At 67.0% G+C, this 55,261-nt stretch carries 57 protein-coding genes, 2 tRNA genes and 1 pseudogene (1 of these 60 cut by a window edge); 40 read left to right on the plus strand and 20 right to left on the minus strand.

Features of this window, described 5'->3' with window-relative positions; translation table 11 throughout:
* Positions 1-30: 30 nt before the first annotated feature.
* Positions 31-1,333, minus strand: a pseudogene (locus KO490_RS04000) (IS3 family transposase).
* Between the two features lie 400 nt (positions 1,334-1,733).
* Between KO490_RS04000 and KO490_RS04005 the strand changes: the two are divergent.
* Both KO490_RS04005 and KO490_RS04010 read left to right on the plus strand, forming a co-directional pair.
* Complete coding sequence (locus KO490_RS04005) at positions 1,734-2,234, plus strand: hypothetical protein (RefSeq protein WP_216018118.1); 501 nt, start codon at positions 1,734-1,736, stop codon at positions 2,232-2,234.
* Between the two features lie 3 nt (positions 2,235-2,237).
* Positions 2,238-2,639, plus strand: coding sequence for an endonuclease/exonuclease/phosphatase family protein (locus KO490_RS04010; protein WP_216018119.1), 402 nt, complete (start codon positions 2,238-2,240; stop codon positions 2,637-2,639).
* A gap of 6 nt (positions 2,640-2,645) precedes the next feature.
* Here KO490_RS04010 and KO490_RS04015 read toward each other — a convergent pair whose 3' ends face one another.
* Both KO490_RS04015 and KO490_RS04020 read right to left on the minus strand, forming a co-directional pair.
* The gene (locus KO490_RS04015) at positions 2,646-3,254 is read right to left on the minus strand and encodes a hypothetical protein (RefSeq protein ID WP_216018120.1); all 609 of its coding nucleotides are present in this window, start codon (positions 3,252-3,254) and stop codon (positions 2,646-2,648) included.
* A 153-nt stretch (positions 3,255-3,407) separates the two neighbouring features.
* A tRNA-Lys gene (locus KO490_RS04020) sits at positions 3,408-3,483 on the minus strand.
* Between the two features lie 97 nt (positions 3,484-3,580).
* Between KO490_RS04020 and dapF the strand changes: the two genes are divergently transcribed.
* The 5 genes from dapF to dxs all read left to right on the plus strand — a co-directional run bounded on the left by dapF (position 3,581) and on the right by dxs (position 8,776).
* Entirely contained in the window at positions 3,581-4,411 is an 831-nt protein-coding gene (gene dapF, locus KO490_RS04025; RefSeq protein ID WP_216018121.1) for a diaminopimelate epimerase, read from the plus strand.
* Positions 4,408-5,661 carry a tRNA (N(6)-L-threonylcarbamoyladenosine(37)-C(2))-methylthiotransferase MtaB gene (gene mtaB, locus KO490_RS04030; RefSeq protein WP_216018122.1) on the plus strand — a complete coding sequence of 418 codons (1,254 nt, stop codon included), beginning with the start codon at positions 4,408-4,410 and terminating at the stop codon, positions 5,659-5,661. Before dapF ends, mtaB begins: the two co-directional genes overlap by 4 nt.
* A 68-nt stretch (positions 5,662-5,729) precedes the next feature.
* Complete coding sequence (locus KO490_RS04035) at positions 5,730-5,966, plus strand: exodeoxyribonuclease VII small subunit (RefSeq protein ID WP_216018123.1); 237 nt, start codon at positions 5,730-5,732, stop codon at positions 5,964-5,966.
* Positions 5,966-6,829 (plus strand): farnesyl diphosphate synthase, encoded by an 864-nt coding sequence (locus KO490_RS04040; protein WP_216018124.1) that lies wholly within the window; start codon positions 5,966-5,968, stop codon positions 6,827-6,829. Before KO490_RS04035 ends, KO490_RS04040 begins: the two co-directional genes overlap by 1 nt.
* 30 nt (positions 6,830-6,859) lie before the next feature.
* Positions 6,860-8,776, plus strand: coding sequence for a 1-deoxy-D-xylulose-5-phosphate synthase (gene dxs, locus KO490_RS04045; protein ID WP_216018125.1), 1,917 nt, complete (start codon positions 6,860-6,862; stop codon positions 8,774-8,776).
* 11 nt (positions 8,777-8,787) lie between these two features.
* Here dxs and fliP read toward each other — a convergent pair whose 3' ends face one another.
* Genes fliP through fliF form a run of 4 tightly spaced genes read right to left on the minus strand, consistent with a single transcriptional unit; the run spans position 8,788 to position 11,853 of the window.
* A complete protein-coding gene (gene fliP / locus KO490_RS04050) occupies positions 8,788-9,447 on the minus strand; it encodes a flagellar type III secretion system pore protein FliP (RefSeq protein WP_216018432.1) in 660 nt (219 codons plus the stop codon).
* Positions 9,448-9,491: 44 nt separating this feature from the next.
* A complete protein-coding gene (locus KO490_RS04055) occupies positions 9,492-9,746 on the minus strand; it encodes a FliM/FliN family flagellar motor switch protein (RefSeq protein WP_216018126.1) in 255 nt (84 codons plus the stop codon).
* Positions 9,734-10,300, minus strand: coding sequence for a hypothetical protein (locus tag KO490_RS04060; RefSeq protein WP_216018127.1), 567 nt, complete (start codon positions 10,298-10,300; stop codon positions 9,734-9,736). The genes KO490_RS04055 and KO490_RS04060 overlap by 13 nt, the downstream gene beginning before the upstream one ends.
* Positions 10,297-11,853: a flagellar basal-body MS-ring/collar protein FliF gene (gene fliF / locus KO490_RS04065; protein ID WP_216018128.1), complete on the minus strand. Its 1,557-nt coding sequence runs from the start codon at positions 11,851-11,853 to the stop codon at positions 10,297-10,299. Before fliF ends, KO490_RS04060 begins: the two co-directional genes overlap by 4 nt.
* Positions 11,854-11,965: 112 nt before the next feature.
* On the opposite strand from fliF, the gene KO490_RS04070 reads away from it, so the two are divergent.
* The 13 genes from KO490_RS04070 (at position 11,966) to KO490_RS04130 (ending at position 22,850) form a co-directional block, all read left to right on the plus strand.
* Entirely contained in the window at positions 11,966-12,445 is a 480-nt protein-coding gene (locus tag KO490_RS04070; protein WP_216018129.1) for a flagellar basal body-associated FliL family protein, read from the plus strand.
* Positions 12,442-12,783 carry a hypothetical protein gene (locus KO490_RS04075; RefSeq protein ID WP_216018130.1) on the plus strand — a complete coding sequence of 114 codons (342 nt, stop codon included), beginning with the start codon at positions 12,442-12,444 and terminating at the stop codon, positions 12,781-12,783. Before KO490_RS04070 ends, KO490_RS04075 begins: the two co-directional genes overlap by 4 nt.
* Entirely contained in the window at positions 12,780-13,319 is a 540-nt protein-coding gene (locus tag KO490_RS04080; protein ID WP_216018131.1) for a MotE family protein, read from the plus strand. Before KO490_RS04075 ends, KO490_RS04080 begins: the two co-directional genes overlap by 4 nt.
* Before the next feature lie 10 nt (positions 13,320-13,329).
* Positions 13,330-14,196 (plus strand): flagellar motor stator protein MotA, encoded by an 867-nt coding sequence (motA, locus tag KO490_RS04085; protein ID WP_216018132.1) that lies wholly within the window; start codon positions 13,330-13,332, stop codon positions 14,194-14,196.
* Entirely contained in the window at positions 14,196-14,462 is a 267-nt protein-coding gene (locus KO490_RS04090) for a hypothetical protein (protein WP_216018133.1), read from the plus strand. The genes motA and KO490_RS04090 overlap by 1 nt, the downstream gene beginning before the upstream one ends.
* On the plus strand, positions 14,459-16,549 hold the full coding sequence (locus tag KO490_RS04095) for a flagellar biosynthesis protein FlhA (RefSeq protein ID WP_216018134.1): 2,091 nt from the start codon (positions 14,459-14,461) through the stop codon (positions 16,547-16,549). Before KO490_RS04090 ends, KO490_RS04095 begins: the two co-directional genes overlap by 4 nt.
* Positions 16,549-17,283 carry a flagellar biosynthetic protein FliR gene (locus KO490_RS04100; protein WP_216018135.1) on the plus strand — a complete coding sequence of 245 codons (735 nt, stop codon included), beginning with the start codon at positions 16,549-16,551 and terminating at the stop codon, positions 17,281-17,283. Before KO490_RS04095 ends, KO490_RS04100 begins: the two co-directional genes overlap by 1 nt.
* Positions 17,280-18,332: a flagellar type III secretion system protein FlhB gene (gene flhB / locus KO490_RS04105; RefSeq protein WP_216018136.1), complete on the plus strand. Its 1,053-nt coding sequence runs from the start codon at positions 17,280-17,282 to the stop codon at positions 18,330-18,332. Before KO490_RS04100 ends, flhB begins: the two co-directional genes overlap by 4 nt.
* On the plus strand, positions 18,326-18,697 hold the full coding sequence (locus KO490_RS04110; RefSeq protein WP_216018137.1) for a hypothetical protein: 372 nt from the start codon (positions 18,326-18,328) through the stop codon (positions 18,695-18,697). The genes flhB and KO490_RS04110 overlap by 7 nt, the downstream gene beginning before the upstream one ends.
* 79 nt (positions 18,698-18,776) lie before the next feature.
* Positions 18,777-19,829: a biotin synthase BioB gene (bioB, locus tag KO490_RS04115; protein WP_216018138.1), complete on the plus strand. Its 1,053-nt coding sequence runs from the start codon at positions 18,777-18,779 to the stop codon at positions 19,827-19,829.
* A 5-nt stretch (positions 19,830-19,834) separates the two neighbouring features.
* The gene (locus tag KO490_RS04120) at positions 19,835-20,968 is read left to right on the plus strand and encodes an 8-amino-7-oxononanoate synthase (protein ID WP_216018139.1); all 1,134 of its coding nucleotides are present in this window, start codon (positions 19,835-19,837) and stop codon (positions 20,966-20,968) included.
* A complete protein-coding gene (bioD, locus tag KO490_RS04125) occupies positions 20,953-21,609 on the plus strand; it encodes a dethiobiotin synthase (RefSeq protein ID WP_216018140.1) in 657 nt (218 codons plus the stop codon). The genes KO490_RS04120 and bioD overlap by 16 nt, the downstream gene beginning before the upstream one ends.
* Positions 21,606-22,850 carry an adenosylmethionine--8-amino-7-oxononanoate transaminase gene (locus KO490_RS04130; RefSeq protein WP_216018141.1) on the plus strand — a complete coding sequence of 415 codons (1,245 nt, stop codon included), beginning with the start codon at positions 21,606-21,608 and terminating at the stop codon, positions 22,848-22,850. The genes bioD and KO490_RS04130 overlap by 4 nt, the downstream gene beginning before the upstream one ends.
* Here the strand turns inward: KO490_RS04130 and KO490_RS04135 are convergent.
* Together KO490_RS04135 and leuD are read right to left on the minus strand one after the other, a co-directional pair.
* The gene (locus KO490_RS04135; RefSeq protein ID WP_252727010.1) at positions 22,836-23,849 is read right to left on the minus strand and encodes an endonuclease/exonuclease/phosphatase family protein; all 1,014 of its coding nucleotides are present in this window, start codon (positions 23,847-23,849) and stop codon (positions 22,836-22,838) included. The genes KO490_RS04130 and KO490_RS04135 overlap by 15 nt on opposite strands.
* Positions 23,840-24,445, minus strand: a complete 606-nt coding sequence (leuD, locus tag KO490_RS04140; protein WP_216018142.1) for a 3-isopropylmalate dehydratase small subunit — start codon at positions 24,443-24,445, stop codon at positions 23,840-23,842. Before leuD ends, KO490_RS04135 begins: the two co-directional genes overlap by 10 nt.
* 84 nt (positions 24,446-24,529) lie before the next feature.
* On the opposite strand from leuD, the gene KO490_RS04145 reads away from it, so the two are divergent.
* Complete coding sequence (locus KO490_RS04145; RefSeq protein WP_216018143.1) at positions 24,530-25,114, plus strand: hypothetical protein; 585 nt, start codon at positions 24,530-24,532, stop codon at positions 25,112-25,114.
* Positions 25,115-25,158: 44 nt separating this feature from the next.
* On the opposite strand, the gene leuC is transcribed toward KO490_RS04145, so the two are convergent.
* Positions 25,159-26,592 (minus strand): 3-isopropylmalate dehydratase large subunit, encoded by a 1,434-nt coding sequence (leuC, locus tag KO490_RS04150; RefSeq protein WP_216018144.1) that lies wholly within the window; start codon positions 26,590-26,592, stop codon positions 25,159-25,161.
* 296 nt (positions 26,593-26,888) lie between these two features.
* Between leuC and KO490_RS04155 the strand changes: the two genes are divergently transcribed.
* The 7 genes from KO490_RS04155 to KO490_RS04185 all read left to right on the plus strand — a co-directional run bounded on the left by KO490_RS04155 (position 26,889) and on the right by KO490_RS04185 (position 33,861).
* Complete coding sequence (locus KO490_RS04155; protein ID WP_252727011.1) at positions 26,889-28,241, plus strand: mechanosensitive ion channel family protein; 1,353 nt, start codon at positions 26,889-26,891, stop codon at positions 28,239-28,241.
* 71 nt (positions 28,242-28,312) lie between these two features.
* Complete coding sequence (gene rsfS / locus KO490_RS04160) at positions 28,313-28,741, plus strand: ribosome silencing factor (RefSeq protein WP_216018145.1); 429 nt, start codon at positions 28,313-28,315, stop codon at positions 28,739-28,741.
* A gap of 4 nt (positions 28,742-28,745) precedes the next feature.
* Positions 28,746-29,213 carry a 23S rRNA (pseudouridine(1915)-N(3))-methyltransferase RlmH gene (rlmH, locus tag KO490_RS04165; RefSeq protein ID WP_216018146.1) on the plus strand — a complete coding sequence of 156 codons (468 nt, stop codon included), beginning with the start codon at positions 28,746-28,748 and terminating at the stop codon, positions 29,211-29,213.
* A gap of 63 nt (positions 29,214-29,276) precedes the next feature.
* Positions 29,277-30,791 carry a 2,3-bisphosphoglycerate-independent phosphoglycerate mutase gene (gene gpmI / locus KO490_RS04170; RefSeq protein ID WP_216018147.1) on the plus strand — a complete coding sequence of 505 codons (1,515 nt, stop codon included), beginning with the start codon at positions 29,277-29,279 and terminating at the stop codon, positions 30,789-30,791.
* A complete protein-coding gene (locus tag KO490_RS04175; RefSeq protein ID WP_216018148.1) occupies positions 30,788-31,957 on the plus strand; it encodes a murein hydrolase activator EnvC in 1,170 nt (389 codons plus the stop codon). The genes gpmI and KO490_RS04175 overlap by 4 nt, the downstream gene beginning before the upstream one ends.
* Positions 31,958-31,973: 16 nt before the next feature.
* Positions 31,974-33,371 carry a S41 family peptidase gene (locus KO490_RS04180; protein WP_216018149.1) on the plus strand — a complete coding sequence of 466 codons (1,398 nt, stop codon included), beginning with the start codon at positions 31,974-31,976 and terminating at the stop codon, positions 33,369-33,371.
* Between the two features lies 1 nt (position 33,372).
* Positions 33,373-33,861 (plus strand): RNA pyrophosphohydrolase, encoded by a 489-nt coding sequence (locus KO490_RS04185; protein ID WP_216018435.1) that lies wholly within the window; start codon positions 33,373-33,375, stop codon positions 33,859-33,861.
* A 410-nt stretch (positions 33,862-34,271) separates the two neighbouring features.
* Here KO490_RS04185 and bluB read toward each other — a convergent pair whose 3' ends face one another.
* The 3 genes from bluB to KO490_RS04200 all read right to left on the minus strand — a co-directional run bounded on the left by bluB (position 34,272) and on the right by KO490_RS04200 (position 36,649).
* Positions 34,272-34,943 carry a 5,6-dimethylbenzimidazole synthase gene (gene bluB / locus KO490_RS04190; protein ID WP_216018150.1) on the minus strand — a complete coding sequence of 224 codons (672 nt, stop codon included), beginning with the start codon at positions 34,941-34,943 and terminating at the stop codon, positions 34,272-34,274.
* Entirely contained in the window at positions 34,940-36,199 is a 1,260-nt protein-coding gene (locus KO490_RS04195; RefSeq protein WP_216018151.1) for a lytic murein transglycosylase, read from the minus strand. Before KO490_RS04195 ends, bluB begins: the two co-directional genes overlap by 4 nt.
* A 120-nt stretch (positions 36,200-36,319) precedes the next feature.
* Positions 36,320-36,649 carry a hypothetical protein gene (locus tag KO490_RS04200; protein WP_368500204.1) on the minus strand — a complete coding sequence of 110 codons (330 nt, stop codon included), beginning with the start codon at positions 36,647-36,649 and terminating at the stop codon, positions 36,320-36,322.
* 138 nt (positions 36,650-36,787) lie between these two features.
* Here KO490_RS04200 and KO490_RS04205 point away from each other — a divergent pair, with 138 nt between their 5' ends.
* Positions 36,788-37,624 carry an aldo/keto reductase gene (locus KO490_RS04205; RefSeq protein ID WP_216018153.1) on the plus strand — a complete coding sequence of 279 codons (837 nt, stop codon included), beginning with the start codon at positions 36,788-36,790 and terminating at the stop codon, positions 37,622-37,624.
* Here KO490_RS04205 and KO490_RS04210 read toward each other — a convergent pair.
* Positions 37,606-38,391 carry an alpha/beta hydrolase gene (locus tag KO490_RS04210; protein WP_216018154.1) on the minus strand — a complete coding sequence of 262 codons (786 nt, stop codon included), beginning with the start codon at positions 38,389-38,391 and terminating at the stop codon, positions 37,606-37,608. The genes KO490_RS04205 and KO490_RS04210 overlap by 19 nt on opposite strands.
* 62 nt (positions 38,392-38,453) lie before the next feature.
* On the opposite strand from KO490_RS04210, the gene kynU reads away from it, so the two are divergent.
* From kynU to KO490_RS04230, 4 genes are all read left to right on the plus strand, one after another.
* The gene (gene kynU / locus KO490_RS04215) at positions 38,454-39,641 is read left to right on the plus strand and encodes a kynureninase (protein ID WP_216018155.1); all 1,188 of its coding nucleotides are present in this window, start codon (positions 38,454-38,456) and stop codon (positions 39,639-39,641) included.
* Between the two features lie 85 nt (positions 39,642-39,726).
* Positions 39,727-40,785, plus strand: coding sequence for an efflux RND transporter periplasmic adaptor subunit (locus tag KO490_RS04220; protein WP_216018156.1), 1,059 nt, complete (start codon positions 39,727-39,729; stop codon positions 40,783-40,785).
* Positions 40,782-41,879 (plus strand): efflux RND transporter periplasmic adaptor subunit, encoded by a 1,098-nt coding sequence (locus KO490_RS04225; RefSeq protein ID WP_216018157.1) that lies wholly within the window; start codon positions 40,782-40,784, stop codon positions 41,877-41,879. Before KO490_RS04220 ends, KO490_RS04225 begins: the two co-directional genes overlap by 4 nt.
* Positions 41,876-44,917 (plus strand): efflux RND transporter permease subunit, encoded by a 3,042-nt coding sequence (locus KO490_RS04230; RefSeq protein ID WP_216018158.1) that lies wholly within the window; start codon positions 41,876-41,878, stop codon positions 44,915-44,917. The genes KO490_RS04225 and KO490_RS04230 overlap by 4 nt, the downstream gene beginning before the upstream one ends.
* A 109-nt stretch (positions 44,918-45,026) precedes the next feature.
* Here the strand turns inward: KO490_RS04230 and msrA are convergent, their stop codons facing one another.
* The 3 genes from msrA to KO490_RS04245 form a co-directional block, all read right to left on the minus strand.
* On the minus strand, positions 45,027-45,533 hold the full coding sequence (gene msrA / locus KO490_RS04235; protein ID WP_216018159.1) for a peptide-methionine (S)-S-oxide reductase MsrA: 507 nt from the start codon (positions 45,531-45,533) through the stop codon (positions 45,027-45,029).
* Positions 45,526-45,975 carry a peptide-methionine (R)-S-oxide reductase MsrB gene (gene msrB, locus KO490_RS04240; protein WP_216018160.1) on the minus strand — a complete coding sequence of 150 codons (450 nt, stop codon included), beginning with the start codon at positions 45,973-45,975 and terminating at the stop codon, positions 45,526-45,528. Before msrB ends, msrA begins: the two co-directional genes overlap by 8 nt.
* Before the next feature lie 69 nt (positions 45,976-46,044).
* Positions 46,045-47,010: a nitronate monooxygenase family protein gene (locus tag KO490_RS04245; RefSeq protein WP_216018161.1), complete on the minus strand. Its 966-nt coding sequence runs from the start codon at positions 47,008-47,010 to the stop codon at positions 46,045-46,047.
* Between the two features lie 304 nt (positions 47,011-47,314).
* Between KO490_RS04245 and KO490_RS04250 the strand changes: the two genes are divergently transcribed.
* The gene (locus tag KO490_RS04250; RefSeq protein WP_216018162.1) at positions 47,315-47,968 is read left to right on the plus strand and encodes a hypothetical protein; all 654 of its coding nucleotides are present in this window, start codon (positions 47,315-47,317) and stop codon (positions 47,966-47,968) included.
* 76 nt (positions 47,969-48,044) lie between these two features.
* Here KO490_RS04250 and clpB read toward each other — a convergent pair whose 3' ends face one another.
* Positions 48,045-50,684 (minus strand): ATP-dependent chaperone ClpB, encoded by a 2,640-nt coding sequence (clpB, locus tag KO490_RS04255; protein ID WP_216018163.1) that lies wholly within the window; start codon positions 50,682-50,684, stop codon positions 48,045-48,047.
* 159 nt (positions 50,685-50,843) lie between these two features.
* On the opposite strand from clpB, the gene pyrF reads away from it, so the two are divergent.
* Both pyrF and KO490_RS04265 read left to right on the plus strand, forming a co-directional pair.
* On the plus strand, positions 50,844-51,530 hold the full coding sequence (pyrF, locus tag KO490_RS04260) for an orotidine-5'-phosphate decarboxylase (RefSeq protein ID WP_216018164.1): 687 nt from the start codon (positions 50,844-50,846) through the stop codon (positions 51,528-51,530).
* 51 nt (positions 51,531-51,581) lie between these two features.
* The gene (locus KO490_RS04265) at positions 51,582-52,280 is read left to right on the plus strand and encodes a hypothetical protein (protein ID WP_216018165.1); all 699 of its coding nucleotides are present in this window, start codon (positions 51,582-51,584) and stop codon (positions 52,278-52,280) included.
* Here KO490_RS04265 and KO490_RS04270 read toward each other — a convergent pair.
* Positions 52,277-52,696 (minus strand): NUDIX hydrolase, encoded by a 420-nt coding sequence (locus KO490_RS04270; RefSeq protein WP_252727012.1) that lies wholly within the window; start codon positions 52,694-52,696, stop codon positions 52,277-52,279. The genes KO490_RS04265 and KO490_RS04270 overlap by 4 nt on opposite strands.
* Positions 52,674-53,537 (minus strand): N-formylglutamate amidohydrolase, encoded by an 864-nt coding sequence (locus tag KO490_RS04275; protein WP_303462771.1) that lies wholly within the window; start codon positions 53,535-53,537, stop codon positions 52,674-52,676. The genes KO490_RS04270 and KO490_RS04275 overlap by 23 nt, the downstream gene beginning before the upstream one ends.
* Before the next feature lie 132 nt (positions 53,538-53,669).
* On the opposite strand from KO490_RS04275, the gene KO490_RS04280 reads away from it, so the two are divergent.
* The 4 genes from KO490_RS04280 to rpsO form a co-directional block, all read left to right on the plus strand.
* Positions 53,670-53,744: transfer RNA gene (locus KO490_RS04280), tRNA-Val, on the plus strand.
* A gap of 82 nt (positions 53,745-53,826) precedes the next feature.
* Positions 53,827-53,952, plus strand: coding sequence for a type B 50S ribosomal protein L36 (gene ykgO, locus KO490_RS04285; RefSeq protein WP_028725484.1), 126 nt, complete (start codon positions 53,827-53,829; stop codon positions 53,950-53,952).
* Positions 53,953-54,153: 201 nt separating this feature from the next.
* Positions 54,154-55,122 carry a calcium-binding protein gene (locus tag KO490_RS04290; protein WP_216018166.1) on the plus strand — a complete coding sequence of 323 codons (969 nt, stop codon included), beginning with the start codon at positions 54,154-54,156 and terminating at the stop codon, positions 55,120-55,122.
* Between the two features lie 133 nt (positions 55,123-55,255).
* Positions 55,256-55,261 carry the 5' portion of a 30S ribosomal protein S15 gene (gene rpsO, locus KO490_RS04295; RefSeq protein ID WP_216018167.1) on the plus strand. It continues 264 nt past the right edge of the window, so only the first 6 of its 270 coding nucleotides appear in the window; it begins with the start codon at positions 55,256-55,258; its stop codon lies off the right edge, out of view.

A 55,261-nucleotide genomic window follows, 5' to 3' on the forward strand; every position in this document is an offset into this window, starting at 1 on the left:
TCCTGCCCCCGCAACCAAAATGTCGCGATATTACAGTGCGTTGTAAGCCTCCCTCGCGGGAGGCTTTTGCGTGTCCGTATACTGGGCAACGTTCAGGGAACGCGGGCGCGGAAAATCGGCGGGCGATAGCATACCGTTCCTCGTATGCTTGCGCTTCGGAATTTCGAATACCTCGACATAAACGAACGCGTCCTGCCTTGCTTCTTCGCGGGTCCGGCAGATTCTGCGGCTGATCCGTTCGCGCTTGAGTGGAGTGAAAAAGCTTTCGGCAACTGCATTGTCACGACAGTTACCACGGCGGCTCATCGAATGCTCGAAATCATAGGCGCGCAAAAACGCAGGCCAGTCCATGCCGGTGAACTAGCTGCCCTGATACGAATGGATTAACGCCTTTTCTTTGGCTTGCGCCGCCAGACGGCCGTGAGCAGAGCCTGCAAGACGACATCTGTCGTCTGAGGGCTTTGCATCAATCAGCCGACCACACGCCGGAAATACAGGTCAATGACTATTGCGAGGTGGGCAAACCCCTCCTTTGCCCGGATGTAGGTGATGTCTGGTACCCGGACTTTGTCTGGGGCTTCGATATCGAACTGCCTGTCGAGCCCTTGCCGGTTCTCTTGAGCCGGTGGCGTTCACCGGCTCGATGTCGACCACGACCGACGGTTGGCTACCATAGCTATCGGGGCGGCGTTTTATTGCTGATCCGTGCCCCGATTCCTGCAAGCCGCGCCAGTCTGGACGCGCGGTTCGGGCAGATGCTTTCGCCCTGATCGATCAGGGCATCGTAAAAATCATGAAGCTTGCAATGGCCATGAACTTCACCGCTCGGGTCCAAGTCTTGGGCAACAGTTTAGTATGTCGCTGATTTTGATGCACCTGTGCACTCAGCGGTGCCGTCAGCCACGCATGAAACCCGCTCGGCTGGACGCGCAGGCAGCGGCACATCGCGCGAACAGAAAACTGTCCCCGATGCTCGGCCACGAACGCCGTCGCCAGCGGGCTCGAACCAGTGGCGCCTCGCTGGCTCCACTCACTTTGCATCCCGAGCGAAATACGCGCTCGCCACTGTCCACGGACTAATGGTGGACAGGACTCGCCTTTTCGGGATGCCACGCTCCTCCGACACCCTGACCAGCTCGCGCTTCAGCCGCCGGATCTCAGCGTCTTTCTCCATCTCGCCCAAGGCTGCCTTCACGAAGTTGCGGTTCCCCGCATAGAGCGAGTGCTTGCCTACCCCGAGCGGTTCCGAGACCTCGCTGACCGCGTAACCTCGCCCGATGATCCGAGCGACCGTGACGCGCTTGAACTTGTCAGTGAGATTGCCTGTGCACATCAGAGCCTCCTTGCCTTAGAATTTGCAAAGGAGGCATCCCCGAAACATCGGGCTGTTCACGCCTCTTGCGGGCCTTCAAGTATGAATGCGTCTACCTGTACGGTCGGAAAACCGGATCGCGGGCCAAGATCGCCATCGAATAATGGATTGCCTTCTATAACCATCGGAGACCTCGCTCCGCCCATGGCGGGCAGCCGCATGCCGTCATTTGCTTCAGCACCATCGAACCGATCAGCAGGCGCATGCACTCGCTTAGATCAGCAAGAAAACTGTCCGAGGATCGGGGAGTCGCTCAAATTGCCGTATGAGCCCTAGGAAAATACCCCATTGGCTTCTAGGGACAACAACGGTTGAACTCGGCTTGGGGGCAGGGCCCCACCGGAGAAACGATCGGAGCCGCATGCGGAGCGTCATACGTCATATCGCGACCTTGATCGCCGTCATCCTTCTGATCGCCCTTGCCTCTTGCGGGTGGCATTCGCGCGGGGGGGATGTGACGGCGCCGCCCGATGATGGGATCCGCATCGCCAGTCTAAACACCCACTACATCATGCTGGATCGGCAGGACGGCCCCTGGACGGTCGAGGGGTGGGACCGGCGCAAGGGCGCGATGGCCGAGGTTCTGCGGAATGTCGATGCCGATATCCTGGCCTTCCAAGAGATGGAGAGCTTTCGCCGCGGGGACGGCTCGACCAACCTGACATACGATTTCCTGCGCGGGCAGTTTCCAGGGTATTCGGCGGGGGCGACGGGCGATTGGCAGGACTTTCCCACGACCCAGCCGGTCTTCTTCCGCAGCGACAGGTTCGAAGAGGTCGACCAGGGGTGGTTCTTCTTTTCCGAAACCCCCGATACGATCTATTCGTGCAGCTTTGACGGGTCGTTCCCGGCCTTTGCGTGATGGGTGCAACTGCGCGATCTGCGCGATGATACCCTGCTGCGCGTGCTGAACGTCCATTTCGACTATTCCAGCGGCGAGAATCGACTGCGTTCGGCCGATCTTGTGGCGGAACGTATCGCGCCCTGGATCGCATCAGGCGAACGCCTGGCGGTCGTCGGCGACCTCAATGCGATCCGGGGCAGCAGAACCGCGCGCAAGCTGCAGGAGGCCGGCCTGCGGCTTCTGCCGGCCAAGGGGGCCAGCTATCACCTCAATCACGGGCTCAACCTCTTTCCGGCGATCGATCATGTGCTGATCGCGGGCGGGCTCGATTACGCGGATCGTCCCGTGCTGGTGCGACAGGCCCCGGACGGGATCTGGCCATCGGATCATTACCCGCTGGTGGCGGATCTGACCTATCGCTGAGGCGGCTCAGATCATGTCGTTCAGCTGCTTCTCGATCCGGCGACGACCGCGGCGGTCCCTGATCTGTTCGGCATAGATCCCATCGGGCCGAATGCGGATATTGCCGTCCTCGCAGCTGACATGAAAGATGCGCCGCGCTGCGACGATGCTGCTGGTGGCGGCGGTGACCGCGGCGACTGTCACCTCGATCCGGTGCAGCTTGTCGGGGTGGCTGTTCAGGTCGGCCCACCAGGATGCCCGGCGCAGCATCTCGTCCAGTCGTCCGGCCTCGACATGTTCGCCCGTCTTCAGCGGCGATTGCAGCGTGGTCAGCTTTTCCGACGATTCGTCGCGGTCGGGATCGATGCGGTCCACGACCGACACGACGGCTTCGTCCTCCTCGGACAGGCTGCGCACGAGGATGTCCAGGACATAGATCGGTTCGAATCCCAGATTGCTGATCATCATGCTGGCCGACAGGTCCATTCGGCCCGCAAGCGTGATCAGGATCTCGCTGCGCCGCTGGCGGCGAAGGCCCGACACGATGACCTGCAGATAGAAGATCCAGACGAGCGCGCTGAGAAGCGCGGCCCCGGCCTGGATGAGGTCGATATTCTCGGTGATCCATTCCGGCATGGCGCGCCCCCTGATTGCGGATGTCCATGGCGAACGCCTGCCTGGGGGTGGGGTTTCCCGGATTGATGAAGGTTGCCCGGCAGCTGCCGGAATGCGGCACGCGGCACCCCCGAAGGGGTGCCGTGTCGCGTTGAATTTCCAGAGGAAGTTCAGTGGTGAGCCCAACAGGATTCGAACCTGTGACCCACTGATTAAAAGTCAGTTGCTCTACCAACTGAGCTATGGGCCCATCGCACGGGGGGCTATCTACGGTCGGTGGCCGGTGGGGTCAACAGGAAAAATGACAGATCTGGCAAATTCTTTCATTCGGGCCTATATGCCGCCTCATGACAGCAGATAAGAGCGCCCCTCTGCCCTTCATGAAGATGCACGGGCTGGGCAATGATTTCGTGGTGATCGACCTGAGGGGCAAGGCCGTGGCCTTGGAACCCCGCCATGTCGCGCGCATTGCCGACCGCCATATGGGGGTCGGCTTCGATCAGCTTGCCACGATCCAGGACGATGACCGCTCGGACGCGCGGCTGGTCTTCTGGAACGCGGATGGTTCGCGCAGCGGGGCCTGCGGGAACGCCACGCGCTGCATCGCGCGCCATCTGCTGGATGAGGGCGGGCGCGACAGCCTGCGCCTGCGCACCGATCATGCGGTCCTGTTGGCCGAGGATGCGGGGGGCGGTCTCACGCGCGTCAACATGGGGCACCCGGTGCTGGACTGGCGTGCGATCCCGCTGGCGCACGACGCGGATATCGATCACCTGCCGATCAAGGGCGATCCCGTGGCGACCGGCATGGGCAATCCGCATGTCACCTTCTTCGTGGATGACGCGGCCTCGGTCGATCTGGCCGAATTCGGCCCGCGGATGGAACACCACCCGCTCTATCCCGAGCGCACCAATGTCGAGGTGGTGCAGGTCCTGTCCCGCGACGAGATCACCCTGCGCATCTGGGAGCGCGGGACGGGGCCGACGCTGGCCTCGGGGTCCTGTTCCTGCGCGGCGGCGGTGGCGGCCGCACGGCGCGGCCTGACGGCTCGGCGCGTCAAGGTGAACGTGCCGGGCGGCGTCCTGCATATCGACTGGCGCGAGGACGGGGTCTGGATGGAAGGCCCCACCGCGCATGTCTTCTCCGGAACCTTTACCGAAAGCTGGTGGTCGGAATGAGCGCACCCGTCTTCTCGACCCTCGGCTGCCGGCTGAACGCATACGAGACCGAGGCCATGCGCGAAATGGCCGATGCTGCGGGCCTGTCGGGCGCCGTGGTCGTCAATACCTGCGCCGTCACCGCCGAGGCCGTCCGCAAGGCCCGCCAGGAGATCCGTCGCCTATCACGCGAGAATCCCGGCGCGCCTGTCATCGTCACCGGCTGTGCGGCCCAGACCGAACCCGAGACCTTCGCCGCCATGCCCGAGGTCACGCGCGTCATCGGCAATCACGAGAAGATGCAGCCCGAGACCTGGACCGGGCTGCGCGCCCCCGACCTGATCGGCGAGACCGAGAAGGTCCGCGTCGACGACATCATGTCGGTCAAGGAGACGGCGGGCCACCTGATCGACGGCTTCGGTCGTCACCGCGCCTATGTGCAGGTCCAGAACGGCTGCGATCACCGCTGCACCTTCTGCATCATCCCCTATGGCCGCGGCAATTCGCGCAGTGTGCCGGCGGGCGTCGTGATCGAACAGATCAAGCGCCTTGTGGGGCGCGGCTTCAACGAGGTGGTGCTGACCGGCGTGGACCTGACCAGCTGGGGCGCGGATCTGCCCGGAACGCCCCGCCTGGGCGATCTGGTCATGCGCATCCTGCGGCTGGTGCCCGACCTGCCGCGCCTGCGCATCAGCAGCATCGATTCGATCGAGGCCGACGAGAACCTGATGCTGGCCATCGCGACCGAACCGCGGCTGATGCCGCATTTGCACCTGTCGTTGCAGGCGGGCGACGACATGGTGCTGAAGCGCATGAAGCGGCGGCACCTGCGCGAAGACGCCATCGCCTTCTGCAACGAGGCCCGCCGCCTGCGTCCCGACATCGTCTTCGGGGCCGACATCATCGCCGGCTTCCCGACCGAGACCGAGGAGATGTTCGAAAACAGCCTGAAGCTGGTCGAGGAATGCGACCTGACCTTCCTGCACGTGTTCCCCTATTCCGCGCGCAAGGGCACGCCCGCCGCGCGCATGCCCGCCGTGAAGGGTCCCGCGATCCGCGACCGGGCGGCACGGCTGCGGGAAGCGGGCGAGGCCGCGCTGCGCCGCCATCTGGACGCCCAGATCGGGCGGACGCATCGCGTGCTGACCGAAGGTCCGCGTCTTGGGCGCACCGAGCAGTTCACCGAAGTGACCTTCGATGCCGATCAGCCCGAGGGCACGATCATGGACCTGAAGATCGCGGGCCATGACGGCGCGCGACTGACGGTCTGATCGTCGCATCCGGTGGCGTCCGTTCGCGATGCCGTTTATGCTGACCCGAACAGGCAGCAGGAGGCCCCATGAGCGATATCCAGACCCTCTCGTTCGAGGATGCCATGCGCGAGCTGGAGGCGACCGTCGGCAAGCTGGAAACCGGCGAGGCGACGCTCGAGGAATCCATCGCGCTCTATGAACGCGGGGCGGCGCTGCGTGCCCATTGCGAGGCCCGCCTGCGCGAGGCCGAGGAGCGGGTCGAGAAGATCACGCTGGCCGCCAACGGCCAACCGACCGGAACCGAGCCCGCCGAGGGCCTGTGATGCAGTCCCGCCTGGCCGAGATCCGGCCCCTGGTCGAGGCGGAGCTGATGTCCGCCGTCGACACGCTGCCCGAAGGCGATCTGTCGGATGCGATGCGCTATGCCCTGCGCGGGGGCAAGCGCCTGCGCGCCTTCCTGGTGATGGAATCGGCGCGGCTGCACGGGCTGGACGATGCGGCATCCCTGCCGGTCGCCGCCGCCGTCGAGGCGCTGCATGCCTACAGCCTGGTCCATGACGATCTGCCCGCGATGGATGACGACGATCTGCGTCGCGGCCAGCCGACGGTGCATGTGAAATGGGACGATGCGACCGCGATCCTGGCGGGGGATGCGCTGCAGACGCTGGCCTTCCAGCTGCTGGCCGATCCGCGCGTGGGCGGCGATGGGGCGCGCATCCGCCTCGTGGCCTCGCTGGCGCAGGCATCCGGGGCGGCGGGCATGGTCTGGGGGCAGGCGCTGGACATCGCGGCCGAGACCTCGGGCGTGCCGCTGGATCTGGATGCGATCATCCGCCTGCAGGGCGGCAAGACGGGCGCGCTGATCCGCTTCGCGGCGACCGCGGGTCCGCTGATGGCGGATGCCGACCCGGGCGCGCTGGACGAATATGCGCAGGCCGTGGGTCTGGCCTTCCAGATCGCGGACGACATCCTCGATGTCGAGGGCGACGAGGCCACCACCGGCAAGCGCGTGGGCAAGGATGCCGATGCCAACAAGGCGACCTTCGTGTCGCTGCTGGGACTGGACGGCGCCAGGGCCGAGGCGCGGCGTCTTTCGCTGGCAGGGCAGGACGCCCTGGCGGACTACGGCAGCAAGGCCGGAAACTTGCGTGAACTTGCGCGTTTTGTTATCGAGCGCGACACCTGAATGCCGCCCGCCCCGGAGGAGGGCCAGCCAATGACCGATACACCCAAGACGCCGATCCTGGACCGCGTTTCGCTGCCGTCCGACCTCAAATCGCTCAGCGATGCCGAATTGCGGCAGCTGGCCGACGAACTGCGGTCCGAGACCATCGCCGCGGTCAGCCAGACCGGCGGCCATCTGGGCGCGGGCCTGGGCGTGGTCGAGCTGACCGTCGCGCTGCATGCGGTCTTCGACACGCCGCGCGACAAGATCATCTGGGATGTCGGGCATCAGTGCTATCCCCACAAGATCCTGACGGGGCGGCGCGACCGCATCCGGACCCTGCGCATGGGTGGTGGGCTGTCGGGCTTCACCAAGCGGCAGGAAAGCCCCTACGACCCGTTCGGGGCGGGGCATTCCTCGACCTCGATCTCGGCGGCGCTGGGCTTTGCGATGGCGCGCGAGCTGGGCGGCGATCCGGGCGACGCGGTGGCCGTCATCGGCGACGGCGCCATGAGCGCGGGCATGGCCTTCGAGGCGCTGAACAATGCGGGCCATCTGGGCAAGCGGCTGTTCGTGATCCTGAACGACAACGAGATGTCGATCGCCCCGCCGGTGGGTGCGCTCTCGTCCTATCTGACGCGCCTCTATACCGGCGGGCCGTTCCAGGAACTGAAGGCCGTGGCCAAGGGGGCGGTCGGTCGCCTGCCCGATGCCTTCCAGGAGGGCGCGCGCCGGGCCAAGGAGATGCTCAAGGGCATGACGATCGGCGGCACCATGTTCGAGGAGCTGGGCTTTTCCTATATCGGGCCGGTGGACGGTCACGACATGGAACAGCTGCTGCCCCTGATGCGCACGATCCACGACCGCGCCACGGGTCCGGTCCTGATCCACGTCGTGACCAAGAAGGGCAAGGGCTATGCCCCGGCCGAGAATGCGGCGGATCGCGGTCATGCCACGTCCAAGTTCGACATGGTCACGGGCGAACAGCGCAAGGCGAAATCGAACGCACCCAGCTATACCTCGGTCTTCGCCAAGGCGCTGATCGACGAGGCGGGCCGGGACGAGCGGATCGTCGGCGTCACCGCCGCGATGCCCGACGGCACGGGGCTCAAGCGGTTCGCCGAACGCTTCCCCCGCCGGACCTTTGATGTGGGGATCGCCGAACAGCACGCGGTGACCTTCTCGGCCGGGCTGGCGGCGGGGGGGATGAAGCCCTTCTGCGCGATCTATTCGACATTCCTGCAGCGCGGCTACGATCAGATCGTGCATGACGTGGCGATCCAGGGGTTGCCCGTGCGCTTCGCCATCGACCGTGCGGGGTTGGTCGGGCAGGACGGTCCGACCCATGCGGGCGCCTATGATACCGCCTTCTTGGCGAACCTTCCGGGCTTCGTGGTGATGGCCGCCGCGGACGAGGCCGAGCTGAAGCACATGGTCGCCACCGCCGCGGCCCATGACAGCGGGCCCATCGCCTTCCGCTTTCCGCGCGGCGAAGGCACCGGGGTCGAGATGCCCGAACGCGGAGAGATCCTGCCCATCGGCAAGGGCCGCATGATCGTCGAGGGCGCGGGCGTCGCGATCCTGTCCTTCGGGACCCGCCTGTCCGAGGTCATGTCCGCCCGCGAGGGGCTGATGGCGCGCGGCATCACGCCGACCATCGCCGATGCACGCTTTGCCAAGCCGCTGGATCGCGACCTGATCCTGCAGCTGGCCCGCGACCATGACGCGCTGATCACCATCGAGGAAGGCGCGGTCGGTGGCTTTGGCAGCCATGTGGCCCAGCTTCTGGCCGAAGAGGGCGTCTTCGACAGCGGATTGCGGTTCCGGTCGATGGTGCTGCCCGACAGCTTCGTCGATCACGACGCGCCCTTCGCGATGTACGACACCTCGGCGCTGAATGCCGCGCATATCGAAGCGAAGGTCCTGTCGGTCATGGGTGTCGAGAAGCTGGACGCGCGCCGCGCCTGAACGGCGCGGCCTCAGCCATAGCTGCGCACCAGTGCGTTCGCGATCATCCCCCAGCCGTCCACGACGACGAAGAAGGCCAGCTTGAAGGGCAGGGATACCACCACCGGCGGGACCATCATCATGCCCATCGACATCAGCACGGCCGATACCACCAGATCGATGATCAGGAAGGGCAGCGCGATCAGGAAACCGATCTCGAAGGCGCGCTGGATCTCGGACAGCATGAAGGACGGGATCAGCACCGACAGGCGGTCGGGATCCCCCACGCCGGGGGCCACATCGGCCATGGCTGCCAGCATGTCGGGATCGGTGCGGGCGGACATGAAGACGCGGAACGGCTCGATCCCCCGGATCAGGGCCTCGGTGATGCCGATGCGCCCTTCCTGCAGCGGAACGGCGGCCAGCTGCCATGCCTCGCGGAAGACCGGGTCCATGATGAACCAGGTCAGGAACAGCGCAAGGCTGACAATCAGCATGTTGGGCGGGGATTGCTGCAGGCCGATTGCCTGACGCAGGATCGACAGCACGGTCACGATGAAGGGGAACGCCGTCACCATGATCGCGATGCCGGGTGCCAGCGACAGGGCGGTCAGCCCCGCCGCCAGCAGGACCGCGTTCTGCCCGACGCCCGCGCCGATGGCCTGGCCCAGATCGCCGAAATCCTGTGCCATGGCCGTGGCGGGCAGGATCAGGCCGGCGGCAAGGGCAATCGCCTTCACGCGCCGCCCACCGAACCCAGCACCCGCACGCACAGCCGTTCCTCGGATCCGTCGCTGGTCAGTTCGCCCCGTGCGATGATCTTGTCGCCCACGCAGATCTCAACGCCGTCCTCGATCGGCTGATCCAGGACCAGTACGTCATCGGCGCGCAGCGACGACAGCTGTGCCACGGTCTGGCGGGTGCGACCCAGCCGGATCGTGACCTCGACCTGGATGTTGTCGGTATCGATGAGATGCTTCAATGCGTCCATGTCGTGTCGTCCTTCTGGATGTCTTCGAGGATTTCTAGGAGATCGCGGGTCACCCGTTCCGGGTCGAACCCGATCCGCCCGCCCTGCAGGATCAGGTCGAGGCGGCCGTCGTCGCATTCGGTGACAGTGATGTCGGCCAGGCCCGTCCCTGCAAGGCAGCGGTCCAGCATGGCCCTGAGGTCGCGACTGCAGGTGATGTGCGCCGAGAGGGGAGGGGCCTCGCCCGAAATGCGGTTCAGCTCGGCCATCAGCGCCGTTTCCATGCGGGCCGACGCGGACAAAGGCGCCATGACCATGACGATCTGGCGCAGGACCGGGGCCAATGCCTCGACCGCCTCGTCGCGCAGGGCGCGGCGCCGAGATTCGTCATCGGCAATGAAGGCGGACAGTTCGGTCAGGGCACGCGTCAGGTCCCGGTGCTGGGCGGCCTGCGCCTCGGCAAGGGCCGCCTGGCGACCTTCGGCGCGGGCCGCTTCCAGATCGGCGCGGGTGAAGACGGGTTCGGGCGCGGCGGTCGCGCCGAAGGATTCGAGCCTGAAGACCGCCACGCTCATTTCGCGGTCTCCTTGTTGTCGATCCAGCCCGAGAGGATCTTGACGCTTTCGTCATGGCGTTCCCGCATGAGGTTCTTCAACCGTGCGACCGGATCGGCGGGTGGCAGGGACAGCTGCTGCGGTTCGGCGGGTGCCGGTGACGGGGCCGGGGTTACTGCCGGTTCCTCGGGTTCGATCGTGCCGGTCAGCGCAGGCTGCGGTTCGGGGGGGCGGCTTTCGTCCAGCATCGGCAGGGCGGGTTGCTGACGGTTGCGCAGCGCGGGGCGCAACAACGCCCAGATCGCCAGCAGCGCGAAGATCCCGATCAGCGCGATCCGCGCCAGATCGTTCAGGGCCAGACGTTCCATCAGGCCCGGCCGGGCTGCGGTCGCGCCCTCGCCGAAGGCCGCGAAGGGCAGGGAACGGACGGTGATGACATCGCCGCGGCCCTCGTCGAAACCGACCGCGGATGCGACCAGCTCGCGCAGCGCCTCCAGTTCGGAATCGGGGCGGGGGGCCGAGGTGCCGTCGGGCTGCGTGGCCCCGTTCACCAGCACCGCGACCGTCATGCGCCGGACCGATCCGGGTTGGCGCGTCACCTCGCGCGTGACGCGGCTGACCTCGTAATTCGACTGCTGGCGATTCTCGGATCGCTGGCTGGTGCTGGTGTCGCCGGGCTGATCCTCGGTGTCGGGCAGGTTCGAGGCCGCGGTGACCGGTCCGGGGCCGGACGAATTGCTCTGATCCGTCGTTTCCTCGGTGACGGTCGAGATCAGCGCACGTCCCTCGGGGTCGAAGCGCTGTTCGGTCATCAACTCGGTTTCGGTGACCAGGTCCAGGTTCAGCTCCACGATGGCATTGCCGATGCCGACATGCGGTTCGAGGATGCGTTCGACATTGCGCTTCATCTCGTCCGCGCGGTCGGCGCCGCTGCGTTCCTCGGATGCCGCGACGATGCCGCGCTTGCTGTCGATGACGGTGACGCGTTCCGCCTGCATGCCCGGAACCCCCGAGGATACGAGATACTGCAATGCCGCCGCTTGTTCGCGGCTGACGGTCGATCCTGTGGTCGTCAACGTGACCGAGGCGCTTGAATCCTGGTCGCGGCGGTAACCGCGCCCGGTATCGACCGCCAGGTGCACGCGGGCCGTTTCCACGTTCGGCAGGGCCAGGATGGTGCGGGCCAGCTCACCCTCCTTCGCGCGCCAATAGGCGGCGTCGAACATCTGCGATGTCGTGCCGAAGCCCGACATGCCGTCCAGGATCTCGTAGCCGGTGCTGGATGCCGCGGGCAGCCCTTCGGAAGCCAGGTCCATCCGCAGCCTGTCGCGGGCGCCTTCCTCGACCCAGATCGAATCGCCGCGCACCTCGTAGGGAACGCCTGCACGTTCGATCCCGGCGATCACCTCGCCCGCGCGGGCCGGGTCCAGCCCGCCATAGATCAGCGCCATCGAGGGGCGGTTGGCCAGCCAGGCGAACCCGGCCACCAGAAGAAATGTCGCCGCAAAGGCCGCCCCAAGGACCAGCCGCTGCGCAGAGCTTCGCTCGTTCCAGTAGTCCTGCAGTTTTTGCAAAACCTTTCCTTTCGAATCAGCGCGTCGTCATGGGGACTTGATGACATGGGCGTCGTTAAGAATCGGTTAGTCGCGTCTTGCTATTCCGGTCCGGTCAGGACGGAGAATCACGATGACGACCGCTCTCGCCGCGCCGGCCGAACAGGCGCCGAAATCGAAGAAGGGGATGCTGATCCCCGCCGCCGCGGCGCTTGTCCTTGCAGGGGCGGGCTTCGCCTCGACCTTTCTCGGGGTCTGGTCGCCGGGGCAGCTGCTGGCGGGCGACAAGACCGCCACCGAAGCCTCGGCCCATGCGGGGGTCGAATTCGTCGACATCCCCATGATCGAGACGATCATCCCCGGCGGGGGCGGCCGCAGCCTGGTGCTGTCCGCCACGGTCGAGACCGATGCCGCCCATCACGCGGATGTCGAACATCTGATGCCGCGCCTTTCGGATGCGTTCACGACCTTCCTGTCGGGGGTGGATGCGCAGGCCTACGACAAGCGCGGCGTGCTGGAGATCATCCGCACCGAGCTTTTGTCGCGGTCGCGCATGGTGCTGGGCCAGGACGCCATCAAGGACCTTCTGATCACGGAGTTTCGTTTCAAATGAGCATGGATCATCTGCTGCAGCTGGCGCTGCTGATCGGGGGCCTGGCCTTGGGCGGCTTCTGCCTGTCGCTGATGCGCAGGCTGCGCAAGCTGAACGACCTGGAAAGCGGCTTGGGCGGCGCGATCGCCGTCATGGCCGCCGAGGTGGACCGGCTGGAACGCGCGATCCGTGCCGCCCGCGACGAGGCGACGGCCGCAAGCGAGATCCTGGCCGACGAGATCGAGACCGCCCGCCGCGAACGCGCCATCTGGGATCTGCGCCAGCGGATCGAACTGGCAAGCGCCGCCCCCGCCCCGACCGCGCGCCGTCTGCGCAAGCGTTCCGAGGTGGGGCAATGAGACGCCGCATCCTGCCCGCGCTGGGCATGGCCTTGGCGCTTCCGGCCCTGGCGCTGGTCGCGAACGCGCGGATGCCCGACCTGCTGTCGGCGGTGGCCGAGCCGCCCGAGCTGCTGGAGGGCTGCAGCGACGTCCCCGAAGCCGTGGCCCTGGCCGAAGAGCTGCGCGACCGCGCCCTGCGGATCGAACGCTACATGGCCTCGATCGAGACGCAAAAGGCCGAACTGGCGCAGGCCGAGACGACCTTGCGCGAAAGGCTGGCCGAACTGCGCACGCAAAAGGGCGCGATCACGGCCGGACGCCAGGGCGACACGCAGGCCGTGCGCACCGATATCGACAAGCTGATCGCGGTCTACGACCAGATGAAGCCCGCCGAGGCCGCGGCGATCCTGACCAATCTTCCCGCCGATTTCGCGGCCGAGATCCTGATGCGCGTCCGCCCCGAGGCCGGCGCCCGCATCATCGCCGCCGTCGAGCCCCGCCAGGCCGCGCTGCTGACCGCCCAGATGGGCGCGCGCAGCGTCCGCAACCCATAAGGAAACGCCCATGTTCGGCTTCGTCGGTATAATCTTCACGCTGGTCATGGTGTTCGGCGGCTATCTTCTAGCCGGGGGCAAGATGGGCGTCATCCTGCACGCGCTGCCATTCGAGCTGATGATGATCATGGGGGCCGCGGTCGGTGCCTATGTCCTGTCGAATGACGGGCATACGCTGAAGGCGACGGTGGGGGGGCTGATGCGGGCCTTCAAGGGGCCGAAATGGACGCAGCAGGACCATCACGACGTGCTCTGCCTGCTGTTCCGCCTGCTCAAGATCGCGCGTGAGAACCCGGTCGCGCTGGAAACCCACATCGAGAACCCGTCCGAATCCCCGATCTTTGCCGATTATCCCCGGTTGCTGGCCGAGCACGAGGTCGTCTCGCTCATCGCGGATACGCTGCGGTCGGCCAGCCTGAACTACGACGATCCCTATCAGGTCGAGGATATGCTGTCGCGCCGCATCGCCACCCTGCGCGAAGAGCAGATGCACGTGCCCCATGCATTGCAGAACATGGCCGACGCGTTGCCCGCCCTGGGCATCGTGGCAGCCGTGCTGGGCGTCATCAAGACCATGAGCTCGATCGATCAGCCGCCCGCCGTTCTGGGCAAGATGATCGGGGGCGCGCTGGTCGGGACGTTCCTGGGGGTCTTTCTGTCCTACGGGTTCGTGGCTCCGCTGGCGAACCGGCTGATGGGCGTCGTCAAGCAGGACATGGGTTTCTACGACGTGGTGAAATCGGTGCTGATCGCGGGGCTGCACCAGCACGCGACCAATCTCTGCGTCGAGGTCGGGCGTCAATCGGTTCCCGAACATGTCCGCCCCAGCTTCGACGATCTGGAATCGGCACTGCGCGAACTGAAGAAGGCCGCCTGATGCGCGCGGCGGTCATGGGAATGGCATTCGTGGCATCTGCCGCCTCGGCCGGCGGCATCGAGGCCTATCGCCAGCAGGCATCGGAATGGCTTCTGACGGGGCAGCGGCTGCCCCGCGATTACCGCGTCGAGCTGATGGCGATGGAAAGCGCGGACCGGATCAGCGCCATCGCCTATCTTCGCCGCATCGGGCTGCTTACCGGGCGGGCATGGTCGCTGGACGATCTGCTGCGTGATCCGGTCCGACCCTCCGAGGTGCCCGAATGAGCGCCGCGGCCGCGCCGGGGCGCAAACCGGGCAGGCTGCTGGACGCGCCGCTTCTGGTGACGGGAGGGCTGGTCCTGGTGGTGATCTCGCTCGTGATCCCGCTTCCGGCCTCGGTGCTGGATTTGGGCATCGCCATTTCCATCGCCACGGCCACGCTGGTCCTTGTCATGGCGTCGCTGGTGCAGAAGCCGACCGATTTCCAGGCCTTCCCGGTGCTGCTGCTGGTCAGCCTCGTGATCCGCCTGTCGTTGAACGTCAGCTCGACCCGGCTGATCCTGACCGAAGGTCAGAATGGCGGGCAGGCGGCTGGGCAGGTCATCAACGGCTTTGCCGATTTCGTGGCGGGCGGTTCGGTCCTTGTCGGCATCACGGTCTTCGCGGTGATCTCGGTCGTGAACTTCATGGTCATCACCAAGGGTTCAGGCCGCATGGCCGAGGTCGCGGCCCGCTTCGCGCTGGATTCGCTGCCGGGCAAGCAGCTGGCCATCGACGGCGATCTGAACGCCGGGGCGATCGACCACCAGGAGGCCAAGCGCCGCCGGGTCCAGGAGCAGCGCGAGATCAGCTTCTTCGGATCGCTGGACGGTGCATCGAAATTCGTCAAGGGCGATGCCGTGGCAGGCTTCGTCATCACCATGATCAACCTGGCGATCGGTCTGGCCGTGGGCGTGACCGTTCACGGGATGCCCATCGCCGAGGCCGCCTCGACCTATTCCCACCTGACCATCGGCGACGGTCTGGTCAGCCAGATTCCCGCGCTGATCACCTCGATGGCGGCGGCGCTGCTGCTGTCGCGCGGCGGCGCGACGGACACGACGGCGGATCTGCTGTCGGCGGAATTCACGCGAAGCTGGCAGCCTGCCGCGATGGTCGCGGGCGCGATGATCGTCATCTCGTTCATTCCCGGAATGCCGCGCCTGCTGTTCCTGGCGATCGCGGCGTCGCTGCTGACGCTGTCATGGCGGATCGCCACCCGCCCGCAGGCCGAGGAGCCCGTGGCACCCGCGCAGGACGCAGCCGCACGCCCCGCCGCGCGGATCGGCGATGTCATCGACACGGACGAGATCAGCGTCGAGATCGGATCGGACCTGATCGTCGTCGCGCTGGACCAGGCGCGCGGGCTGGGCAGCCGCATCCAGAACCTGCGCATCCATATTGCCCGCAGCTTCGGCCTGATCCTGCCCGATGTGCGGATCACCGATACCGACGACCTGTCGCCCGGGGATTACCAGATCCGCATCCAGGGCGTCGTCCGGGGCAGGGGCACGCTGCGCCCGCACGAGATATTGGCCCTGGGCCCCGAGGCCGTGCTGGCCGACCTGCGCGGCACCAGTGTCCGAGAGCCGGTCTATGCCAGCCCCGCGCGCTGGATCCAGTCCGCCGACCAGGATGAAGCCTCGGTCATGGGGGCCACGGTCGTCACTCCGATGGAGGTCCTGTCCACCCATCTGATGGAGGTGGTGAAGGCCCATCTGCCCGCGCTTCTGACGCTTGGCGCGATGCAGCGCCAGATCGAGGAATTGAAGACCCTGTCCGACACGGCGCGGGCCGAACGCTATCGCAAGTATTTCGACGGCATGATCCCCGACAAGGTCACCCCCGAGACGCTTCTGGCGATCCTGCGCGCGCTGCTCGAGGAGCGCATCTCGATCCGCAACCTGCCGCTGATCGTCGATGCCATCAGCGAGTTCCGCGGGATCGAGCAGATCGAGACGGTCTATGAGCTGGTCCGCAAGCGTCTGCGCGGCCAGATCACCCAGCACTACAGCGACGATGCCGGGCGCATCGCCGTCCTGCAGCTGCACCCGGCATGGGAGGCCGAATTCGTGCGCGCGGATACCGAAACGGGCCGCCCCGGCGGCGGGGCGATGACGCCGGCCATGTCCAAGAAGCTGGTCGATGCCACGCGCAAGGCGCTGTCGCAGGCCGAACCCGTGCCGCGGACGGTGCTTCTGGCGCCCGATCACCGCCGCCGGATGGTGCGCGCGGTGCTGGCGGCAAACGGCATGGCGATCCCGGTCCTCGGCCTCGAAGAGGTGGACCCCGCGATCGAGACGCGCATCCTGGGAACGGTCGAGGCCGCGTGATGCCCGATTGGTTCGACTGGTCGCTGATCCTGGTCTATGCCCGCCTGCAGGCGGCGCTGCTGGTCCTGCCGGGCCTGGGTGAACGCGTGGTGCCGGGCCGGGTGAAGATCGCGCTGGCGCTGGCGCTGACGCCGCTTCTGGCGGGGCAGGTCGGCCTGCGCGCGATGCCCGGACAGCCCATCGGCCTGATCGCCCAGATCGGCGCCGAGACGGTGCTGGGCCTTGCGACCGGCATGATGCTGCGTCTGATGGCGCTGGCCATCGACATCGCGACGACCGCGATCGCGGCGACCGCATCCCTGTCGCAGATCATGGGCGTCCAGAACGAGGCCGCGCCCCACCCCATCGGCAACATGCTGCATCTGGGCGGCATCGCGATCCTGATGGCGCTGGGCTTGCCGATCATGCTGGTGCAGCTCTTGGCCGACAGCTTCGCGATCTGGCCCCCCGCATCGCTGCCCCGGGTCGAGGGGCTGACGATGGCCGTCATCGGCATCGTCACCGACAGCTTCCGCCTTGCGTTGATCCTGGCCGCGCCCTTCACGCTTGGCGGTTTCCTCTATCAGGCGCTGTCGGGTGTCATCAGCCGCGTCATGCCCGCGCTGCCGGTCGTGTTCATCGGTGCGCCCGCCTCGATCATGCTGGCGCTGATCGCGCTGACCGTCCTGTCGCCCATGCTGATCGCGATCTGGGCCGATGCGGTCCTGGGCTTCATGCTGCCGGCCCCCCGATGAGCGAGGACAAGGACGACAAGCAGTTCGACCCTTCCGAGCAGCGCCTGCAGCGCGCCCGCGAAAAGGGCGATATCCCGCGTTCGACCGAACTGAACGTCACCCTGATGTATCTGGGCGCGGTGGTGGCCTTCACGCTGGGGGCAGGCGTCGCGGTCAGGCAATGGATCGCGATGGCGATGCGCGCGCTGGGTTCGGAGGGCTGGCGCGACATGGGCGTGGCCGCGCCCCTGGCGCTTTGGGCGGGGGCGGCCACGGTCGCGCTGGCGGCGGTCATCGCGGGGGCGATCCTGGTCGGCCTGATCGCCACGCGGGGGCTGGCCTTCGCGCCCGACAAGATCGCGCCCGACCTCAAGCGCATCGATCCGATCAAGAACGCCAAGCAGAAATTCGGGGGCAGCGGGCTGACGACCTTCGCGATCTCGGTCGGCAAGGCGGCGGTCGTCTGCGCTGGCGGCTGGTTCCTGTTCGCGGCCCTGCTGGACCGGATCGCGGGCAGTGCCATGGCGGGCGGGCAGTGGGTCGGCGGGCTGGGACTGATCATCTGGCAGGTTCTGGCCCTGGGCCTGGTGGTCTCGATCGCCTTCACGCTGCCCGACATGCTGATCAAGTGGTTCGAACATCGCAAACGCAACCGGATGTCGCGCAAGGAGATGGAGGACGAGTTCAAGGATTCCGAGGGCGATCCGCACCTGAAGGCCGCGCGCCGCCAGCGGGCGGTCGATCTTGCGACGGGGCAGATGATCGCGGATGTCGCCAAGGCGGACGTGATCATCGTGAACCCCACCCATTACGCGGTGGCGCTGCAATGGTCGCGCGGATCGGGGCGCGCGCCCGTCTGCCTGGCCAAGGGCGTGGACGAGGTCGCCGCCCGCATCCGCGAGAAGGCCGGCGAACATGGCGTGCCGCTCTGGTCCGATCCGCCATGCGCGCGTGCGATCCATGCCTCGGTCAAGGTGGGCGATGAGATCATGCGCGAACATTTCGCGGCCGTCGCGGCGGCCATTCGATTTGCCGAACGCATGCGGGAAAAGGCGCGCCGCGGATGGTGAAGCGGCTTGATCAGCTGACCCAGCTTGAACGGATCGCCCGCATCAAGGCGGAACGGCAGCTCAAGACCTATGCCGCCTTCGCCGCACATGTGACCGCCGCGCAGAACCGGATCGAGGCCGCGCGGGAATCGCTGAGGCAGAGCTACGACACCACCGCCCCCCTGACCCTGCCCGAGGCGCGGACGGCCAATGCACAGGCCGGACGCTCGGCGCGCGAGCTGGCCCATGCCGACCAGGAACTGCAGCGGATGCTGCCCCGGTTCGAGGTGGTGCGCCAGCAGGCCGCCCGTGAATTCGGCCGCGCCCAGGTGCTGGCGGACCTTGCCCGGTCCGAGGCGGATCGCCTGCGCGGGCCGCGATACTGAACCGCCGCGTCCGAAGCGGGGATTGGACAACCACGCCGCACTGGTGCTAGGCACGGGTTCGGACATGCGGAGGTCAGCCATGTTGGACAGCAAACCGAACCCCAATCAGCCGGATGCTCGGCATATCTGGACCGCAGAGGAAGCGCGCCGCGTCTATGACCAGCCGCTGATGGACCTGCTGTATCAGGCCCAGACCGTGCATCGTCAGCATTTCGACCCGAACCGCGTGCAGATGAGCCGCCTTCTGTCGATCAAGACGGGCGGCTGCCCCGAGGATTGCGGATATTGCAGCCAGTCGGCACGGCATTCGTCCGGCCTGTCGGCCTCGAAGCTGATCGAGGTGCAGCGCGTCATCGGAGAGGCCAAGCGCGCCCGCGATGCCGGGGCCACGCGGTACTGCATGGGCGCCGCATGGCGCAGCCCCAAGGAACGCGACATGCCGCAGATCCTGGCCATGATCGAGGGCGTGCGCGACCTGGGGATGGAGACCTGCATGACGCTTGGCATGCTGGATGCCGATCAGGCACGCAAGCTGGCCGATGCGGGGCTGGACTACTACAACCACAACATCGACACCTCCGAGGCGCATTACGACAAGGTCATCACGACCCGCACCTTCGCCGACCGCCTGGACACGCTGGACCGCGTCCGCGAGGCCGGGATCAAGGTATGCTCGGGCGGGATCCTGGGCCTGGGCGAGGGCGATCAGGACCGCGTGGACATGCTGGTCACGCTGGCGAACCTGCCTTCGCCCCCCGAAAGCGTGCCGATCAACCAGCTGATCCCGGTGCCGGGCACGCCCTTGGCCGATGCCGATCCGGTCGATCCCATCGATTTCGTCCGCACCATTGCGACCGCGCGGATCATGATGCCGCGCAGCCATGTCCGCCTGTCGGCAGGCCGGACCGAGATGTCGGACGAGATGCAGGCTATGTGCTTCATGGCGGGCGCGAACTCGATTTTCGTGGGCGACACGCTGCTGACCAAGGAAAACCCCGAGGAGGAGGACGACATGCGTCTGTTCAAGCGGCTGGGGATCCAGCCGATGCAGGCGCATGAACACCACCCCGAGGATGACGCCCGCCGCGCCGAGCTGCTGGCGGCCGATCCGGCGATCCCGATCCTGCGCTGATCGCGATGGATCGTCTTGCCGTCTATCGGCGGGATCTGGACGGGCTTGCGCGCTTGTCGCGCAGGCGCGTCCTGTCCGACCGCCGCGGAATCGACTTCTCGTCCAACGATTATATCGGGCTGGCGCAGTCGCAGCGCCTGGTCGCCGCGGCGCGGCGCGCGCTGGATGCGGGCGTCCCGGTGGGTGCCGCCGGTTCCCGCCTGCTGCGCGGCCAGACCGAGGCGCAGGCCCGGTTCGAGGATGCCGCGGCCCGCTTCTTCGGGGCCGAGGCCGCCCTGGGCTTCGGTGGCGGTTACGTCGCGAATTTCGCCGTCCTGACCACGCTGCCGCAGCGGGGCGACCTGCTGCTGATGGACGAACTGTCCCATGCCAGCACGCATGAGGGCGCCCGCGCGGGCCGGGCGGGGGTTGCGACCTTCCGCCATGGCGATGTGGGGCACGCGGCGGACGTGATCGCGGGCTGGCGCGCGCAGGGCAATACCGGCGCGGTCTGGATCGCGGTCGAGAGCCTCTACAGCATGGATGGCGATCGTGCGCCGCTGGACGACCTGATGGCGCTGGCCGACGAACACGGTTTCCTGATGGTGGACGAGGCCCACGCGACCGGCGTCTATGGTCAGCAGGGGCGCGGGCTGGCCCATCACCTCGAGGGTCGCGACAACGTCGTCACGCTGCATACCCTGGGCAAGGCGCTTGGCGGCTCGGGCGCGCTGATCTGCGCGTCGCGAGTGCTGATCGATTTCCTGGTCAACCGCTGCCGTCCCTTCATCTTCGCCACCGCGCCGTCGCCGCTGATGGCGGCGGTGGGCCTCGAATCGCTGGCGATCCTGCGCGACGAGCCTTGGCGTCAGGCCGTCCTGCAGGGGCATATCGACTGCTTCGGCGCGGAAATCGCCCGCCGTCTGCCGCATCTGCAGGTCAGCGGCAGCCAGATCGTGCCGCTGATCGTGGGGCAGAACGCGCCCACGATGGAACTGGCCGCGGCCATGCAGGCGCGCGGTTTCGACATTCGCGGCATCCGCCCGCCGACCGTCCCCGAAGGCACGTCGCGGCTGCGGATATCCCTGACGCTGAATGCGGGCCGGGCCGACGTGATCCGCCTGGCCGAACTGCTGGAGGAATTATGGCCCGATACGTGATCAGCGCGACCGGCACCGATGTGGGCAAGTCGGTCTTTGCCGCGGGCCTGTGCGGCCTGATCGGCGCGGATTATTGGAAGCCGGTGCAATCGGGGCTGGCGGGCAACGTGCCGAACGCGGCCCCCGTCGCGGGCGGCGCGGCCCAGATCGGCAGCGACCGCGCCGAGGTCGAGCGCCTGTCGGGCGCGACCACCCACCCCGAGGCGTTCCTGCTGCGTCAGCCCCTGTCGCCCCATCGCGCCGCCGAACTGGATGGCGTGACGATCGATATCGATGCGCTGACGCCCCCCGATATCGATCCGCTGGTGATCGAGGGTGCGGGCGGCGTCATGGTCCCCGTCACCCGGCAGGTGATGTTCGCGGATCTGTTCGCGCGCTGGAACCTGCCGGTCGTCCTGGTCGCGGGCACCGGCCTCGGGACGATCAGCTACAGCCTGTCCGCCATCGAGAGCCTGCGCGCGCGCGGCGTTCCCGTCCACGGTGTAGCCTTCGTGGGCCATCCGAACGACGACAACATGGCGACCATCGGGCAGGTGGGGCAGGTGAAGGTCCTTGGCCGCCTGCCGATCCTGGACCGGCTGGACCGCGACACGCTGTCCGCCGCGATGGCCGCGAATTTCAGCCCGAAGGATTTCGCATGAGCATCGACGGCGCCGTTTGGCATCCCTTCTTTCAGCACGGAACCGAACCCGAACCGCCCCGCGCGATCAGCACCGAGGGTGCCTTCATCGAAACCGATCGCGGCAGGCTGCTGGACGCGGTCAGCAGCTGGTGGGTCGTCACCCATGGTCACAACCACCCCCGCATTGCCGATGCGATCCGCGACACGGCGGGCCATCTGGACCAGGTGATCTTCGCGGGCCTGACCCATGCCCCGGCCGAGGAACTGGCCGAGGCGCTGGTCGGCATGGCCCCCGAGGGTCTGAGCCATGTCTTCTACAGCGACAGCGGATCGACCGCGGTCGAGGTCGCGCTGAAGATGGCGCTTGGATACTGGCAGCACGAGGGCGACGGCCGCCACCGCATCGCGGTGATCGAGGACAGCTATCACGGCGACACGATCGGCACGATGAGCGTGGGCGAACGCGGGGTCTTCAACGCCGCCTACGACCCGCTGATGTTCGCGGTGGACCGGCTGCCCTTCCCCTCGGGTGACGGTGCCGAGACCCTGTGCGCCTTCGAGGGGATGGCCGCATCGGGCCGGATGGCCGCGCTGATCGTCGAGCCGCTGATCCTGGGCGCCGGTGGCATGCGCATGTATGGCGCGGACGTCCTGCGCGGTCTGCGCGAGATCTGCGATCGCCACGACGTGCTGATGATCGTGGACGAGGTGATGACGGGCTGGGGTCGCACGGGGCGCCTGTGGGCCTGCGATCACGCGGGGATCGCGCCCGACATCATGTGCACCTCGAAGGGGCTGACAGGGGGTGTGATCCCTCTGGCGGCGACGCTGGCCAGCCGCCGCATCTTCGATGCGCATCGTTCGACCGATCGGCGGCGGACCTTCTATCATTCCAGCAGCTATACCGCGAACCCGATCGCCTGCGCGGCCGCACTTGCGCAGGTGCGCCTGTGGCAGGAAAGCCCGATGCAGCAGGTGCTGGACCGCCTTGGCGACTGGCAGGCCGAGCGGCTGGAGAAACTGGCCGCCGATCCGCGCTTCGAGAACCCGCGCAGATGGGGCACGGTCGCGGCCATCGACATGAAGGTCCCCGAGGGCGGATACCTGGCCGAAGCCGGGCCTCGCCTGCGTGCCCATGCGATGGATCGTGGCGTGCTGCTGCGCCCCTTGGGCAATACCTGCTATGTCATGCCGCCCTATTGCGTGACCGAGGCGGATCTGGACCTGGCCTGGGACGTCATCGCCTCATTCCAGTTCTAATTCGATCCAGACGGGCTTGCGGTGGGATGCCAGTCCCGCCGCGCCTGCCAGCGGATCGTCCGGCGCGGGCCAGAAGACGCCTGCGCCCGTCACCGTCAGTCCCTTGGCGGGCAGGATGTAATCCAGCCGCAGATTGCCGGGATCGCGGTCGTATTCGGCCGTGTCCAGCGCCGCATCGCCCGAATGCCCGGCGTTCGGGCCGGTCTGGGGCGGCTGGAACGCTCCGCGCGGCTGCGGGTCCTGCGTGACATCCAGCATCCGCAGCAGCGCCGAGGGATCGCCATCCCCGTCCGACAGATCGACATTCAGGTTGCCGATCACCGCGAATGGCGCATTCGGCAGGCGGTTCAGCCAGAAGGCCAGTTCGTCGTGATTGCGGGCGATGTTGCGATCCTCGAATGCGGGCGGGGTCGCGGACATCGCCAGCAGGTGCAGCGGGCGGTCCGGCGTCTTGATGACCGCATCCCAATGCGCGGTGGTGGACAGGCGCTGGATGTCGCCATTCGGCCCGTCCGGCATGCGGTTGCCGTCCATCGAACGCCACAGAAGCGCGGTGTAGTCCGACACCGGCCCGATCGGCCAGCGCGACAGGATCGCCATGCCCGACTGCCCCGTGAAATCGCCATAGCCCTGCGCGTCGCGGGCCTCGCCCAGGCGGCCATTGCCGTCCATGTCGCGATCCGTGGCCATTCCCGAATTGGGGCGGGCGGCAAAGCGGTGGGGCATGGGGTGACCCATTTCGGCCAGGAGGTCCCCGAAGGCGATCAGGGCGCGTCCCTCGAGGTCCCAGTCGAAGCCCGTCAGCAGGATAGCATCGGGGCGCAGATGGGCGATGATGCGCGCGGCCGCCACGACCTGTCCCTCGCGGGCGGCGATGTCGCGCAGCAGAAGCCCCGGCCCCTGTCTGCTCAGGCCGGGGTTCCAGGTGGCAAGCCGCACCGGATCGGCCATGGCTGGCGTCACCATCAGTGCGGCAAGGACAAGCGCCCTCAGATCCAAGGACGCGCCTGCGCCATGTGGGTCTCGAAATCGTCGATCAAGGGGGCCTTCTCCATGGTCAGGCCGATATCGTCCAGGCCGTTCATCAGGCAATGCTTGCGGAAGGGGTCGATCTCGAACGCGAAGGCCGTCCCGTCCGAGCTGGTGACCGTCTGCGATTCCAGGTCCACCGTCATGCGGGCGTTCGAGCCGTTCTTCGCATCCTCCATCAGGGCATCGACCGCATCCTGCGGCAGGACGACCGGCAGGATGCCGTTCTTGAAGCAGTTGTTGAAGAAGATGTCCGCGAAGCTGGTCGAGATCACGCAGCGGATGCCGAAATCCAGAAGCGCCCAGGGCGCGTGTTCGCGCGAGGAACCGCAGCCGAAATTGTCGCCCGCGACCAGGATCTGGCTGTCGCGATAGGCGGGCTGGTTCAGCACGAAATCGGGCAGCTCGTTGCCGTCGCGATCATAGCGCATCTCGTCGAACAGGTTGATGCCCAGGCCCGAACGCTTGATCGTCTTCAGGAACTGCTTGGGGATGATCATGTCCGTGTCGATATTGACGAGGGGCATGGGGGCGGCGATGCCGGTCAGGGTGGTGAAGCTGTCCATGTATCCTCACATGTTGTTGCTGCGGCTTCCGATTGCCCGCGGGCGGGGATAGAACCCCGTCGATGCATGGCACGGAAAGACCGGATGACGTGGAATGAACTGACGGCCTGCGTGGCCGAACGCTGGAGCCTGGAGATCGGCGATCCGCAGATCACGGGATGGCTGACGGTGCTGGCCTATGTGGTCGCGGCGCTGCTGTCGGCGCGGGTCTGGTCGCGCATGGCAGGCCAGGGCGGGCGCCTGTTCTGGGCGCTGCTGGCCGTGATGCTGGCGGCGCTGGCCGTCAACAAGCAGCTGGATCTGCAAAGCGCGCTGACCGCCGCCGGCCGCTGCCTTGCGCATGCGCAGGGATGGTACGGCGAAAGGCGGCTGGTCCAGGTGGGCTTTATCGCCACGCTGGGCGCGGTGATGGTCGCGGGGCTGATCGCCATGACCTTCAGCCTGCGGGGCAACCTGCGCCGGAACGGCGTGGCGCTGGCCGGGCTGGTGATCGTCACGGGCTTCGTGATGATGCGCGCGGCCAGCTTCCATCACATGGACAGGCTGATCGGAATGCGCGCCCTTGGTGTCCCGAACAACTTCCTGTTCGAGAACACGGGCCTCGTGCTGATCGCGCTGAACGCGGGCGTCCTGCTGATGCGTCCGAACGCCCCGGTCAGCCGGGGCTGACGGGGGCGCCCTCCGCGCGTCGGGTCGCGGTGCGGCCACGGGGATCAGGCCGGTTCGTGCGAGAATTCGCGCACATCGACCAGATGACCCGCCACGCCCGCCGCCGCGGCCATCGCGGGGCTCATCAGGTGGGTGCGGCCCTTGTAGCCCTGACGCCCCTCGAAGTTGCGGTTGCTGGTGGCCGCGCAGCGTTCGCCCGGTGCCAGCTGGTCGGGGTTCATGCCAAGGCACATCGAACAGCCCGCAAGCCGCCATTCGAAGCCCGCATCCTTGAAGATGACGTCCAGACCCTCTTCCTCGGCCTGCGCACGCACGAGGCCCGAACCGGGCACGACCATGCCGCGCACGCCCTGGGCCAGCTTGCGGCCGCGCAGCACGTCGGCGGCAGCGCGCAGATCCTCGATCCGGCCATTGGTGCAGGACCCGATGAAGACCGCGTCGATGGCGATGTCGGTCAGGGCGGTGCCCGCCTTCAGGTCCATGTATTCCAGCGAACGGCGGGCCGCATCGACCTTGCCGGCCTTGAAATCCTCGGGGGCGGGGACGGTGGCGGTGATGGGCAGCGCGTCCTCGGGGCTGGTGCCCCAGGTGACGGTGGGGGCGATATCCTCGCCGCGGATGGTGACGACCTTGTCGAAATGCGCGCCGTCATCGGAATGCAGCGTGCGCCACCAGGCCAGCGCGGCCTCCCACTGGGCGCCCTTGGGGGCATGGGGGCGTCCCTTCACATAGGCGAAGGTGGTCTCGTCCGGGGCGATGAGGCCCGCACGCGCGCCGCCCTCGATCGCCATGTTGCAGATGGTCATGCGACCTTCCATCGACAGGTTGCGGATCGCCTCTCCGCAATATTCGATGACATGGCCGGTGCCGCCCGCCGTGCCGGTTTCCGCGATGATGCGCAGCACGATGTCCTTGGCGGTGACGCCGGGGGCCAGGCGGCCGGTGATCTCGACCTTCATGTTCTTCGATTTCGACTGGATCAGCGTCTGGGTGGCCAGCACATGTTCCACCTCGGAGGTGCCGATCCCGTGGGCCAGCGCGCCGAATGCGCCATGGGTCGCGGTATGGCTGTCGCCGCAGACGACGGTCATGCCCGGCAGGGTCCAGCCCTGTTCGGGGCCGACGATATGCACGATCCCCTGGCGGATGTCGTTCACCGGATAGTAGTTCACCCCGAAATCGCGGGCGTTGCGGTCCAGCGCGTCGACCTGGATGCGGCTTTCGGCATTGTCGATGCCGCTCTCGCGGTCCCAAGTGGTGGGCACGTTGTGATCGGGCACGGCGATGGTGCGTTCGGGGGCGCGGACCTTGCGGCCGGTCATGCGCAGACCCTCGAAGGCCTGCGGGCTGGTCACCTCGTGGACCAGGTGCCGGTCGATATACAGAAGGCAGGTCCCGTCCTGCTGCCGGTCCACCACATGGGCGTCCCAGATCTTGTCATAGAGCGTGCGCGGACCCGCGAATTCATTCGTCGTCATGGCTGATACTTTCGGCTGTGTCGTTCTGGCATGGCTGATCGGGCGGTCGCCCATGCGGGCAGACCCCAGGGCCGATCAGCCCCGAGCGGTGACGCCGAGCGTCTCACCGTAGAACCGCGACGGCAGGCGCGCGCGGTCGTGAATGTCGAAATACCGAAACATGGGGGGAAAATAAGGCCGGGACATGGGCGATGGCAAGCCTCTACCTTTGGAAAAGGACGTGATGGCGGCATGAATCGTTCGGAACAAGCGCGCATCCCGCAACATTGTTAAGGACAGCAAGGGGGGCGCAAGGCTTGGAAGGACTGGACCCGGACGTATCCGCGATGACCGCCGCATTGCAGGGCGCATTGCTGCGCGTGGCGGGGTTCGTCGATTCGATGCTGCTGCCCATGCGGCTGTATCAGCTGGCGGCCATCGCGGTGCTGCTGGCGATTTCCTGGGCGCTGGCGCGGGCGCTGTCGCCGCGCTGGACGGGGTGGCTGCGTAGCCGCGACGGTTGGCCGAAATGGCGGCTGCGGCTGGGCCTGCTGGTCGATCGCCGCCTGACGCTGATCATCTTCGCGCTGCTGTCGTGGATCGTGGTCGAGGTGATGACCCAGATCACCTGGCCCTCGCGCAGTCAGCTGATCGCGCTGGCGGCGGCCATCGCCACGGGCTGGGTCGTCATCTTCTTCGTCGCGCGGATCATCCGGAACCGGTTTCTGCGCAGGCTGGTCACATGGGGGGCGTGGATCTGGATCACGCTGCTGCTGCTGGGCCTGCTGGACGAGACGACCGCCGCGCTGGACGGCATGGCCATATCCTTCGGCGAATTTCGCCTCTCGGCGCTGACCGTGCTGAAGGGGCTGGTGATCACCGGCCTGATGATCGCGGGCGCGCGGATGCTGTCGGGCATCGTCGCGGGCAGGTTGGCGGCCAGCCAGGACATCTCGCCCACGATGCGGGTGCTGACGGCTAAGCTGATCCAGGTGGTGCTGTTCAGCCTGGCGGTGGTGATGGGCCTCAAGGCGGTGGGCTTCGACCTGACGGGTCTTGCGGTGTTTTCGGGCGCGGTCGGCGTGGGCCTGGGTTTCGGGCTGCAGAAGGTGGTGTCGAACCTGGTGTCCGGGGTGATCATCCTGCTGGACAAGTCGGTGAAGCCCGGCGACGTCATCAGCATCGGCGACACATTCGGCTGGATCGAGGAACTGGGCGCGCGCTATGTCAGCGTCGTGACGCGCGACGGCAAGGAATACCTGATCCCGAACGAGGACCTGGTCACGGGGCAGGTGGTCAACTGGTCCCACAGCGACGAATTCGTGCGGATCGAGCTGAGCTTCGGCACGTCCTATGACGACGATCCCCACAGGGTCAGCGAACTGGCGATCGAGGCCGCGTCCTCGGTTCCCCGGGTGATGTCGGATCGCAGGCCGGTCTGCTGGATCAACGGTTTCGGCGACAGCAGCATCGATTACGTGCTGCGCTTCTGGATCGAGGACGCGCAGGGCGGCCTCGCGAATGTGCGGGGCATGGTGTTCCTGGCATTGTGGGACAGGTTCAAGGCCAATGGCGTCCAGATCCCCTTTCCCCAACGAGAGGTGCGGATTCTGGGCCAGAACGCGGCGAATACCGGCCAGCGTGCCCAAGAAACGCCCGGCGGCGATTGAGATGGGGCGAAAAGATGCTACATTGGGGGCATCCCTTGCGCCGGGGGCGATCGGCGCGTTGACCGGAGGATATGACCCTGTCCCAAGACGTCCCGTCGGCCCAGGGGCCGGCTACCGATAATGCGAAGGAAGCACTGAGCAGCGACCAGGTCCTTTCGCTCGTTCTGACCTCGCTCGATGACGACAAGGCCGAAGAGGTCGTCACCATCGATCTGCGCGGACGTTCGGCCATGGCCGATCACATGGTGATCGCTTCGGGCCGCAGCTCGCGTCAGGTGGGCGCGATCGCGGAAAAGCTGGCCGAGCGCGTGAAGCACGCCACCGGAACCACGCCCCGGATCGAGGGCAAGGATACCGGCGACTGGGTGCTGATCGACACCGACGACGTGATCGTCCACGTGTTCCGCCCCGAAGTGCGCGAATTCTACCAGCTGGAGAAGATGTGGATGCCCGCCGACGCTCTGACCCGCGTCCGCGAGGGTGTGCGGCCGCAGGCCTGATCTCATGCGCATCGACATCGTCGCCGTGGGGCGGCTCAGGAAGGGCCCCGAGGCGGCGCTGGTCGCGGATTACCTCGACCGGTTCGCCAAGACCGGGCGGGCACTGGGCCTGCCCCCGGTCGGCGTGACCGAGGTCGAGGACCGCAAGGGCCTTGGCCAGTCCGCCGAGGCCGAGCTTCTGTCCCGCGCGATCCCGGCAGGTGCCGCCGTGGTCATGCTGGACGAACGCGGTGAACAGCCGACATCCCCCCAGTTCGCGGAGCGCATCGCCGGGTGGCGCGACGGTGCGCGCGACATCTGCTTCGTGATCGGCGGCGCGGACGGGCTGACGCCCGAACTGCGCGCGCGGGCCGATTGGCAGATCAGCTTCGGGCGCGTCGTCTGGCCCCACATGATGGTCCGGGTGATGCTGTCCGAACAGATCTACCGGGCGGCGACCATCCTTGCGGGAAGCCCCTATCACAGGGTGTGATCGCGGGGTCGGTTGCCGGGGCGGATTTGCCCGCGTATGCATGTGGAAAATCGCGAGGCAGTCATGACCAAACCCGTTGTTCTTTGCATCCTCGATGGCTGGGGCCTGTCTGCAAGGCCCGACCAGAGCGCGCCCGACCAGGCGCAGACCCCCAATTTCGACCGGCTGATGCGGGAATGTCCGCATGGCACGCTGACCACCTTCGGGCCCGATGTGGGCCTGCCCAAGGGGCAGATGGGCAATTCCGAGGTGGGCCACACCAATATCGGCGCGGGCCGGGTCGTGGCGATGGATCTGGGCCAGATCGACCTTGCGATCGAGGATGGCAGCTTCTTCCGGAACGACGCCCTGCAGGGCTTCATCGCCAAGCTGAAGGAAACCGGCGGGACGGCGCATCTGATGGGCGTCATCTCGGACGGAGGGGTTCACGGCCATGTCGATCACGTCCGCGCCGCGATGAAGGCCGTGGCCGATGCGGGCGTGCCGGTGGTGCTGCATGCCGTGACCGACGGGCGCGACGTGGCCCCCCAATCGGCGATGGAGTTCGTGACCGCGCTGGAAGGCGATCTGCCGCAGGGCGCGCGGATCGGCACTGTCATCGGGCGCTATTTCATCATGGACCGCGACAAGCGTTGGGACCGGGTCGAACGTGCCTTCCGCGCGATCACCGTGGGCGAGGGCGAGGATGCGGGCAGCGCCGAGGAGGCCGTGGCCGCCGCCTATGACCGCGACGAGACCGACGAGTTCATCAAGCCCTTCGTGATCGACGGCTATAACGGCGCGCTGGACGGGGACGGGTTCTTCTGCCTGAACTTCCGCGCCGACCGCGCCCGAGAGATCCTGAGCACGCTGGCCGATCCCGATTTCGCGGATTTCGACGTCTCGGTGCGCCCGGAATGGGCGGCGGTGCTGGGGATGGTCGATTACAGCAAGGATCACGACCGCTTCATGCAGGCCGTGTTCCCCAAGAAGCAGGTGGTCAACACGCTTGGCGCCTGGGTCGCGTCGAAGGGCCTGCGCCAGTTCCGCCTGGCCGAGACCGAGAAATACCCCCATGTCACCTTCTTCCTGAACGGCGGCAAGGAAACGCCCGAAGCGGGCGAAGAACGCCACATGGCCCCCAGCCCCAAGGTCGCCACCTATGACCTGCAACCCGAGATGTCGGCCCCCGAGGTCAGCGAGAAGCTGGTGGGTGCCATCGAGGCGGGCTTCGACATGATCGTGGTGAACTTCGCCAATCCCGACATGGTGGGCCATACCGGCGACCTGGCCGCCGCCGCCCGCGCCTGCGAGGCCGTCGACAAGGGCCTGGGCATGATGCTGGAGGCGCTGGACCGCACGGGCGGCGCCGCCGTCATCTGCGCCGATCACGGCAATTGCGAAACGATGATCGACCCCGAAAGCGGCGGCCCCCATACCGCGCATACGCTGAACCCGGTCCCCGTCATCGTCTACGGGGCGGCCCCCGGAACCACGGTACGCGACGGCCGGCTTGCCGATCTTGCGCCGACGGTTCTGGACCTGATGGGGCTGGATCTGCCGCCCGAGATGACCGGAAAGAGCCTGATCGCCGAATGAAGTTCCGTTTCGCACTGACGCTGGCCGTGACGCTCGGGATGTCCTCGGGCCTGGCCGCGCAGACCGCCTCTCAGGCGGTCGAGGACGCCGAGGAGGCCGCAGCCCTGCTGCGCGCCGCCGTGGCCGAACTGCCCGAGGCGGTGAACGCGGACGATCAGGTCGTCGCCATGACCGACGTGATCCGCGCCTACGAACTGGGGCTGTCGGCCCTGCGGGGGGGCTTGCGTCAGGCCAGCCTGCGCGAGGCCGAGCTGCGCGACCGCTTCGAGGCGCAGCGCGGTCAGCTGAGCCGCGTGCTGGGGGCGATGACCTCGATGCAGGACAGCCCCGAGACCGCGATGCTGCTGCATCCGGCAGGCGCGCTGGCCAATGCGCGATCGGCGATGATCCTGTCCGCCGTCACGCCGGGCCTGCGTGCCCAGGCCGAGGATCTGCAGGCGGACCTGGACGAGATCGCCATCGTGCGCGAATTGCAGACGAACGCGGCGGGGATGCTGGAAAGCGGCCTTGCCTCGATGCAGGAGGCACGTCGCCTGCTGGTCAGCGCCTCGGGGGATCGCAGTTCGATGCCGACCCGCTATGGCGAGGACCCGGCCGAGCTGAGCGCCCTGCAGGAGGCGGCTTCGAGCCTGGACGAGTTCGCCGTGGGCATCGCGCGGATGGAGACGGATATCGGCGCACCGATGGAGGATTTCGAGGGCGCGCAGGGCAGCCTGCGCCTGCCGGCCATCGGCACGATCCTGCGCACCTATGACGAACCTGATGCCGCGGGCGTCAGCCGCCCGGGCTGGGTGATCGCCACCGCGCCCGCCGCGCTTGTCCAGACGCCCTGGCCTGCGACGATCCGCTACCGCGGTCCGTTCCTGGATTACGGCAATGTGATGATCGTGGAGCCCGCGCGTGGCTATCTTCTGATATTCGCGGGGCTGTCGCAGGTCTTCGGAGAGGTGGGCGACGTGCTCAAGGCCGGGGATCCGGTCGGGCTGATGGGCGGTTCGGAAGCGCCCGCACAGGAATTCGGATCGCAATTCGTGGCCGATGCCAAGGAAGGCGGTGCAGCCGGACGCAGCGAGACGCTGTATCTGGAACTGCGCCGCGGAAACGAAACGCTGGACCCGGCGGAGTGGTTCGTGCTGAATCCCATCGTCGAGCCGCAACAGGACTGAGGCAAGGAAAAGCCGCATGAGACATTATCTGATCGCAGGGGTTGGGGGCGTGCTCGCAGGGTTCCTTGCGACCACCCAGATCGCCGCACCCCTTCTGGCACAGGAAACCGACAGCGGCAGCTCGATCTACGAGCAGCTGGAACTGTTCGGCAATGTCTTCGAGCGGATCCGCGCCGATTACGTCGAGGTGCCCGACGACAAGGCCCTGATCGAGGCCGCGATCAACGGGATGCTGACCTCGCTCGACCCGCATTCGGGCTTCCTTGCCGCCGACGATTACAGCGACATGCAGACCCAGACCCGCGGCAGCTTCGGCGGTCTGGGGATCGAGGTCAGCCAGGAAGAGGGCATGGTCAAGGTCGTGTCGCCCATCGACGACACCCCCGCCGCGCAGGCGGGCGTCCAATCGGGCGATTTCATCACCCATGTGGACGGCGAATCGCTGCTGGGCCTGACGCTGGACGACGCGGTCGACATGATGCGCGGCCCCGTCGGCTCCGAGATCACGGTGACCATCCTGCGCGAGGGGCGGACCGAGCCCTTCGATCTGACCATGACCCGCGACACGATCAAGCTGACGGTGGTGCGTTCGCGCGTCGAGGGTCACGCCGTCGTGCTGCGCGTCTCCACGTTCAACGACGAGACCTATGACACGCTGAAGGCCGAACTGGACAAGGCGGTCGAGGAAGCGGGCGGGATCGAGAAGGTCACGGGCTTCGTGCTGGATCTGCGCAACAACCCCGGCGGTCTGCTGAACCAGGCGATCAGCGTGTCCGACGCCTTCCTCGATGCCGGAGAAATCGTCAGCACCCGCGGGCGCCTGCCCGAGGAGAGCGAGCGTTGGAACGCCGAGGATGGCGATCTGGCCCAGGGCAAGCCGATGGTCGTCCTGATCAACGGCGGTTCGGCCAGCGCGTCGGAAATCGTGACCGGCGCTTTGCAGGATCATCGCCGCGCCATCGTCGTGGGCGAGAAGTCCTTCGGCAAGGGCAGCGTGCAGACCGTCATGCCGGTGACCGCCGAAAGCGCCATCCGCCTGACGACCGCGCGCTACTACACGCCCTCGGGGCGGTCGATCCAATCCCTGGGCATCCAGCCCGACATCCTGGTGGCCCAACCCAGCCCCCGCACCGAGGAAGAGGAAGAGAGCCTGACCGAGAGCAGCTTCGCCCGGTCCGAGGCCGATCTGCGCGGTGCCCTGGGCAACGACATCAGCGACGACGAACGCAAGCAGATGGAGGAGGAGGCCGCCGAGGTCGAGGCCACCGCTGCCCTGCGCGATGAGGATTACCAGCTGGCCTATGCGGTCGATATCCTGAAGGGGCTGGCCGCCGTCAGCTTCAGTGCCGAACAGGTGCCCGACGACGCGACCCCCGCCGCCACGGGCGAGGGCAGCGCGGATGCGGATGGCTGAGATGTCCGAGGAACGGCTTGGCCCCGGCGGGCTGCCCTATCGCCCCTGCGCGGGGGTGGTGCTGATCGATGATCGCGGCATGATCTTCGCGGGTCAGCGCATCGACCGCCCCGGCGCATGGCAGATGCCGCAGGGCGGGATCGATCCGGGCGAGACCCCACGAGAGGCCGCCCTGCGCGAGCTGGTCGAGGAGACCGGCGTCCCGACCGATCTGGTCGAGGTGCTGGACGAGACGCCGGACTGGGTGTTCTACGACCTGCCCGAGGATCTGCTGGGCCGGATGTGGAAGGGCCGCTTCGGCGGGCAGCGCCAGAAATGGCTGTTGCTTCGGTTCCGGGGGACCGATGCCGACATCCGCATCCAGACCGAGCATCCCGAGTTCGACGCCTGGCAATGGATGAACTCGGCCGACCTGCTGGACAGCATCGTGCCCTTCAAGCGCCAGGTCTATGCCGAGGTGCTGGAGGCGTTCCGCGACCGGCTGGCATGAAAAAAGCAGGCTCCGGGGGGACGGAGCCTGCAACAATCGTTAACATACTACCCTGAAGTCGGGAGCTCTTCCGGCGCGCGGCCTCTTCCTTGCAAAAGGTATCGGCGGCTTCCGCACCGGGCCCGGCGGGACGCGGGATCGTGCGATCCCGGTCCGTCAGGTTCCCCGCATGGGGCCGGCAGGCGACGACCCCATGCGGGGTATCGACCCTTGCCGGCGCGGTTTCGAACTGCCTTGGGCAAACATGCGGCCGGGACGGCCATTGCAACGACGGGCAGAACGACGAGCTTCTTCACGGGACAAACTGTAACCACTTAACTTGCCGACATATAAAACACGGCAGGGTTGTATCTGCATCCGCACTTTGGGTTAGGTGCGTCCTCAATCGGGATAGGTCGATGTGCGAAGGTTCAGGGCCGGTCCCAGCCGTCATGCAGGATCATCTCCTCCAGCGGCAGCCTGCGTGCCCAGCCGCGCGCCTGCAGCTCGGGTTCCTCGTAGAGCTCGGACACCAGTCCGATGCACAGATACGCGATGGGGACGACGTGATCCGGCAGCCGCAGCAACCGGCGCAGGTCGTCCTGACGAAAGATGCTGACCCAGCCGACGCCGATCCCTTCGGCCCGGGCGGCCAGCCACAGGTTCTGGACCGCGCAGACGGTGGAATAGAGATCGGTATCGGGATCATGCGTGCGCCCCAGGACCGCCGGCCCGCCCCGGCTGCGGTCGCAGGTGATGCACAGGTTCACCGGCGCCTCGAGGATGCCTTCGAGCTTCAGCGAGGAATAGAGCGGTTTGCGATCGGGGAAGCGATCTGCGGCCTCGGCATTGGCGGCAAGGAACGCCCCGTGCAGATCGCGGCGCAGGGCCGGATCGCCGATCAGGATGAAGTTCCAGGGCTGCGACAGCCCGACCGACGGCGCGTCATGGGCCGCCTGCAGCAGGCGGCGCAGCGTCGCATCGTCGATGGGATCGGGCAGGAACTGGCCGCGCACGTCGCGGCGCTGGCGGATCGCGCGATAGACGGCCGCGCGATCCGAAGGCGGAAACGGCCCCGCGGGGGCAGGGCCGTCGCCCGTCATTTGCGCAGCTGGTCCAGCAGGATCGAGGTCGGATACCCGTCGGGCGTCGCGCCGATGGAACGCTGGAACGCGGCCACGGCCTCCATCGTGCCCGAACCGAACAGGCCGTCGATCTCGCCGTCGTAGAAACCGCGCTGGCGCAGGCGGACCTGGATCTCCTCGCGCTCGGACGTGGACAGCGGACGGTCGTTGCGCGGCCATGCGCCCTGGATGTTCGAACGACCCGCGATGCGTTCGCCCAGGAAGGCCACGCCAAGCGCATAGTTGTCCGAGTTGTTGTAGCGCAGGATCGAACGGAAGTTGTCGAGGATCAGGAAGGCGGGGCCACGCGCACCCGCCGGCATGATGATCGAGCCGTTGCCCGAGGGCAGCGCGCCGCCGCCGATACGGCGCACGCCCTGCGCGGACCAGTCGCCGCGGCGCGTGCCCTTGCCGATCAGGCCCATGTTGAAGCCCGGCGGCAGCTGCACCTCGGCGCCCCAGGGCTGACCCGGCTGCCAGCCGTTGCGGCGCAGATAGTTCGCGGTCGAGGCCAGCGCGTCCGTCGGATCGTCCGACCAGATGTCGCGGCGACCGTCGCCGGTGAAATCGACGGCATAATCCAGATACGAGGTCGGCATGAACTGCGTATGGCCCATCGCGCCCGCCCAGGACCCCAGCATGTGTTCGGGATCGGTATCGCCCGCCTGCAGGATCTTCAGCGCGGCGATCAGCTGGTTCTGGAACATTTCGCCGCGGCGCCCGTCATAGGCCAGCGTCGCCAGCGAGGGGATGATCTGCATCTTGCCGCGATTCGCGCCGAAGTTCGATTCCATGCCCCAGACGGCCAGCACGATCTCTCGCGGGACGCCATAGCGGGATTCGATGGCCGACAGGGTGCGCGACAGCTGGGCGCTCTTCTCGCGCCCCGTCTGGATGCGCGAATCCGACACGGCGCTGTCCAGGTACAGCCAGACCGGACGCGAGAATTCGGCCTGCTTGCGGTCCAGCCGGATCACGTCGGGATTGTAGCGCGCGATCCCCATGGCGCGGTCATAGGTGGATGCCGAGATGCCCGAGGACAGCGCGCGCGGGCGGAAGCTCTGGACGAAGTTCTGCAGGCCCGCCTCGTCGCCGGGGCTGGCGGCCGGGATGGGGCTGGGCTGGACGCTGCTGGAGGGGCTGCCGACCGCCATGGGCGAACGGCTGACCGGCCCCGCGCAGGAAGCCAGCGCCGCGATCATGGCGGTGGACAGGAAAAGACGTTGCATGCTCATCGGGTATCGCCTGTTTGTGACTGCTTCGTTTTCTTTTGAAGAAGTCTAGCGAATCCGTGAGCGGTTGGATAGGGCGCACGCCCCCGATCGGCGGGCCGGGGCGCCGATCGGGGGGCGATGTCAGACGTCGCGCGGATCGCCCTTGGCGCCGGGGAAATGTGGCTGCATCTGCGCGATCACGACGGAATCGTCGTCCAGCGCGCGCTGCATCAGTTCGCGTTCCTCGGGACCGATCTCGTGGCCTTCCTCCTCGCGGTCCTCGGGGGTGCCATGCCCCGAGATGTCCAGCGGCGCAAGGCCCGCATCCTTGAGGATGGCGACGGTCTCGCGGACGGCCTCGGCCTCGTCGCGGGCGGGGGTGTAGCACAGCAGCGCCGCGCCGTCGCAGCCCTCGGGCAGACCGTCATCCTGTTTGCGGCCGACTTCGACCAGAAGCGTGTAGACCTGCATCGCAGTGACCTTTCGTTGAAACGCATATGCGCGGTGGGAAACATGATGCGCCATCAAGCGCAAGCCCGTCATGGCGTCGTGCTGAAACAGTTTGGACCCGCGGACGTTGAGGGGGCAGCACCGCGAAAGGAAATTTCGATGACCCAACCGATGATGACGCTGAACGACGGAAACCGGATGCCGCAGCTGGGCACGGGGATCTTCCAGATCGACAACGACAAGACCCCCGAGGTGGTCGCCGCCGCGCTGCGCACCGGCTATCGCCTGATCGACGGGGCCGCCGCCTACAAGAACGAGGTCGGCATGGGCGAGGGGATCCGCAATTCGGACGTTCCGCGCGATCAGATCTTCGTCACCTCGAAGCTGTGGAACGATTCCCACGGCCATGACGAGGCGCTGCGCGCCTTCGATGCGACGATGGAGCGTTCGGGGCTGGATTACCTCGATCTCTACCTGATCCACTGGCCGCTGCCGAAGCTCGACCGCTATGTCGAGACTTGGAAGGCGCTGATCCGCCTGCGCGACGAAGGCCGCATCCGCTCGATCGGGGTCGCGAATTTCCACGAGGCGCATCTGAGGCGGATCGTCGACGAGACGGGCGTCACGCCGGCGCTGAACCAGATCGAGCTGCACCCCTCGTTGACGCAGGCCGAGATGCGGGCGGTGAACAGGCGCTTCGGCATCATCACCCAGAGCTGGACCCCCCTAGGTCGCGGCGACAGCTTCGAGGCCGAGCCGATCAAGGAGGCCGCCGAACGCACCGGTCGCAGCGTGGCGCAGGTCATCGTGCGCTGGCATCTTCAGCATGGGCTGTCGGTGATCCCGAAATCGGAACACGAGAAGCGCCTGGCCGAGAATTTCGACGTGCTGGACTTCGAACTGACCGCCGACGAGATGGCGGCGATCGACCGTCTGGACAACGACCATCGCACCGGGCCGCACCCGGACGAGTTCGACTATCGCGAGCAGCTCTGATCCAGAAGCCGGGTGATCAGCGGGCTGTCGGGGTTCGACAGCCCGTCGATGACATCGAAATGGTGGCGACCGGGATCGATCACGCATTCGGTCGCCGCCCCGAGCCCCGCCCAGGCATCCGCCAGCAGCCGTGCCTGCCGGATGAATTCGGGCCGTTCGGACCCGCCGACCCATGTCGTGACCGGAACGGGCAGGGGCTGCAGCAGCGCAGGGCTTTCGGCCACGGCTTCGGCCTGATCCAATCCCAGGGTTCTGTTCATCGCCGTCCGCATCAACGGGCGCAGATCCGACAGCGGCGAGATCGGCACGCAGGCCGTGACCCGCGCCGCCACCGTGTCGGTCAGCACGCCTTGGCAGACCATTCGCGCCGCCAGATGCCCGCCTGCGGAATGCCCCGAAATCGCGATGGGACCCCCGTGATCCGCCCGCGCGATCGCCTGCGACACCTGCCGCGTCATCTGCCCGATCCGCGCCTGGGGGGCCAGATCGTATCGTGGCAGAAGACAGGCCCATCCCCGCGCCAGCGCCCCGGCCGCCAGATGCGACCAGTCCTGCGGCCCGAAGCGCATCCAGTAACCGCCATGGATGAAGACCATCAGCCCCCTGGAGTCTTCGGGCAGGAACAGATCGCCGCCGCATTCCACGGGCGGATGCGCGTCGCGAAAGGTCTGCGCCGCCTGCGCCCATCTGGCGGGATAATCCGCAGCCCCTGCGATATGCGTGCCATTGGCATAGGCATCGTCCCAATCGTCGACCCGGTACAGCATCGCGTTCCCCTCTGTCGCGGCAGCATCCCCGCTGCTAGCTTCCCCCGCAAGAGGGAGAGAGCATGACCGATTTCACCAAGACCCGCGCCGCGTTCCACCTGCCCGAGGGGGTGACCTATCTCGACGGCAATTCACTGGGGCCGATGCCCGTGGGGGCCGCGGACCGGGTGGCACGGATGATGACCGAGGAATGGTCGCAGATGCTGATCACCGGCTGGAACCGCGCGGGGTGGTATCGCCAGCCCCGCGATGTCGGCGACCGGATCGCGCGGCTGATCGGCGCGGATGCGGGTCAGGTCGTGATGGGCGACACGTTGACGATCAAGCTGTTCCAGGCGCTGAGCGCGGCGCTGGCCCTGCGACCGGACAGGCGGGTGATCCTGTCGGACGGGGGGAACTTCCCCTCGGATCTCTATGTGGCCGAGGGGGTAGCGCGGGCGACGGGCGCGACCCTGCGCGTCGTGGCCCCCGAGGACGTGGCGCAGGCCATCGACGACGAGCTGGCCGTCCTGATGCTGACCGAGGTCGATTACCGCACCGGGCGTCGTCACGACATGGCCGGGCTGACCGCCATGGCGCATGCTGCGGGCGCCTTGACGGTCTGGGATCTTGCGCACTCGGCGGGGGCGGTGGATGTGGACCTGGCGGGCGCGGATGCCGATTTCGCGGTCGGCTGCACCTACAAGTATCTGAACGGCGGACCGGGCGCGCCCGCCTTCATCTGGGTTCGGCCCGAGCTGGCCGATGCGGCGCAACCGATCCTGCAGGGCTGGATGGGCCATGAAAGCCCCTTCGCCTTCGATCCGTCCTATGCCCCCGCCCGCGGGATCGAGCGGATGCGCGTCGGCACGCCGCCGGTGATCGCGATGGCCGCGCTGGATGCCGCGCTGGATGTCTGGGACGGCGTGGCCATGGCCGATCTGCGCGCGCGGTCCATCGAACTGACCGAAGCCTTCATCGCGGGGGTCGAGGCGGCCTGTCCGGACCTGGTGCTGCATTCGCCCCGCGATCCGGCGATGCGCGGATCGCAGGTGGGGTTCTGCCATCCGCAGGCCTATGCGGTCATGCAGGCGCTGATCGCGAATGGCGTGATCGGCGATTTCCGCGCCCCGGACGTGCTGCGATTCGGCTTCGCACCGCTCTATAACGGGCTGGACGATGTTGCCCGTGCGGTGGACGTGCTTGCCCGCATTCTGCGCGAGGGCAGCTGGGATCGGCCGGAATACCACCGAAGGGCCGAAGTGACCTGACGGCGGGGGGCTTCCCATCGCCGCGATTTCGCAGCACAGATGGGTTCGACGCTGCCTTTGAAGGTACGGGACCTTGCTTGGACGAATGATGATGACCGCGGCGCTGGCCGTCGCGATGGCCCATGGCGCGATCGCGCAGGACGACGAGGCGATCCGCGTGCGCATCGTCACGGCGGAAACGCAGTCGCTGACGGTCGACCTGCAGCTGACCGGCACGATCGAGGCCGTGGACAGCATCGACCTGGGTTTCCGACAGGGCGGGCGCGTGACCGAAGTGTCCGTGTCGGAAGGCGACCGGGTAAAGGCGGGGCAGGCGCTGGCACGCGTGAATTCGGTCCAGCAGGTCCAGGCCCTGAACGTGGCCGAAGCCGGGCTAACCGCCGCCCGAGCAAGCGAGGAACAGGCCCGCCAGGCCAGTGAACGTGCCAGCGCGATGCTGGCGCGCGGTGTCGGCACGCGCGCGGCCCGCGATCAGGCGCAGCAGGCGCTGTCCCAAGCCGAAGGCGCGCGCGAGCAGGCCGAGACGCAGGTCGAGCAGGCCCGCCGCGCGTTGGAGGACACCGTTCTGACCGCACCCGAGGATGCCGTCATCGCATCGAAGGACATCTCTCCCGGTCAGGTCGTGGCGGTGGCGCAGCCGGTCCTGGGGCTTGCGACACTGAACGGGCTCGAGGCGGTGTTCCATGTCGCCGACGATCCGCTGCTGGCCGACATGCAGGATCAGACCGTCCGGCTGCAGACGCTGGACGTCACCCGCCCCGACATGACCGGGCGCGTGATCGAGGTCGCGCCGCTGGTCGATCCCGAGACCGGCACCGTCACCGTGCGCGTACGCATCGACGACATGCCCGCCAGCACGGTGTCGCTGCTGGGGGCCTCGGTGCGCGGCCATATCGACGTGGTGATGGACGAAGGCGTCGTCGTTCCATGGGCCGCGCTGATGCGACAGGGCAGCGCGCCCGCCATCTGGACGGTCGACGACGAGGACCGCGTGGCCCTGACCCCCGTCGAGGTCGCCCATTTCACCGATGATGCGATCTATGTCTCGGAAGGGCTTGCGGATGGGCAGCGGGTCGTGGGCGAGGGGTCGCAGCTTCTCTATCCCGGCCGCAAGGTTCGACCGGCGCAGGAGGTGACGGAATGAGGATCGCGACCTGCCTGGCGCTGGGCCTTCTGGCCGCCGCACCCGCCGCGGCGCTGGGCCTGCCCGAATGGCTGGTGGGCGCCCCCGAGGCGCAGGAACCTGCCCCGCCGCGCCCCGTGGTCAGCGTCCTCGTGCGCGATGCCGATGCCGATACCGGCTGGATCCCCGGCCTGATCCAGTCGCGCAACCAGGTGCAGCTGGGCTTCCAGGCGCTGGGCCGCATGACCGACCGGCCCGTCGATCTGGGCGATCGCGTGGCGCAGGGCGATCTGCTGGCGCAGCTCTCGACCGAGGATCTGGAGGCGAATACACGCGCGGCGCGCGCCGCATTGGACGCGGCCGAGGTGCAGCAGCGGACCGCCGCCGCCACCCTGGAACGCACGCAGGCGCTGGCCGCCCGCAACGTGTCGTCGAACGCGCAGCTGGAACAGGCCCAGCAGGCCGCCACCGCCGCCGATGCCGCGGTCGAACAGGCCCGCTCCGAGCTGCTGCAGGCCGAGGATGCCGAGGGCAACACCCGCATGACCGCCCCCTTCGCCGGGGTGATCAGCGCCATCTACGAGGCGCCGGGCACCGTGGTCAGCGCGGGAACCCCCGTCCTGCAGCTGTCCGGCGGTCAGGAAATCGAGGTTGTGATCGACCTGCCCGAACAATCGCTGATCGGGGTCGAGCCGGGCGCGCGCTTCACCGTCTGGCATCGTAACGATCCCGACCTGCAGGTGACGGCGACGCTGGACCGCATCGATCCCGTCGCCGACAGCGCCACGCGCACGCGGCGGCTGTATCTGACGCTGCCTGCGGAAGAACCCTTCCGGCTGGGCGCGCTGGTCCGGGTGCGCTTCGGCACGGCCGACGCGCCCGTGCTGTCCCTGCCCATCGAGGCGCTGATCGACACCGACGAGGGGCGCTTCGTCTGGCGGGTCGACCGGCAGGGCGACAACGCGCAAGTCCAGCGCGTCCCGGTCGAGGCCGCCGCCCCCTATCGCGGACTGGTCTCGATCACCTCGGGGCTTGAAACGGGCGACGAGATCGTCGTCCGTGGCGTGAATTCCCTGACCGAAGGTCAGGCCGTGGCCCGGAGACTGGAGCCTTGAACCGTTTCAACCTGTCCGACTGGGCGCTTCGTCACCGCAGCTTCGTGTGGTTCCTGCTGATCGTGTCGATGCTTGCCGGTGCCATCAGCTATGCCAATCTGGGCCGCGAGGAAGACCCGAACTTCACCATCAAGACGATGATCATCGGCGCGGCCCTGCCCGGCGCCACCATCGACGAGACGCTGAAGCAGGTCACCACCCGCATCGAGACCAAGCTGGAAGAGCTGGACGATCTGGACTTCACCCGCTCGGTCACCACGCCGGGGCAGGCGGTCGTCTATGTCGAACTGGACCCGACCACGCGCGGGGACGCGGTGCCCGACGCATGGAAGCGCGTCCGCGAGATGATGTCCGACATCAGCGGCGATTTCCCGCAGGAATTCGCGGGCTTCCAGTTCAACGACAATTTCGGCGATGTCTACGGCAACATCTATGCCTTCACCGCCGACGGCTTCACCCCGCGCGAATTGCGCGACCGGGTAGAGGATATCCGCCGTCAGGTGGCGGCCCTCGACGAGGCCGGCAAGATCGAGCTGCTGGGCGAGCAGGACGAGCAGATCTATCTCGAATTCTCGGCCGCGCGCCTGGCATCCCTGGGGCTGAGCCAGCAGCAGGTCATCGCGACCCTGGCCCAGCAGAACGCCATTTCCCCCTCGGGGGTGATCGAGGCGGGCCCCGAACGCGTGCTGGTGCGCGTCGGCGGCCAGTTCGAGGATGCCGCCTCGATCGAGGCCGTGAACCTGCGCGTGGGCGAGCGTTTCTTCAATGTGGGCGATGTGGCCAATGTCCGCCGCGGCTATGTCGATCCGCCCGATTCGCTGTTCCGCTACAAGGGGCAGGAGGCCATCGGCCTGCAGATCGGCATGCGCGAGGGGGGCAACATCCTCGAATTCGGCGAGGCGCTGGAGACGCTGATGGAGGGCGTGGCCGCCGATCTGCCGGTCGGCATCGAGATGTCGAAATTCGCCGATCAGCCGCATGTGGTCGAAGAGGCGGTCGGTCATTTCGTCAAGGCCCTGGCCGAAGCCGTCATCATCGTCCTGATCGTCAGCTTCGTCAGCCTGGGCTTCCGCGCGGGCTTCGTCGTGACGCTGACCATTCCCCTGGTGCTGGCGATCACCTTCGTGATCCTCGACCTCTACGGGGTCACGCTTCAGCGCATCTCGCTCGGGGCGCTGATCATCGCCCTGGGGCTGCTGGTCGATGACGCGATGATCGCCATCGAGACGATGATCTCTCGGCTGGAGGTGGGCGAGAATCTCGGATCGGCGGCAAGCTATGCGTGGAAATCCATCGCGTTCCCCATGCTGACCGGCACGCTGGTCACCGTCGCGGGCTTCATCCCGATCGGGCTGAACAGCTCGGCCGCGGGGGAATTCACCTTCTCGCTCTTCGTGGTGATCGCGGTGTCGCTGCTGATCTCGTGGATCGTGGCGGTGCTGTTCGCGCCGCTGCTGGGCGTGACCTTCCTGTCCGAGAAGATGGGCCATCACGACCACCAGCCGGGCCGCCTGCGCCGCGGCTTCCACGTGCTGCTGCGCGGTGCCATGCGCGCCAAGTGGCTGACCGTGGCGGTCACCTTCGGTCTGTTCGTCTTCTCGGTCTGGGGCATGCGATTCGTGGAACAGCAGTTCTTCCCCACCTCGGACCGGACCGAGGTGATCGTCGATGTGACCGAACGCCAGAACGCCTCGATCGCGCGCACCCGCGCCGACATGGACCGGATCGAGGCGACGCTGGCCGGGGACGAGGATGTCAGCTTCTGGACCTCCTATGTGGGACAGGGCGCGCCGCGCTTCATCCTGTCGATGGACGTGCCGACGCCGGGCGCGCATATGGGACAGATCGTCATCCAGACCCCCGACCTGGCCGCGCGCGACCGGGTCAAGGAACGTCTGAACAGCCTGGCCCGTGATCGGTTTCCGGGCGTCGACATCTACGTGAAGAACCTCGAGATCGGCCCGCCGGTCGGCAAGCCCGTGCAGTATCGCGTCTCGGCGCCCGATGCGGACGCGGCGCGCGACGCGGCGCGGGGTCTTGCGACGGTGCTGTCGGGTGAACCGCGTCTGCGCGACATCGCGCTGGACTGGAACGAGCCCGCTCGCGTGGTCCGCCTGCACGTGGATCAGGACCAGGCACGACGGCTGGGCGTGACCAGCGCGGACATCTCGGACGCGCTGTCGGGCCTGTTCAGCGGCACCGGCATCACGGCCCTGCGCGACGATATCTACCTGATCGACGTGATCGCGCGGGGCGATGCCCAGGATCGCAGCAGCATCGATTCGGTCCGGAACCTGCAGCTGAACCTGGCGGATGGACGGACCATTCCGCTCTCGGCGCTGGTATCGCTGGAATACGGATCGGAACAGCCGCTGATCATGCAGCGCGACGGGTTGCCGACGGTGACGGTGCTGGCGGCCATCGCCACCGCGGATCAGCCCGCGACCATGGTGACCGCATTGGCGGATCGCGTGGCCGAATACCAGGCGGGCCTGCCCCCTTCGGTCAAGGTCGAGGTGGGCGGCACGGTCGAAAGCTCGGCCGACAGCCAGGAACCGATCACCGCGGTGGTGCCGGTCATGCTGCTGATCATGGCCTTCCTCGTGATGGTCCAGATGCAGAGCTTCCGCCTGTCGCTGATCGTCTTCGCGGCCGCCCCCCTGGGGCTGATCGGCGTCGTGGCGGTGCTGGTGCCCTTCGGCGTGCCCATGGGCTTCGTCGCGATCCTGGGGATCCTTGCGCTGGTGGGCATCCTGATCCGCAACTCGGTCATCCTGGTCCACGAGATCCAGGAGCTGCTGCACCAGGGGCGCAACCGGTGGGATGCCGTGTTCGAGGCATCCGACAGCCGCGCACGCCCGATCCTGCTGACCGCCGCCGCGGCCTCGCTGGCGCTGATCCCGATCTCTCGGCAGGTGTTCTGGGGGCCGATGGCATTCGCGATGATGGGCGGCATCATCGCCGGTACGCTGATCACGCTGGTCTTCGTGCCGGCGCTCTACTGCGTGGTCTTCGGGGTGAAGCCGCCGCGCAACTGATGCACGACCTCCGGGGGTCCGGGGGCAGGGCCCCCGGCCATCGCGGGACGCAAAAAGCGCCCCCCGAGCATCGCTCGGGGGGCGCTTTCTCATGGGGCGGGCGACAATATCACTCGGCCGCTTCGCGCTTGGGCAGGATCCAATCGGGGCGCGGGAAGTGACAGGTATAGCCGTTGGGGAACCGTTCCAGGTAATCCTGATGCTCGGGCTCGGCCTCCCAGAAATCGCCGACGGGTTCCACTTCGGTGACGACCTTGCCCGGCCACAGGCCCGAGGCCTCGACATCCGCGATCGTGTCCAGCGCCACCAGTCGCTGTTCTTCGGTGACGTAATAAATCGCCGAGCGATAGCTCATCCCGATATCGTTGCCCTGCCGGTTCGGCGTGGTCGGATCGTGGATCTGGAAGAAGAACTCCAGCAGGTGGCGATAGGTGGTCATGTCGGGATCGAAGACGATCTCGATGGCCTCGGCATGGGTGCCGTGATTGCGATAGGTCGCGTTCGGAACGTCGCCGCCCGAATACCCCACGCGGGTCGACAGCACGCCCGGCAGCTTGCGGATCAGATCCTGCATGCCCCAGAAGCAGCCACCCGCCAGAACCGCGCGCTCAGCCATGGTTCACCTCGCCGACCTGATCCAGGTATTCGCCGTAACCCTCGGCCTCCATCCGGTCCTTGGGCACGAACCGCAACGATGCCGAGTTGATGCAGTAGCGCAGCCCGCCCGCCTCGCGCGGGCCGTCGGGAAAGACGTGGCCCAGATGGCTGTCGCCATGCTTCGAACGGACCTCGACCCGGACCATCCCGTGCGAGGCGTCGTGATGCTCGGTCACGTTCTGCTCGATCGGCCTGGTGAAGGCGGGCCAGCCGCAGCCGGAATTGTACTTCGCCCCCGACGCGAACAGCGGTTCGCCCGACACGATGTCGACATAGATGCCGGGTTCGAAATGGTGGTCGTATTCGCCGGTGAAGGCACCCTCGGTGCCGTTTTCCTGCGTGACGCGATACTGCTCGGGCGTCAGCCTGTCGATCGCGTCCTGCGATTTCTCGTATGCCAATTGATCCTCCGGGAAATGGGGTGGCTTCCGTGCCCACATATGGGCATTGCCACCCCGCTTCGCAAAGGTTCAGGCCATGATGTCGCGGCGGGCCGCGTCGTATTCGCGGGCCAGCCGGTCAACCAGCGAGGCCACGGGACCGACCGACTTGACCGCGCCGATGCCTTGGCCCGCACCCCAGATCTGGCTCCAGGCCTTAGGCTTCGAGGATCCGCCGCCGAAGTTCATGGCGCTGACATCGGCCGATGCCAGATTGTCCGGGTCCAGCCCGGCGTTGCGGATCGACGGCGCAAGATAGTTCCCCGACACCCCGGTGAAGAGCGAACTGGTCACGATGTCCATCGCGCCCGAATCGACGATCATCTGCTTGTACTCGGCCTGTGCGTTCGCCTCGTCCGTGGCGATGAACGGGCTGCCGATATAGGCGAGATCCGCCCCCATCGCCCGCGCCGCCAGCACCGCGCCACCCGTCGCGATGGACCCCGACAGCAGCAGCGGCCCGTCGAACCATTCGCGGATCTCCTGGATCAGGGCGAAGGGCGATTGCGGACCCGCATGGCCGCCCGCACCCGCCGCCACCGCGATCAGGCCGTCGGCGCCTTTTTCGATCGCCTTCTTGGCGAAGACGTTGTTGATCACGTCGTGCAGCGCGATGCCGCCGCAATCATGGGCGGCCTCGTTCACCTCGGGGCGCGCGCCAAGCGAGGTGATCCAGATCGGCACCTTGTGGCGGTTGCAGATCTCGAGGTCGCGTTCCAGCCGCGCATTGCTGCGATGGACGATCTGGTTGACCGCGAAGGGTGCCGCCGGATTGTCGGGGTTGGCCTGGTTGTGGCGGTCCAGTTCCTCGGTGATGCGGGTCAGCCAGGCGTCCAGCAGCGGCGGCTCTCCGTCCTTCTCTCGGGCGTTCAGCGCCGGAAAGCTGCCGACGATGCCGGCCTTGCATTGCGCGATGACCAGTTCCGGCCCCGATACGATGAACATGGGCGATGCGACGACGGGAATGCGCAGCTTCTGCAGGATGTCGGGCAGCATGGGGTCCTCCTCGGATTTTCCGGAACGATAACCCGCGCTTGGCAGGTGACAAGGCTGACGCGGCGACATTGTCGGAAGGGGGTGATTCGCCAGACCGGGCGCCGACGAACTGCACGACGCGCAATTCGTATATCCTTTTGGAGAATCGGCCCTGACCGTTCGACAATCCCGAGTTGCATTGACGTAACGTTTCTATCCGGAAGAGCAGCGCGCCACTGCGTCGCGAACCCGCTAGGATGTAGCAACCCACCCAATCATAACCATGCCCGTTCGATCAGGCAGCCGATTTACGGAGAAGATTTTAATGAGTATTCGCAAGCTTCTTGCAGTTGCCGCCGCCGCGGCATGTCTGGGCGGTGCGGCATCCGCCGCGACCGTTATCAATGGTGGCTTCGAGGATGTCAGCGGGCTGGCCAAGGAAGGTCTGAACAGGGGCAGCTACGGCATTTACAACTCGGTCTCGGGTTGGACCAAGGGGACCGGCGGCGGCATCGAGCTGCAGAACAACGCCACGCTGGCCAAGCGCGATGCGCATGGCGGCAACTGGTATGTCGAACTGGACAGCAACCGCAATTCGTCCATGTACCAGGACATCACCTTCGCCAATGCCGGGATCTACGCGCTGTCCTTCTACTATGCTCCGCGCACCACGACGCCGGGCGACAACGGCATCAGCTACAGCCTGACGAACGGTTCGTCGCAGTTGCTGTCGGGTCTGGCCGATGGCGTCGCGCCTTCGGATTGGGCGCTGGTCGATGCGGGCCGCTTCGAGGTGGATGCAGGCAGCACCCTGCGCCTGACCTTCGCGGCCGAAGGCATCAGCAACGGCCTTGGCGGTTTCCTCGACGACGTGTCGATCGCACCGGTTCCGCTGCCGGGTTCGGCCCTGCTGCTGCTGGGCGCGCTGTCGGGCATGGGCGTGGCCTCGCGCCGCCGCAAGTCGCGCAGCGCCGCCTGATCGGGCATCGTTTCGGTTGAAATTCGAAAGGCCCCGGTGATCCGGGGCCTTTCCTCGTTCCGGCATATGCGCCGCTTCAGTGGATCGGTGCATCGGGGCGGGGGCCTTCGCCCACCGCACCCAAGCGGGGCCCCGCGCGGCCGATGCGGTCGCCCACGATCAGCCCGTCCGGGCCGGCCGTCACCTCGACCGTCTGCCCGTCCAGCACGTTGCCCGACAGCAGCAGTTCGGCCAGCGGGTCCTGCAGCGCGCGCTGGATCACGCGTTTCAGCGGACGCGCCCCGAAGACCGGGTCATAGCCCTGATCGGCCAGCCAGCTGCGCGCATCGGCATCCAGGGACAGCCCGATCTTGCGACCCGACAGGCGTTGTTCCAGCCGCGACAGCTGGATGTCGACGATCCCGTCCATGTTCCCGCGCGACAGGCGGCGGAAGATGATGATCTCGTCCAGCCGGTTCAGGAATTCGGGGCGGAAATGCGCACGCACCGCATCCATGACCTGATGGCGGGCCTCGGTGGCGTCCGCCTCTTCGGGCAGGGTGGACAGCGCCTGAGAGCCCAGATTCGAGGTCAGGATGATCAGCGTCTGCTTGAAATCGACCCGCCGGCCCTGGCCATCGGTCAGGACGCCGTCGTCCAGAACCTGCAACAGCACGTTGAACACGTCCGGATGCGCCTTCTCGACCTCGTCGAACAGGATCACCTGATAGGGACGCCGCCGCACGGCCTCGGTCAGGACGCCGCCCTCGTCATAGCCGACATAGCCCGGAGGCGCGCCGATCAGGCGGGCGACCGAGTGCTTCTCCATGAACTCGGACATGTCGATGCGGACCATCGCGCTGTCATCGTCGAACATGTATTCGGCCAGGGCCTTGGTCAGTTCGGTCTTGCCGACGCCGGTGGGCCCAAGGAACAGGAACGACCCGAGCGGGCGGTTCTCGTCGTTCAGCCCCGCCCGTGCGCGGCGCACGGCATTGCTGACGGCGGTCACGGCCTCGGACTGGCCGATCACGCGGCGACCGATCTCGTCCTCCATCTTCAGCAGCTTGTCGCGTTCGCCTTCCAGCATCTTGGCGGTCGGGATGCCGGTCCAGCGTTCCACGACCTCGGCGATCTGTTCGGGGCGGACGGCCTCCTCGACCATCAGCCCGTCGACCTCGGCGGTTTCCGCCTGGGCCAGCTGGCGTTCCAGCTCGGGGATGATGCCGTAGGACAGCTCGCCCGCGCGGGCGAGGTTCCCCTCGCGCTTGGCCTGGTCCAGCTCGGCACGCGCGCGGTCCAGCTGCTCCTGCTGGTTGCGCGATCCTTCCAGCTTGTCGCGTTCGGCCTGCCAGCGGGCGGTCATCTCGGCGCTGCGGTCCTGCAGGTCCGACAGGTCCTTCTCCAGCCGCTCCAGCCGGTCGCGCGATGCGGCATCGTCCTCCTTCTTCAGCGCCTCGGCCTCGATCTGCATCTGCAGGATCTGGCGATCCAGCTGATCCAGCTCCTCGGGCTTGCTGTCGACCTCCATCCGCAGGCGCGAGGCGGCCTCGTCCACCAGGTCGATCGCCTTGTCGGGCAGGAAGCGGTCGGTGATGTAGCGGTTGGACAGCTGCGCGGCCGCCACCAGCGCGGCATCGCTGATGCGCACGCCGTGATGCAGCTCGTACTTCTCCTTGATGCCGCGCAGGATGCTGATCGTGTCGTCCACGGTCGGCTCCTCGACCATGACCGGCTGGAACCGGCGGGCAAGGGCCGCGTCCTTCTCGATATACTTGCGGTATTCGTCCAGCGTCGTGGCGCCCACGCAATGCAGTTCGCCCCGCGCCAGGGCGGGCTTGATCAGGTTCGCGGCATCCATGGCGCCATCGGTCTTGCCCGCGCCGACAAGGGTGTGCAGCTCGTCGATGAACAGGACGATCTCGCCCGCGGCGGTCTCGATCTCCTTGAGGATGGATTTCAGGCGTTCCTCGAAATCGCCGCGATATTTCGCGCCGGCGATCAGCGCGCCCATGTCCAGCGCCATCAGCCGCTTGTCGCGCAAGGATTCGGGGACGTCGCCATCCACGATGCGCAGCGCCAGACCTTCGGCGATGGCGGTCTTGCCAACGCCGGGTTCGCCGATCAGCACGGGGTTGTTCTTGGTGCGCCGCGACAGGACCTGCATGGCGCGGCGGATCTCCTCGTCGCGGCCGATGATCGGGTCGATCTTGCCGTCGCGGGCGGCGGCGGTCAGATCGCGGGCGTATTTCTCCAGCGCCTCGTAGCTGTCTTCGGCGCTGGCCGTGTCGGCAGTGCGGCCCTTGCGGATCTCGGTGATGGCGGTGTTCAGCGCCTGCGCGTTCACCTGGCCCGCCGACAGGGCGTCGCGGGCATTGGTGTTGACCATCGCCAGCGCCATCAGCAGGCGTTCGACCGGAACGAAGCTGTCGCCGGCCTTCTTCGCGACCTGCTCGGCCTCGTCCAGGACGCGCACCAGGCTGGGATCGACATAGACCTGCCCCCCGCCGCCCGTCACGCGGGTCAGCTTGGCCACCGCCTGGTCGACGGCATTGCGCACGGCACCGGCATCGCCGCCCGAACGCGTGATCAGGTTCGCGGCCAGCCCCTGGTCGTCATCCATCAGCGCCTTCAGCAGGTGCTCGGGCACCACGCGCTGCTGATTCTCGCGGATCGCGATGGTCTGGGCGGCCTGGATGAAACCGCGCGACCGCTCCGTGAACTTTTCCATGTTCATCGGTCATTCTCCTTTTGCAAAGCCCCCGATATGCGGACGCCCTGTTGCGGCACGCCCCCGGTCCGGGTCATGGAAAAGAGATAGAGACCCGCCGCACGCTTTCAAGCTGCCCGCGAACGTGACATAACGCGCCGATTTCATGCGGATGAGGTGACGGGGATGGATGACAGGCTGATCGTCGCGATGGACGTGCCGGATGCGCTGGCGGGGCTGAAGCTGGCCGACAGGCTGGGCGATGCGGTGGGCTTCTACAAGATCGGGCTGGGCATGCTGACCGGCGGCGGTCTGGCCCTTGCGAACGAGCTGAAGCAGGAACGCGGCAAGCGCATCTTCCTGGACATGAAGCTGTTCGACATCGGTGCCACGGTCGAGGCCGCGGTCCGGGGTCTGGCGCAGTTCGACCTGGATTTCCTGACCGTGCATGGCGATCCCCACGTGGTGCGCGCGGCCAAGGAAGGTGCGGCGGGCAGCAAGCTGAAGATCCTGGGCGTGACGATCCTGACATCGCTCGATCGGGGCGATCTGGATGCGGGGATGATGCAGCCGGGCGATCTGCACCAGATCACCGTGGAACGCGCGGCCCGCGCATTCGAGGCCGGGGCCGACGGCATCATCTGTTCCCCGCGCGAGGCTGCCGATATCCGCGCCCTGCCCAATTCCCGCCTGATCGTCACGCCGGGCGTGCGTCCGGCGGGCAGCGCATTGGGCGACCAGAAGCGGGTCGAGACCCCCGCCAGCGCCATCGGGGCAGGGGCCGACCATATCGTCGTGGGCCGTCCCGTCTGGCAGTCCGACGATCCCCGTGCCGCCGCGCAGGCGATCCTGTCGGAACTGCGCGCGCATTGACGCGGCCCGCCCCCGCCGCCACCATCGGGTCAGGCAGCGGGGGCGGGCATCATGGCGAACGGATCATCCGAGAAGGCCCATAACGATCTGGTCCTGTCCTTTCTTGCGGTCAGGCGGGCCATCGGCGCGCTCGGGTATTTCCTGCCGGTGATCCTGCTTCTGTCCGCCGCCTTCATGCCGGGCGGACTGCGGACCAGCATCTCGTCCTACTATTACAGTTCGATGCGCGAGGTCTTCGTGGGCACGATGTTCGCGCAGGCAGTGTTCCTGTGGTCCTATGAAGGGTTCCGCCCGCGTGCGGGGGAACTGATCACCGACCGCCGCATGGCACGGCTGGCCGCGATCTCGGCGGCGCTGGTGGGCCTGGCGCCCACATCCGGGCCGGCGGGCGATTGCACCGCGCTGCAATGCATCCTGGGGCCGGACCTTGCCGCGGGCGTGCATTTCGTCGCCGCCGCGCTGTTCTTCGTCGCGCTTTCGGTCTTCTGCCTCGTGCTGTTCGTCAGGGGCGATGTGAACAGCCCCGAGAAGCGCGCCTCGAACCGGATCTATCGCATTTGCGGCTGGACGATCCTCGGCTGCATCGGGGCGATCGGGGCGATGGCCGTCACGGGGCTGGACGACGCGCTGGCCGTCCTGCGCCCGGTCTTCTGGCTGGAAAGCATCGCCTGCTTCGCCTTTGCGACAAGCTGGGCGGTCAAGGGCGACAGCCTGCGGCCCCTGGTGCGCAACATGGTCAGGGGCGCCTAGGCGACGGCCCTGATCCAGTCGCGGAAATGCGGGATCGACAACGGGTGCGACAGGTATTCCGCGACGGGCATCATCGCCCAGCCTTGGCCTTCGTCGCCAAGGCGGATCGTCGCGATCTCGGGGGCGGTGATGCGGCCCATGAACAACCAGGACGTCATGCCGGGGCGGGAATGGGACGGAAAGGGATGCCCGGTCAGCCGGTGGGCAGGCAGCTGCAACGCCAGTTCCTCGGCCAGTTCGCGGATCGCGCAATCGACGGGGCTCTCGTCTCCCTCCCGGCCGCCGCCGGGCAGGTCCCAGTGCGAAGGGAAGGGCAGCCCCTCGCGGTCGTCGCGCTGAAGCGTCAGCATCCGCGATTCGTGGCGCAGGAACAGCTTGGCGCCGTTGAAGCCCCTACTCGGCTGCGAATCGGCCAAGGCTGCGATCCATGCCCAGGGTGGCCAGCCGGGCGACCACGCGCTCCATCCGCTTGGCGAAGGCGTCGAAATCCGGGCGCGGGGTGATCGTGGGCTCGTCCATATAGAGAGAGCGGTCGATTTCCAGCTGGACCACATGGACGTTCTGGGCGGGGCGACCATAGGCCGAACAGATATAGGCCCCCGAGAAGGGCGAATTGCGGCGGATGCGCCAGCCCTCGTCCTCCATCGCCTCGCAGACCGCTTCCGAGATTCGCGCCGCCGCCGACAGGCCGTGGCGATTGCCCAGCACCATGTCGGGACGCGGTCCCTGCAGATGGGCCAGCGCATCGTGGGGCATGGAATGCATGTCGATCAGAATCGCCTGGCCGAAGGTCGCGCGGGCCTCCTGGATCAGGGTCGCAAGCTGCTGGTGATAGGGGCGCCAGCAGGCGTCGATGCGGCGCTCGGCCTCGTCACGCTCCATCTGGCGAAGATGGATCGCGCGGCCCTGGGACACGACGCGGGGAATCACCCCCAGCCCGGCCATGGTGCGCTGATTCAGCGGATGGCGCGGGACCCCGCGCACCAGCAGGGGGTCGATCTCGTCCGCGGCGCGGTTCAGATCGACCACGCAGCGCGGCACGACCGATGACAGCGCCACGGCCCCGTAATGCGGCGCGCTCTCGATAAAGCGGTCCACGAAGGCATCCTCGGACGAGCGGAGCTGGGTGGTCGTCAGATTCGTATCATCCAGAAACCATTCGGGATATTCGCATCCCGAATGCGGCGAGGCGAAGATGACGCCGCTTGACCATGCAGCGGGACGGCTGAGCCGGAAGGGCGATGGGATCGGTGTCACGCGGTTTTCCCGTGCTGGAACGACATTCGTATATAAACCTGAAAAAACTGCTGCTGATAGGGCTTGAATACCCTGAAACGCCCTTATATAGACACGCGAACCGAGGCAGAGCGGAAACGCAAAGCAACGGACGGGCGGTTAGCTCAGCGGTAGAGCACTACGTTGACATCGTAGTGGCCACTGGTTCGATCCCAGTACCGCCCACCATTTTTTTCGCCGCCCCCGGCCGCAAGTCGGGGGCATTCGTTTTCCAAGCGGCTGCGACGCGCCGCGATGATGGAGAAGACCTATGAAGGTTCGCAACTCGCTCCGCTCGCTCAAGAGCCGGCATCGCGATTGTCAGATCGTGCGCCGCAAGGGCCGTATCTACGTGATCAACAAGACCAACCGCCGCTTCAAGGCCCGCCAGGGCTGAGATTGCGGGACTTGCGCCGGGACATCCGGCAGGTCACGGAAAACGCGAATGAACCCGCCCGAAACGGCGGGTTTTTTCATGTCCGGATGCCGGATCCCGGCGGACGCGTTAACGAACAGTCAGGAAACACGTTCTGAATGGGGTCCGACGCCTGTATCCTGAACCCCTCCGGCGCGGTGCCGGGTGTATTCGGATCGTGTCATGTTCCTTCTCGGCGGCGTCATCGGCATCCTCATGACGGGAATCATGGTCGACATGACCTCGATCCTGGGCGGCGGCACGGAACAGGACGACGATTCGCCCCCCGATGCCCCCGAAGGCGACGATGCGCTGCCCCCGATCATGCCCGATGCGCCCGAGGAGGAACCGCTTCTGCCCCCGGAACCCGCCGAATCGGAGCCTGCGGGATCGGAACCGGCCGAAGTGGACCTGCTGCCCCTCGCGCCCGAAACCGATGATGCCCTGACCGGCGACCTGCTGATCCGCGGGGGTGCGGGCGACGACATGCTGACAGGCAGCGAAGGCTGCGATCGGATCGAATCGGGTGATGGCGACGATTGGGTGCAGGGCGATCTGCCCTTCGGCCCCGGCGACAACGACACCATCCATGGCGGCGCGGGCGACGATTCGCTGGCCGGACAGGGCGGCGACGATATGCTGCTGGGCGACGACGGCGACGATACCCTTGTGGGCGGCGAAGGGAACGACACGCTGATCGGCGGCGCGGGCAGCGACTGGCTGGCGGGAAATGACGGCGACGATCTGCTGATCGCGGGCGGGGATGCGGACGACCTCGATGGCGGCGCGGGCGACGACGTGCTGATCGGCGACGAGGACGCGGCAACCGTCTGGATGAATGGCGGCGAGGGTGACGACACGCTCATGCCCGGCGCGGGCGATTTCGCATCCGGGAATGCCGGGGCCGACCTGTTCGAACTGCGCGGGTTCCATCCCGAACTGCCCGTCATCGCGGATTTCGACGCGACCGAGGATGTGATCCTGCTGCATGTCCCCGCCGACATGATCGAGGATGCCCGGCTGTCCCTGCACGAGGATGCGGACGGCACCACGGTCATCCGCGTGAATGACGAACCCATCGGGCGCCTGCTGCAGCGCGGGGGGCTGGAATTGTCCGATATCCGCATGATTGCAGGGGATCCGCGGTCGTAGGGGGTTTCCAAGCGGCCCCATTTCGTCTATCTGCGCGCATCCGCCTGGGTCACGGCCCCGGCGGGCGTTTCATGGGCCCGTGCTGGACGACATCCCGGCCTGCGCCGTCACCCCAATCCGAAAGGAGATCCCGATGTCG

The organism is Paracoccus sp. C2R09 (genome assembly GCF_018860625.1).
GTDB lineage: Bacteria > Pseudomonadota > Alphaproteobacteria > Rhodobacterales > Rhodobacteraceae > Paracoccus.

Bases quoted from the DNA above. Each gene is read 5' to 3' on its own strand.
- KO490_RS04005 (WP_216018118.1), top strand. From the start codon at position 1,734: ATGCGGAGCGTCATACGTCATATCGCGACCTTGATCGCCGTCATCCTT.
- KO490_RS04015 (WP_216018120.1), bottom strand. From the start codon at position 3,254: ATGCCGGAATGGATCACCGAGAATATCGACCTCATCCAGGCCGGGGCC.
- dapF (WP_216018121.1), top strand. From the start codon at position 3,581: ATGACAGCAGATAAGAGCGCCCCTCTGCCCTTCATGAAGATGCACGGG.
- mtaB (WP_216018122.1), top strand. From the start codon at position 4,408: ATGAGCGCACCCGTCTTCTCGACCCTCGGCTGCCGGCTGAACGCATAC.
- KO490_RS04035 (WP_216018123.1), top strand. From the start codon at position 5,730: ATGAGCGATATCCAGACCCTCTCGTTCGAGGATGCCATGCGCGAGCTG.
- KO490_RS04040 (WP_216018124.1), top strand. From the start codon at position 5,966: ATGCAGTCCCGCCTGGCCGAGATCCGGCCCCTGGTCGAGGCGGAGCTG.
- dxs (WP_216018125.1), top strand. From the start codon at position 6,860: ATGACCGATACACCCAAGACGCCGATCCTGGACCGCGTTTCGCTGCCG.
- fliP (WP_216018432.1), bottom strand. From the start codon at position 9,447: ATGGCACAGGATTTCGGCGATCTGGGCCAGGCCATCGGCGCGGGCGTC.
- KO490_RS04055 (WP_216018126.1), bottom strand. From the start codon at position 9,746: ATGGACGCATTGAAGCATCTCATCGATACCGACAACATCCAGGTCGAG.
- KO490_RS04060 (WP_216018127.1), bottom strand. From the start codon at position 10,300: ATGAGCGTGGCGGTCTTCAGGCTCGAATCCTTCGGCGCGACCGCCGCG.
- KO490_RS04070 (WP_216018129.1), top strand. From the start codon at position 11,966: ATGACGACCGCTCTCGCCGCGCCGGCCGAACAGGCGCCGAAATCGAAG.
- KO490_RS04075 (WP_216018130.1), top strand. From the start codon at position 12,442: ATGAGCATGGATCATCTGCTGCAGCTGGCGCTGCTGATCGGGGGCCTG.
- KO490_RS04080 (WP_216018131.1), top strand. From the start codon at position 12,780: ATGAGACGCCGCATCCTGCCCGCGCTGGGCATGGCCTTGGCGCTTCCG.
- motA (WP_216018132.1), top strand. From the start codon at position 13,330: ATGTTCGGCTTCGTCGGTATAATCTTCACGCTGGTCATGGTGTTCGGC.
- KO490_RS04090 (WP_216018133.1), top strand. From the start codon at position 14,196: ATGCGCGCGGCGGTCATGGGAATGGCATTCGTGGCATCTGCCGCCTCG.
- KO490_RS04095 (WP_216018134.1), top strand. From the start codon at position 14,459: ATGAGCGCCGCGGCCGCGCCGGGGCGCAAACCGGGCAGGCTGCTGGAC.
- KO490_RS04100 (WP_216018135.1), top strand. From the start codon at position 16,549: ATGCCCGATTGGTTCGACTGGTCGCTGATCCTGGTCTATGCCCGCCTG.
- flhB (WP_216018136.1), top strand. From the start codon at position 17,280: ATGAGCGAGGACAAGGACGACAAGCAGTTCGACCCTTCCGAGCAGCGC.
- KO490_RS04110 (WP_216018137.1), top strand. From the start codon at position 18,326: ATGGTGAAGCGGCTTGATCAGCTGACCCAGCTTGAACGGATCGCCCGC.
- bioB (WP_216018138.1), top strand. From the start codon at position 18,777: ATGTTGGACAGCAAACCGAACCCCAATCAGCCGGATGCTCGGCATATC.
- KO490_RS04120 (WP_216018139.1), top strand. From the start codon at position 19,835: ATGGATCGTCTTGCCGTCTATCGGCGGGATCTGGACGGGCTTGCGCGC.
- bioD (WP_216018140.1), top strand. From the start codon at position 20,953: ATGGCCCGATACGTGATCAGCGCGACCGGCACCGATGTGGGCAAGTCG.
- KO490_RS04130 (WP_216018141.1), top strand. From the start codon at position 21,606: ATGAGCATCGACGGCGCCGTTTGGCATCCCTTCTTTCAGCACGGAACC.
- leuD (WP_216018142.1), bottom strand. From the start codon at position 24,445: ATGGACAGCTTCACCACCCTGACCGGCATCGCCGCCCCCATGCCCCTC.
- KO490_RS04145 (WP_216018143.1), top strand. From the start codon at position 24,530: ATGACGTGGAATGAACTGACGGCCTGCGTGGCCGAACGCTGGAGCCTG.
- leuC (WP_216018144.1), bottom strand. From the start codon at position 26,592: ATGACGACGAATGAATTCGCGGGTCCGCGCACGCTCTATGACAAGATC.
- rsfS (WP_216018145.1), top strand. From the start codon at position 28,313: ATGACCCTGTCCCAAGACGTCCCGTCGGCCCAGGGGCCGGCTACCGAT.
- rlmH (WP_216018146.1), top strand. From the start codon at position 28,746: ATGCGCATCGACATCGTCGCCGTGGGGCGGCTCAGGAAGGGCCCCGAG.
- gpmI (WP_216018147.1), top strand. From the start codon at position 29,277: ATGACCAAACCCGTTGTTCTTTGCATCCTCGATGGCTGGGGCCTGTCT.
- KO490_RS04175 (WP_216018148.1), top strand. From the start codon at position 30,788: ATGAAGTTCCGTTTCGCACTGACGCTGGCCGTGACGCTCGGGATGTCC.
- KO490_RS04180 (WP_216018149.1), top strand. From the start codon at position 31,974: ATGAGACATTATCTGATCGCAGGGGTTGGGGGCGTGCTCGCAGGGTTC.
- KO490_RS04185 (WP_216018435.1), top strand. From the start codon at position 33,373: ATGTCCGAGGAACGGCTTGGCCCCGGCGGGCTGCCCTATCGCCCCTGC.
- bluB (WP_216018150.1), bottom strand. From the start codon at position 34,943: ATGACGGGCGACGGCCCTGCCCCCGCGGGGCCGTTTCCGCCTTCGGAT.
- KO490_RS04195 (WP_216018151.1), bottom strand. From the start codon at position 36,199: ATGAGCATGCAACGTCTTTTCCTGTCCACCGCCATGATCGCGGCGCTG.
- KO490_RS04200 (WP_368500204.1), bottom strand. From the start codon at position 36,649: ATGCAGGTCTACACGCTTCTGGTCGAAGTCGGCCGCAAACAGGATGAC.
- KO490_RS04205 (WP_216018153.1), top strand. From the start codon at position 36,788: ATGACCCAACCGATGATGACGCTGAACGACGGAAACCGGATGCCGCAG.
- KO490_RS04210 (WP_216018154.1), bottom strand. From the start codon at position 38,391: ATGCTGTACCGGGTCGACGATTGGGACGATGCCTATGCCAATGGCACG.
- kynU (WP_216018155.1), top strand. From the start codon at position 38,454: ATGACCGATTTCACCAAGACCCGCGCCGCGTTCCACCTGCCCGAGGGG.
- KO490_RS04220 (WP_216018156.1), top strand. From the start codon at position 39,727: ATGATGATGACCGCGGCGCTGGCCGTCGCGATGGCCCATGGCGCGATC.
- KO490_RS04225 (WP_216018157.1), top strand. From the start codon at position 40,782: ATGAGGATCGCGACCTGCCTGGCGCTGGGCCTTCTGGCCGCCGCACCC.
- msrA (WP_216018159.1), bottom strand. From the start codon at position 45,533: ATGGCTGAGCGCGCGGTTCTGGCGGGTGGCTGCTTCTGGGGCATGCAG.
- KO490_RS04245 (WP_216018161.1), bottom strand. From the start codon at position 47,010: ATGCTGCCCGACATCCTGCAGAAGCTGCGCATTCCCGTCGTCGCATCG.
- KO490_RS04250 (WP_216018162.1), top strand. From the start codon at position 47,315: ATGAGTATTCGCAAGCTTCTTGCAGTTGCCGCCGCCGCGGCATGTCTG.
- clpB (WP_216018163.1), bottom strand. From the start codon at position 50,684: ATGAACATGGAAAAGTTCACGGAGCGGTCGCGCGGTTTCATCCAGGCC.
- pyrF (WP_216018164.1), top strand. From the start codon at position 50,844: ATGGATGACAGGCTGATCGTCGCGATGGACGTGCCGGATGCGCTGGCG.
- KO490_RS04265 (WP_216018165.1), top strand. From the start codon at position 51,582: ATGGCGAACGGATCATCCGAGAAGGCCCATAACGATCTGGTCCTGTCC.
- ykgO (WP_028725484.1), top strand. From the start codon at position 53,827: ATGAAGGTTCGCAACTCGCTCCGCTCGCTCAAGAGCCGGCATCGCGAT.
- KO490_RS04290 (WP_216018166.1), top strand. From the start codon at position 54,154: ATGTTCCTTCTCGGCGGCGTCATCGGCATCCTCATGACGGGAATCATG.